47 protein-coding genes and 1 rRNA gene (1 of these 48 running past the window's edge) are annotated in these 56449 nt (G+C 57.6%); 26 read left to right on the top strand and 22 right to left on the bottom strand.

Annotated elements, in window-relative coordinates:
• The first annotated feature begins 35 nt into the window (after positions 1–35).
• A 5S ribosomal RNA gene (gene rrf, locus G437_RS0103305) occupies positions 36–150 on the top strand.
• A 240-nt stretch (positions 151–390) separates the two neighbouring features.
• Here the strand turns inward: rrf and G437_RS0103300 are convergent.
• The 6 genes from G437_RS0103300 to G437_RS0103270 form a co-directional block, all read right to left on the bottom strand.
• Positions 391–1377 (bottom strand): LacI family DNA-binding transcriptional regulator, encoded by a 987-nt coding sequence (locus G437_RS0103300; protein WP_024331172.1) that lies wholly within the window; start codon positions 1375–1377, stop codon positions 391–393.
• A gap of 27 nt (positions 1378–1404) precedes the next feature.
• The gene (locus tag G437_RS0103295; RefSeq protein WP_024331171.1) at positions 1405–2847 is read right to left on the bottom strand and encodes a glycoside hydrolase family 1 protein; all 1443 of its coding nucleotides are present in this window, start codon (positions 2845–2847) and stop codon (positions 1405–1407) included.
• Positions 2844–3767, bottom strand: coding sequence for a carbohydrate ABC transporter permease (locus G437_RS0103290; protein ID WP_024331170.1), 924 nt, complete (start codon positions 3765–3767; stop codon positions 2844–2846). Before G437_RS0103290 ends, G437_RS0103295 begins: the two co-directional genes overlap by 4 nt.
• A gap of 103 nt (positions 3768–3870) precedes the next feature.
• A complete protein-coding gene (locus tag G437_RS10510; protein ID WP_244263215.1) occupies positions 3871–4578 on the bottom strand; it encodes a carbohydrate ABC transporter permease in 708 nt (235 codons plus the stop codon).
• Between the two features lie 181 nt (positions 4579–4759).
• On the bottom strand, positions 4760–6046 hold the full coding sequence (locus G437_RS0103280) for an ABC transporter substrate-binding protein (protein ID WP_024331169.1): 1287 nt from the start codon (positions 6044–6046) through the stop codon (positions 4760–4762).
• Positions 6047–6341: 295 nt separating this feature from the next.
• Positions 6342–7790 carry a dolichyl-phosphate-mannose--protein mannosyltransferase gene (locus G437_RS0103270; protein ID WP_083309719.1) on the bottom strand — a complete coding sequence of 483 codons (1449 nt, stop codon included), beginning with the start codon at positions 7788–7790 and terminating at the stop codon, positions 6342–6344.
• 70 nt (positions 7791–7860) lie between these two features.
• Here G437_RS0103270 and rsmI point away from each other — a divergent pair, with 70 nt between their 5' ends.
• On the top strand, positions 7861–8730 hold the full coding sequence (rsmI, locus tag G437_RS0103265; RefSeq protein ID WP_024331167.1) for a 16S rRNA (cytidine(1402)-2'-O)-methyltransferase: 870 nt from the start codon (positions 7861–7863) through the stop codon (positions 8728–8730).
• Here the strand turns inward: rsmI and G437_RS0103260 are convergent.
• Positions 8714–9280, bottom strand: a complete 567-nt coding sequence (locus tag G437_RS0103260) for an isochorismatase family protein (RefSeq protein ID WP_024331166.1) — start codon at positions 9278–9280, stop codon at positions 8714–8716. The genes rsmI and G437_RS0103260 overlap by 17 nt on opposite strands.
• Before the next feature lie 94 nt (positions 9281–9374).
• Between G437_RS0103260 and metG the strand changes: the two genes are divergently transcribed.
• Positions 9375–11189, top strand: a complete 1815-nt coding sequence (gene metG, locus G437_RS0103255) for a methionine--tRNA ligase (RefSeq protein ID WP_024331165.1) — start codon at positions 9375–9377, stop codon at positions 11187–11189.
• A gap of 140 nt (positions 11190–11329) precedes the next feature.
• On the opposite strand, the gene G437_RS0103250 is transcribed toward metG, so the two are convergent.
• The 6 genes from G437_RS0103250 to G437_RS0103225 all read right to left on the bottom strand — a co-directional run bounded on the left by G437_RS0103250 (position 11330) and on the right by G437_RS0103225 (position 16084).
• Complete coding sequence (locus G437_RS0103250) at positions 11330–11899, bottom strand: hypothetical protein (protein ID WP_024331164.1); 570 nt, start codon at positions 11897–11899, stop codon at positions 11330–11332.
• A gap of 28 nt (positions 11900–11927) precedes the next feature.
• Positions 11928–12620, bottom strand: a complete 693-nt coding sequence (locus G437_RS0103245; protein WP_024331163.1) for a hypothetical protein — start codon at positions 12618–12620, stop codon at positions 11928–11930.
• Between the two features lie 294 nt (positions 12621–12914).
• A complete protein-coding gene (locus tag G437_RS0103240; RefSeq protein WP_024331162.1) occupies positions 12915–13496 on the bottom strand; it encodes a hypothetical protein in 582 nt (193 codons plus the stop codon).
• 14 nt (positions 13497–13510) lie between these two features.
• Positions 13511–14206, bottom strand: a complete 696-nt coding sequence (locus G437_RS0103235; protein WP_024331161.1) for a hypothetical protein — start codon at positions 14204–14206, stop codon at positions 13511–13513.
• A 220-nt stretch (positions 14207–14426) separates the two neighbouring features.
• Positions 14427–14837 (bottom strand): hypothetical protein, encoded by a 411-nt coding sequence (locus G437_RS0103230; RefSeq protein ID WP_024331160.1) that lies wholly within the window; start codon positions 14835–14837, stop codon positions 14427–14429.
• Complete coding sequence (locus G437_RS0103225; protein ID WP_024331159.1) at positions 14834–16084, bottom strand: PspC domain-containing protein; 1251 nt, start codon at positions 16082–16084, stop codon at positions 14834–14836. The genes G437_RS0103230 and G437_RS0103225 overlap by 4 nt, the downstream gene beginning before the upstream one ends.
• A 114-nt stretch (positions 16085–16198) precedes the next feature.
• On the opposite strand from G437_RS0103225, the gene G437_RS0103220 reads away from it, so the two are divergent.
• The 7 genes from G437_RS0103220 to purN all read left to right on the top strand — a co-directional run bounded on the left by G437_RS0103220 (position 16199) and on the right by purN (position 24777).
• Positions 16199–17422 carry an ATP-binding protein gene (locus tag G437_RS0103220; protein ID WP_070454394.1) on the top strand — a complete coding sequence of 408 codons (1224 nt, stop codon included), beginning with the start codon at positions 16199–16201 and terminating at the stop codon, positions 17420–17422.
• On the top strand, positions 17419–18060 hold the full coding sequence (locus G437_RS0103215) for a response regulator (protein ID WP_024331157.1): 642 nt from the start codon (positions 17419–17421) through the stop codon (positions 18058–18060). The genes G437_RS0103220 and G437_RS0103215 overlap by 4 nt, the downstream gene beginning before the upstream one ends.
• Positions 18061–18115: 55 nt before the next feature.
• Positions 18116–20527: a DNA helicase PcrA gene (gene pcrA, locus G437_RS0103210; protein ID WP_024331156.1), complete on the top strand. Its 2412-nt coding sequence runs from the start codon at positions 18116–18118 to the stop codon at positions 20525–20527.
• Positions 20528–20692: 165 nt separating this feature from the next.
• Complete coding sequence (gene sucC / locus G437_RS0103205; protein ID WP_024331155.1) at positions 20693–21859, top strand: ADP-forming succinate--CoA ligase subunit beta; 1167 nt, start codon at positions 20693–20695, stop codon at positions 21857–21859.
• Between the two features lie 2 nt (positions 21860–21861).
• A complete protein-coding gene (gene sucD / locus G437_RS0103200; RefSeq protein ID WP_024331154.1) occupies positions 21862–22767 on the top strand; it encodes a succinate--CoA ligase subunit alpha in 906 nt (301 codons plus the stop codon).
• Between the two features lie 43 nt (positions 22768–22810).
• Positions 22811–24220, top strand: a complete 1410-nt coding sequence (locus G437_RS0103195; protein ID WP_024331153.1) for a cell division protein PerM — start codon at positions 22811–22813, stop codon at positions 24218–24220.
• Complete coding sequence (gene purN, locus G437_RS0103190; protein ID WP_024331152.1) at positions 24217–24777, top strand: phosphoribosylglycinamide formyltransferase; 561 nt, start codon at positions 24217–24219, stop codon at positions 24775–24777. Before G437_RS0103195 ends, purN begins: the two co-directional genes overlap by 4 nt.
• Here the strand turns inward: purN and G437_RS0103185 are convergent.
• Positions 24761–25753, bottom strand: a complete 993-nt coding sequence (locus tag G437_RS0103185; protein WP_024331151.1) for an NAD(P)-dependent oxidoreductase — start codon at positions 25751–25753, stop codon at positions 24761–24763. The two genes, purN and G437_RS0103185, sit on opposite strands and share 17 nt — an antisense overlap.
• 103 nt (positions 25754–25856) lie before the next feature.
• On the opposite strand from G437_RS0103185, the gene purH reads away from it, so the two are divergent.
• Positions 25857–27656: a bifunctional phosphoribosylaminoimidazolecarboxamide formyltransferase/IMP cyclohydrolase gene (purH, locus tag G437_RS0103180; RefSeq protein ID WP_391592317.1), complete on the top strand. Its 1800-nt coding sequence runs from the start codon at positions 25857–25859 to the stop codon at positions 27654–27656.
• A 2-nt stretch (positions 27657–27658) separates the two neighbouring features.
• The gene (locus G437_RS0103175; protein ID WP_141739487.1) at positions 27659–27970 is read left to right on the top strand and encodes a hypothetical protein; all 312 of its coding nucleotides are present in this window, start codon (positions 27659–27661) and stop codon (positions 27968–27970) included.
• On the opposite strand, the gene G437_RS0103170 is transcribed toward G437_RS0103175, so the two are convergent.
• A complete protein-coding gene (locus G437_RS0103170; protein ID WP_024331148.1) occupies positions 27963–30011 on the bottom strand; it encodes an NAD(+) synthase in 2049 nt (682 codons plus the stop codon). The genes G437_RS0103175 and G437_RS0103170 overlap by 8 nt on opposite strands.
• 55 nt (positions 30012–30066) lie before the next feature.
• Positions 30067–30708, bottom strand: a complete 642-nt coding sequence (locus G437_RS0103165; protein WP_024331147.1) for a TetR/AcrR family transcriptional regulator — start codon at positions 30706–30708, stop codon at positions 30067–30069.
• A 123-nt stretch (positions 30709–30831) separates the two neighbouring features.
• Between G437_RS0103165 and G437_RS0103160 the strand changes: the two genes are divergently transcribed.
• From G437_RS0103160 to G437_RS0103145, 4 genes are all read left to right on the top strand, one after another.
• Positions 30832–35229, top strand: coding sequence for an acyl-CoA dehydratase activase-related protein (locus tag G437_RS0103160; RefSeq protein ID WP_024331146.1), 4398 nt, complete (start codon positions 30832–30834; stop codon positions 35227–35229).
• A 77-nt stretch (positions 35230–35306) separates the two neighbouring features.
• Complete coding sequence (locus G437_RS10500) at positions 35307–35570, top strand: GntR family transcriptional regulator (protein WP_051141870.1); 264 nt, start codon at positions 35307–35309, stop codon at positions 35568–35570.
• 320 nt (positions 35571–35890) lie between these two features.
• A complete protein-coding gene (locus G437_RS0103150; RefSeq protein WP_024331145.1) occupies positions 35891–36802 on the top strand; it encodes an ABC transporter ATP-binding protein in 912 nt (303 codons plus the stop codon).
• Positions 36799–38034 carry an ABC transporter permease gene (locus G437_RS0103145; protein ID WP_024331144.1) on the top strand — a complete coding sequence of 412 codons (1236 nt, stop codon included), beginning with the start codon at positions 36799–36801 and terminating at the stop codon, positions 38032–38034. The genes G437_RS0103150 and G437_RS0103145 overlap by 4 nt, the downstream gene beginning before the upstream one ends.
• Positions 38035–38106: 72 nt before the next feature.
• Here G437_RS0103145 and G437_RS0103140 read toward each other — a convergent pair whose 3' ends face one another.
• Both G437_RS0103140 and pta read right to left on the bottom strand, forming a co-directional pair.
• Positions 38107–39294: an acetate/propionate family kinase gene (locus G437_RS0103140; protein ID WP_024331143.1), complete on the bottom strand. Its 1188-nt coding sequence runs from the start codon at positions 39292–39294 to the stop codon at positions 38107–38109.
• A 28-nt stretch (positions 39295–39322) separates the two neighbouring features.
• Complete coding sequence (gene pta / locus G437_RS10495) at positions 39323–40792, bottom strand: phosphate acetyltransferase (RefSeq protein WP_024331142.1); 1470 nt, start codon at positions 40790–40792, stop codon at positions 39323–39325.
• A 179-nt stretch (positions 40793–40971) separates the two neighbouring features.
• On the opposite strand from pta, the gene G437_RS0103130 reads away from it, so the two are divergent.
• The 3 genes from G437_RS0103130 to guaA are packed head-to-tail and all read left to right on the top strand — an operon-like array spanning position 40972 to position 45051.
• The gene (locus tag G437_RS0103130; RefSeq protein ID WP_024331141.1) at positions 40972–42405 is read left to right on the top strand and encodes an MFS transporter; all 1434 of its coding nucleotides are present in this window, start codon (positions 40972–40974) and stop codon (positions 42403–42405) included.
• A 9-nt stretch (positions 42406–42414) separates the two neighbouring features.
• Positions 42415–43425: a LacI family DNA-binding transcriptional regulator gene (locus tag G437_RS0103125; RefSeq protein ID WP_024331140.1), complete on the top strand. Its 1011-nt coding sequence runs from the start codon at positions 42415–42417 to the stop codon at positions 43423–43425.
• A gap of 48 nt (positions 43426–43473) precedes the next feature.
• On the top strand, positions 43474–45051 hold the full coding sequence (gene guaA, locus G437_RS0103120; RefSeq protein ID WP_024331139.1) for a glutamine-hydrolyzing GMP synthase: 1578 nt from the start codon (positions 43474–43476) through the stop codon (positions 45049–45051).
• Between the two features lie 58 nt (positions 45052–45109).
• On the opposite strand, the gene G437_RS0103115 is transcribed toward guaA, so the two are convergent.
• Together G437_RS0103115 and G437_RS0103110 are read right to left on the bottom strand one after the other, a co-directional pair.
• A complete protein-coding gene (locus G437_RS0103115) occupies positions 45110–46285 on the bottom strand; it encodes an MFS transporter (RefSeq protein WP_024331138.1) in 1176 nt (391 codons plus the stop codon).
• Positions 46285–46716 (bottom strand): universal stress protein, encoded by a 432-nt coding sequence (locus tag G437_RS0103110; protein ID WP_024331137.1) that lies wholly within the window; start codon positions 46714–46716, stop codon positions 46285–46287. Before G437_RS0103110 ends, G437_RS0103115 begins: the two co-directional genes overlap by 1 nt.
• A 140-nt stretch (positions 46717–46856) precedes the next feature.
• Between G437_RS0103110 and G437_RS0103105 the strand changes: the two genes are divergently transcribed.
• The 4 genes from G437_RS0103105 (at position 46857) to G437_RS0103090 (ending at position 51245) form a co-directional block, all read left to right on the top strand.
• On the top strand, positions 46857–47735 hold the full coding sequence (locus tag G437_RS0103105) for a LysR family transcriptional regulator (RefSeq protein ID WP_024331136.1): 879 nt from the start codon (positions 46857–46859) through the stop codon (positions 47733–47735).
• A gap of 4 nt (positions 47736–47739) precedes the next feature.
• On the top strand, positions 47740–48732 hold the full coding sequence (locus G437_RS0103100) for a TatD family hydrolase (RefSeq protein WP_024331135.1): 993 nt from the start codon (positions 47740–47742) through the stop codon (positions 48730–48732).
• Positions 48733–48854: 122 nt separating this feature from the next.
• Positions 48855–49994 (top strand): resuscitation-promoting factor, encoded by a 1140-nt coding sequence (locus tag G437_RS11600; RefSeq protein ID WP_024331134.1) that lies wholly within the window; start codon positions 48855–48857, stop codon positions 49992–49994.
• A 9-nt stretch (positions 49995–50003) separates the two neighbouring features.
• Positions 50004–51245 carry an aggregation-promoting factor C-terminal-like domain-containing protein gene (locus tag G437_RS0103090; protein WP_024331133.1) on the top strand — a complete coding sequence of 414 codons (1242 nt, stop codon included), beginning with the start codon at positions 50004–50006 and terminating at the stop codon, positions 51243–51245.
• On the opposite strand, the gene G437_RS0103085 is transcribed toward G437_RS0103090, so the two are convergent.
• Positions 51232–52242: a polysaccharide biosynthesis protein gene (locus tag G437_RS0103085; RefSeq protein ID WP_231782345.1), complete on the bottom strand. Its 1011-nt coding sequence runs from the start codon at positions 52240–52242 to the stop codon at positions 51232–51234. The two genes, G437_RS0103090 and G437_RS0103085, sit on opposite strands and share 14 nt — an antisense overlap.
• A gap of 166 nt (positions 52243–52408) precedes the next feature.
• On the opposite strand from G437_RS0103085, the gene G437_RS0103080 reads away from it, so the two are divergent.
• A complete protein-coding gene (locus tag G437_RS0103080; RefSeq protein ID WP_024331131.1) occupies positions 52409–53419 on the top strand; it encodes a DUF6270 domain-containing protein in 1011 nt (336 codons plus the stop codon).
• Here G437_RS0103080 and G437_RS10880 read toward each other — a convergent pair.
• Positions 53396–54661, bottom strand: a complete 1266-nt coding sequence (locus G437_RS10880) for a glycosyltransferase family 4 protein (protein ID WP_024331130.1) — start codon at positions 54659–54661, stop codon at positions 53396–53398. The genes G437_RS0103080 and G437_RS10880 overlap by 24 nt on opposite strands.
• A 122-nt stretch (positions 54662–54783) precedes the next feature.
• Here G437_RS10880 and G437_RS0103070 point away from each other — a divergent pair, with 122 nt between their 5' ends.
• Both G437_RS0103070 and G437_RS0103065 read left to right on the top strand, forming a co-directional pair.
• Positions 54784–55764 carry an LCP family protein gene (locus tag G437_RS0103070; RefSeq protein WP_024331129.1) on the top strand — a complete coding sequence of 327 codons (981 nt, stop codon included), beginning with the start codon at positions 54784–54786 and terminating at the stop codon, positions 55762–55764.
• Positions 55765–56449: the beginning of a glycosyltransferase family protein gene (locus G437_RS0103065; RefSeq protein WP_024331128.1), read on the top strand. It continues 1184 nt past the right edge of the window; 685 of the gene's 1869 nt are visible here — the first part of the coding sequence; its start codon is at positions 55765–55767; the stop codon falls past the right edge of the window.

Here is a 56449-nt window from a genome sequence, read left to right as displayed (position 1 = left end):
CCCGGCTTGTTGCTGGGGTGGTTGTTATAGGTTTTCGTGGTGGTCATAGCGGTAAGGTCACGCCCGGTCCCGTTCCGATCCCGGTAGCTAAGCTTGCCAGCGCTGATGGTACTGCACTTTTTAGTGTGGGAGAGTAAGTCACTGCCACGGATTATTCTTTGTTATTTGGTTGGGCCCAACCCCTCTATATAGTGGGGGGTTGGGTCCTTCTGTTTGTTAAACCCGCCGTCTTGTTAAACCCTTGGGCTTGCTTGTTGTGTAAGCCCGGTTTGCTTGCCGGGGTCCGGGTAGTCGGGCTGTTATGGCAGGGTGGGTGCTCCCTGGCAGGGTGCGGGTTGCGGGTGGGGCCCCTCCGGGAGGGGCGGGCCACAAACAACACAGGGGGGTGGGTTAGTCGGATTCGCCTTTGATGAGGTTGCAGCCTAGTAGTGTTGGGTGGTTTATAGGTTCTTTCGCGATTAGGGCTGATAGCATGCGTGCTGCGTGGGTGCCTAGGTCCTGTACTGGGTTAGAAACACTCGTCAACCGCGGGCTAAAACGTTGCCCCTCCCCCGTACCGTCGTTAGACACTACTGCCAGGTCATCAGGTACCGCGATGCCACGACTGCGCCAACAATCTATTGCAGCCATCGCCATTAGATCCGAGCAAATGTACACCCCATCAACGTAGGCAGGATCAATCCTTTGAGCAGCACGCTCGCCTGAAGCTGCAGTAAAATCGCCCTCGACCATAACAAAATCCGGGCCCACCACCTGACGGAAGCCCCTCAAGCGGTCGGAGGCAGCCAACATGTCTAAAGGGCCTGTAACAATCGCCGGGTGGTTGATGCCCCTTTCCTTCAGCCTACGCGCTGCAATACGACCGGCCTCCACGTTATCGACGTCCACCCACGAGGTAAATTTGGACTCCGCGGTAGGCTTTCCAATAAAAACCATAGGAATGGGTGCATTCAACAAAAACTGGATTTGCCCGGGCACCTGGTGGTGAGAAGCTACAATAGCGCCGTCAACGTGCCCATCGTACAGAAAAGAGTGCAACTTTGAGGTTGAAGAGTTGCGTTCAGCCATTGCCAAAACTAATTGGGTTGAGGTGCCCGCAAATGAGCGGTTTACGGACGTCAACACGGAGGCGAAGAAAGGATCCGAAAATAGCCGCGTATCCGGTTCAGGAATCACTAATGCCACCATGTCCGTTCTAGAGGTAGCCAGCGAACGGGCAGCCTGGTTGGGCCTATATCCCAAGGCAGCAATAGCAGCTTCGACCGCCTGTACCTTTGCCGTAGAGACTCCGACTCCGCCCCGGACAACCCTAGAGGCCGTGGCTCGCGAGACTCCCGCGGTGCTGGCAACGTCCTCTAAAGTAATGGTTCTGGCCATGTAAGCTCCTCACTCGATGTCACCAGCCTAAGGCTCTGGAGCCTCGAAATTGCGATTTGCTGCGACCTTGGCAAGCCAATGCGCAGAGGCCTTCGGAACCCTCTGCATAGTGCCATAGTCGACGCGGACAATGCCAAAGCGTTTGGTGTAGCCGCGCGCCCACTCGAAATTGTCGAGAAGCGACCAAACCAAATAGCCCTTCAAATTGACCCCTTCGGAGCGTGCCCGCAAGGCAGCGGCAAGGTGATCGCGCAAGTAAACTAGCCTGTCCTTAGAATCGTCTACGTAACCGGTACGGTCGGGCACGTCGTCGAATGCAGCCCCATTTTCGGTAATCACCATTTCAGTGTCGAAGGGGCGGGCGTATTCAGAATTGAGCCAAACTAACAGCTCGTAGAGGTCGGAGGCCTTCACCTCCCAGCCCATAGCAGTATGGGGAGTATGCCGAGCAACGGGAACAACCGAAGCCGATCCAACAATCGGAGAACGCCCTAAAACTCCCCGAGCGTTTCTTTGGGGAGAGGCCGGCTTATACCCCTCAGAGGGTGCTGCTACCTGGGAGCCGTTGTAAAAGTTTATCCCCAGCACGTCGATTGGGGCGCTAATAATCTGCAAATCCCCTTCCCGCACGTACTTCATAATATCGGCTTCCAGAGCCATGTCAGCCACCACATCTGGCGGATAGGCACCCAAAAAAAGTGGATCTGCAAATATGCGATTTTGTGCCCCATTAACCCGCCTAGCAGCATCGCGGTCTGCAGCAGAATCGGGGTTCGCAGGATGCGCCCACGAGAAATTCAAGGTAATTCCTACCTTCGGATGCAACCCCTTTTGGCGGGCAAGGCGGCGAATCTGTGCCGTCGCCAGGCCATGTGCCAAAAGTAGATGGTGGGCTGCCGCCACGCCCTCGTCAGGGCTGGTATGGCCGGGAGCATGCTCCCCGCAAACGTAGGACAAAAAGGAGGCACACCATGGTTCGTTCAAGGTCGTCCAGACGTTAGCTCGCTCGCCCAAAGCCGAATAAACCACCCTCGCGTATTCGGCAAAAAGACTCGCCGTCTGCCTGTTAGCCCAGCCGCCCTCGTCCTGAAGGGCCTGAGGCAGATCCCAGTGGTACAGGGTGACCCACGGCTGAATTCCCGCAGCGTTCAACTTGTCTAGCAAAGCTGCGTAGAACTCCAGACCCTTCTGATTTACAGAACGTCCATCTGGCATGACTCGCGCCCAAGAGATAGAAAAACGGTAGGTAGAGACCCCGAGTGAAGAAATCAGCTGCACATCTTCGTCTACGCGGTGATAGTGGTCGCAGGCCACATCTATATTTGAAGAATCGTCGATGCGCCCCTCTTCGCGGCACATGGTATCCCAAATCGAAGGGCCCTTTCCATCTTCGAAAGCAGCGCCCTCTACCTGGGCGGCAGCAGTGGCCACGCCTAGAAAAAAATCCTTTGGAAGCTGAATAGTTGTCATCCTTTTACTGCTCCTTGCATAACCCCGGAAACCAGACGGCGTCCGGCAAAAATAAACAGAATCAAAAGTGGGACGGTTGCGACTACTACGCCCGTCATGATTAGCGAATAGTCCTTGAAATAGGAAGCCTGCAGCAGTTGGAGAGCGACCGGAAGCGTCGGATTCTTATTCCCCAACACGATGAATGGCCAGAAAAAGTTGGTCCACGAGCCGACAAACGTAAACAGTGCAAGCATTGAGGCTGCGGGCAGAGCTGCGGGAACCGCAACAGTTAGAAATGTGCGGAACATTGAAGCCCCATCTACTCGAGCGGCCTCGATTAGCTCACTAGGCAGGGCATCTCGGATGTATTGCGTCATCCAGAAGACTCCGAAGGCACTGACTAGCCCAGGCACGATTACTGAAATAAGCTCCCCAGACCAGCCAAGCTTATTCATAACCATAAAAAGTGGGACCACGCCGAGTTGGGCAGGCACAGCCATAGTTGCGATGACGAACGTCAGTAATCCGTTTTTACCAGCAAAGCGGAGCTTAGAAAAAGAGTATCCTGCCAGCATCGAAAAGAAGACTACCGAGGCTGAAACTATTACAGCTACAAGCAGTGAGTTCCAAAATGCTGCCCACAAGTCGACACCGGAATCCATTACGCGATGCAGATTCTGCAAAAAGTGCCCCTGCGGAATTAATGACGGGACAGGGGAGCGAGCAATCTTCGGAGCTGTAGAAGAAGCCAACAAGAAGGCAAAATACAAGGGATATGCGGATGCGAGCAAGATGAGCGCAAGTACAACATACCTATACCAGCGAGGGCGCTTGGCAGGACCAAAATTTCCCTTGCGGGCTCTCCGCCTGCGAGCAGCAGCGGCTGCCCTCTTGCCCGAACGTTGCCTGATCATTGCGAGTGAAGGTTCCGACTTCATTTGCGATCCTTCTTTGTTCCGTTGGAATCGGCGGAGGCGATCCGTCTTGTGAGTAAGAAATTCAAGGCTGCGAATGCCACCACTATCAAGAACAGTAGCCAGGCTACGGCGGCGGCTTTGCCAAATGATTTTTGTGCCCCCCCCAGCCCAGCTGGTACATGTACATAGACAAGGTAAGCCACTGCTTGTCGGCGCCGCCCCCGCCCATGGTGTCGAACATTCTTGGCTCGTCGAATATTTGCAATCCGCCAATTGTGGACGTGATGATCACAAATATGAGGGTCGAGCGCAGCTGAGGGATAGTGACCGAGAAGAATTGGCGTGCTGGGCCGGCCCCATCTACTGTTGCTGCCTCGTAGAGTTCGTGGGGGACGGCTTGCATAGCCGCGAGCAAAATCAGGGAGTTATAACCTGTCCAACGGAAGTTGACCATATTCGCGATGGCAATGTGCGAGGCCAAAGTCGACGAGTGCCAACCTATCGGGCTGATCCCCAGATAGCCGATCAAAGTGTTGATCATGCCAGACTGGTCGGCAAAAACTTTTGAAAATATGAGCGAAACCGCCACGGGAGCAACGACGTAGGGGAGCAGCACTCCCATGCGCCAAAAGGTTTTTGCGCGCAGATTCGCGTCGAGTACCCAGGCGATGAAGAGTGCCAATATCACCTGGGGCAGCGAGGACAGTAAAAAAATCGAGAAAGTGTTGCGCAAGGCGGTCCAGAATACTGGGTGCTGTAATACAGCCACGTAGTTGTCTGCCCCAATAAACCCCTGGTTCCCCCCAATTAGCGGCCACTTATGCAGTGACACCCAGGCGGTGTAGGCCAAGGGGAAGAGGCCGGTAATTGCAAAAATTATGAAAAAGGGACTGATGTAGAGGTAAGGAGACAACTTGGTGTCTGCGCGTGAGAGGCGGTTGCGAAAGCTTGAGGGGGCAGACATTTTAGGCTCCTAAGGGTGCCCCTGGGCGCTACGCCCAGGGGCAAACCAGCTATTGCTGTAGATCTAGTTGCTTGTATTCGCTCAGAGCCTTCTTCCAGGATGGCTCTGCCTTGTCGGTCTTGTCGACGTCCACGCGATTTAGGGCATCGGTGACCAGTGAGGTGATGGGGAAGAAATTTGGCCCTTTATAAGGCTGAATTTCGATCTTCTTGGACATCTCGGAGTAGATCTTGCCTACTGGAGCGTCGTTGAAGAATTTATTGGTGTACCCGGTCAAATCTGCAGATTCCAAAGCCTTAACTTGCGAGGGGAAGTTCCCTTTGGTTTTGAAGGCCTTGATCTGCTGCTCTGGAGCAGTTAGCCACTGCGCTAGCTCCTTGGCCTCTTTTACATGCTTTCCTTGCGTGGGCACGGTCAGGTAAGAACCGCCCCAATTGCCGCCCCCGCCAGGGAAAACAGGAGCAATATCCCAACCCTTGACTCCGGAGGCGTTGCCCTCGATCACCCCAAGCATCCAAGGAGGACACAGCATGGTGGCGAAACCGTCTTTCTGGAAGGCGTTAGTCCAGTCCTCAGACCACTGGGCTAGGTGAGCAGACAGCTTATTGTCTACAGACTCGGTGATCAGCTTGTCGTATATACCTTTTATCTGCTTGTTCTTAGACAGTTCGATAACCGTGTTGTCCTTCTTTTCGAAAGGCTCTTCAACCTGGTTGATTATGCCCTGGTAGGTGCCTACCGCGCCGTCGTACCAAGGTATGCCGGTAGAGTCGACAAACTTCTTGCCCACCGCGAAGTATTTATCCCAGCCGCCCTCGAGAAGCTTCGCGACTTCGTCGCGATCTGAAGGCAGGCCAGCCTTTTGGAAGAGGTCAGCGCGGTAGCAGATTGCTTCCGGACCGGCATCCGTGCCCGCCCCGAGTAGTTTTCCGTCCGAAGTGGTAGCGGCTTTGGCCTTCCAATCGAGCCAGCGGCCTTGGGTTGCATCAGATTTCAGGTCTGTCAGCTGATCCGGATACTGCATCAGCTCTGGCCACCAGTCGACCTCTACGGCCTCAATGTCGGCCAGGCCATTGCCGGCGGCAAGCCGGGTCATCATGTTGTCGTGAGCTTCGTTAGAAGTAGCGGCTTTCTTTTCCACTACTTTGATGTTCGGGTGGGACTTCATATATTCGGCAAACAGGTTGTTGTAGCCGAATTCGTTGAAAGTAGCAACGGTAAGAGTTACCTTGCCATCTGCAGATTCTGCCGAGCCATTGTCTGCGGAAGAACAGGCGGTCAGCGAGAGTGCGGCAAGGCCCACCAACGCGCCCAGGTGCAAAATTTTTCTATTCATTACAGCGACTCCTTTGTGCTGATAACCGCGCCTATGCGGAAACCCCTGAGAGCGCTCTCAAAGGAATGTAGCAAGGTTTGAGAGCGCTCTCAACTGGGATGTATGCATCATTGCATAAATGTGATTGGGTTGGTGGGTAAATGAGGTTACGAATTTATAACGATTGGTTTTGCTGGGACGGCGGCATGCATCAGAAAGCTCCTCCGGGTCTTTCGCCCGCCTCTTTTTCGCCCTCATCCTAGAGTGCAACCTTGGTGCACTGCGGCAAAGGCAAAGCATGCCGCAATGAGGGGCTCTAAATCCACGACTGCAGCCACATGCGCATCTGCCAGTGCGAGTGGGGAATGAGCATGCCTGTGGCCAACGGTAAGAAGAACAGGCCGCAAGCCGATATTGCAGCAACTGCCATAGCAGCTAAGGTCTTGGAAACTAGTCCAACGAGCGAACTGCGTGTTCCCGCCCTCCACAAAAACCGGATAAAAGCGGCAACCGCAAGAGAAATAAACGGAACTAGCACCACCGTGTAAAACATGAAGATAGTGCGATGCCAGTATAAAAACCAAGGAACCCAGGTGCTTACATAGCCTAGAAGGACCAGCGCATAAGAAAACCGCCTGTACCTGACGGCAGCGTAGACGAGCCAAACTAGCGCTACAAGCCCAATCCACCACAGGGCGGGATTGCCCATGGCGAGTACCGCCCGCACCAGGTAATCGCCCTCGCCGCCGTAGGGTTTCTGATAGGCAAAAGAAGTCGGACGCAGATCGAAAATCCACTGCAACGCGTTGGCCTGATAAACATGGCTCTTAGTAAGTCCCACATGAAAGTCGTAAACCTGACTTTGGTAGGACAGCCAATTTTGCAGCTTGTTCCCCTTAGCATGGCTGTTCCATCCGCCCGCCCCGAAAAACCAGTTCGCCCAAGAGGCCATGTAGACAACAAAAGCAACGGGCACTAGTTGCACGAAGGCCGGAATGCCGCCCGCAGTGACGGCTCCGGCAACGGAAGTAGCGCTTTGGCGCACTCTCAGACGCAGAGCTACCTCATAGGCAAACACTCCCATCCCCAAACACGCCAAAACCCAAATACCCGACCATTTCACCGCACAAGCCGCCCCACAAGCCAGACCCGCACAAATTAGATACGGGCGGAAGAAAATGCCCTCAAAGGGACTTTCAACCGCCAAAGCTAGGATCCGGTGAGCGTTGTGTTGGAAATCCAACACAACGGCTAAGAAAGCTGCCAGCACGAACACAGCTAAAAACACGTCTAACAGACTGGTCCTGGACAGCGAGACCGCCACCCCGTCAAAAGCTACGAAGCTACCCGCCAGTGCGGTGGTAGGAACCGAAGCAAAAAGTCTGCCAGCAATTACGCAGGTGAGCAGCACCAACAGTGTGCCAAACAGGGCAGCCATAAAACGCCACCCAAACGGGCTATCCCAGCCGAACAAATTCCCGCCAATACCAATCAGATACTTCCCCAGAGGCGGGTGTACTACAAATGCAGGCGAGGGCGAGAGAGCAGAAAAATCCCCCGAATTGAACAAGAAATCCTTGTTCTGGCCCCACTTGCCCTCGTAGCCTAAGTGCATGAGCGAATAGGCATCTTTTACGTAGTATGTTTCGTCGAAAACAAGTTTATTAATCACTCCCAGGCGGGAAAAACGAATAACTGCGGCCACAAAAGTACACAGTAAAGTGCAAATAATCTGCCATTTCTGGTTCGAAACCGGTCGTTCCACCCCACCAGTGTACGTAAGCGTCGGGCAAGTATAAGACGAACTTTTGAAGAATTCGTGAGACTCTTGGAACGTGAGTGAAGAAACCATCCAGATTCCAGGATCGATCCTATTAGCGGGTACGCCCATTGGGGATGCGGCTGACGCCCCACCTAGGTTGGCTTCAGCCCTAGCTCAAGCTGACATTGTCGCGGCCGAAGACACCAGGCGGGCGTTGAACCTAGCCTCCCGGCTGAACACCCGCATAAACGGAAACATCATTTCCTTTCACGAACACAACGAAAAAGATAGGGTGAATCGGCTACTTGAGGCGGCTCAAGACGGCGAACGCGTAGTTGTGGTTTCAGATGCGGGCATGCCCACCGTCTCGGACCCAGGCTTCCGCCTAGTAGCCGCAGCAGCCAAAGTAGGGGTGCCGATCTCGGTGCTGCCGGGCCCATCCGCGGTACTCACCGCCCTCGCTATTTCCGGATTGCCCTCGGATAGGTTCTGCTTCGAAGGGTTCTTGCCCCGCAAGGCGGGCGCGCAAGCTAATAGGTTGGGGGATCTAGCAGACGAGCCCCGCACTATGATCTTCTTCGAATCCCCTCGTCGAGTCCACGAAACTTTGGCCGCAATGGCCGGAACTTTCGGCGAGGATCGCGAGGGCGTCATCTGCCGCGAACTAACCAAAACCCACGAGGAGGTGATCCGCGGCACCCTCGAAGAACTAACCGCCTACACCGAAAAGGAAATGCTAGGTGAAATCACCCTGGTAGTTGCGGGTGCTCCCAAGCGCAAAACAGACACCGCTTCGCTGGCCCGCGAAGTGATGGAACTAGTAGAAGAGGGCGTCAAACTGAAAGCGGCAGCAAAACACGTAGCCAAAAAACACGACGTGTCGAAAAACGACCTCTATGAGGCCGCCCTAGTACTGAAGAATAAGGCTAAAAAGAAGAAGTAAGCAGAACGCCGGCGCGGCGCATCTGCTCGCGCGCCGCCTGGCCCAATTCTTCGGACACTGGCTTAGTCAGGTCCAAAAATACCCTAACTTTTAGCCCCTCTTTCACCCCGTCGATAGCGGTATCTTTTACGCAGTGCGACTCCGCTAAGCCCACGACATCAATCTGGGTAATTCCGCGCTCGCGCAAAATCGCGCCCAACAGATGCCCGTCGGCGTCTTCGCCCTCGAAGCCCGAATAAGCTGCCGCGTAGGCGCCTTTTTTTACGGCGACGTCCGCATTCAAATCGGCCAGAGCGGGGTGCAGTTCGGCATTGGCGCTACCAGCTAACCCGTGCGGGGGCCAAGAATCTACGAAATCGGGCTGATCAGAAAAGTGCCCACCCGGAGAAATATGCCAATCCTGGGTGGTGCAAATAAGATCGTAATTGTTTCGATGCTTCGCTACGAAATCGGCAATATCGTGGGCCACTTGGTTACCGCCTTCTATAGGCAGCTCCCCGCCCTCGCAAAACGTCGGTTGCACATCGACTACTAACAGCGCTTTAGCCATTATTGCTCCCTGAGACAAGCCTGATAGTTGCAGATAGCATACACCAAAATGGCCCGGCTAAAAGTATGTGGAAAAAAATACTAAGATGGTACCCATGAGTCGAGTACTATCTTCTGTTGCCTGGCCCTACGCAAACGGGCCCCGTCATATTGGACACGTTGCAGGTTTTGGCGTCCCGTCGGACGTCTTCAGCCGTTACATGCGAATGGCCGGCCACGATGTACTCATGGTTTCAGGCACAGACGAACACGGTACTCCCATCTTGGTGGCAGCTGACGCCGAGGGGATAAGTGCTCGCGAGTTGGCTGACCGAAACAATCGCTTGATCGTCGAAGATCTGACCGCTCTGGGGCTCTCGTACGACCTTTTTACACGTACCACCACCGGCAACCACTACAAAGTTGTCCAGTCAATGTTCGAAACTGTCCGCGACAATGGGTACATGGTCGAGCAGTCCATGGGAGCGGCAATTAGCCCATCTACCGGGCGCACCCTACCAGACCGCTATATCGAGGGCACCTGCCCGCTGTGTGGGTACGAGGGCGCTCGCGGCGACCAGTGCGACAATTGCGGCAAGCAGCTTGATCCCACAGATCTGATAAAACCCAGATCAAAGATCAATGGCGAAACTCCGGAATTCGTCGAGACTACGCACTACTTTTTGGATCTGCCTGCCCTCGCCGACGCACTTGGCAAGTGGCTCGACGAACGCGAAGAGTCTGACACCTGGCGCCCTAACGTCATCCGTTTCAGCCAGAATCTGCTAGGTGAGATCAAGCCGCGCGCCATGACCCGCGACATTGACTGGGGAATCCCAGTTCCCGGCTGGGAGGATCAGCCGAATAAGCGCTTGTACGTATGGTTTGACGCTGTGGTGGGGTACCTGTCTGCTTCGATTGAATGGGCTCGCCGCAATGGTGATCCAGAGGCGTGGCGCAAGTGGTGGAACGATCCCGAGGCCCTGTCCTACTACTTCATGGGTAAGGACAACATTGTGTTCCATTCGCAGATTTGGCCTGCCGAATTGCTTGGTTACAACGGCGAGGGCGACAAGGGGGGCACTCCGGGCAAGCTCGGCAAGCTCAACCTGCCCACCGAGGTGGTTTCTTCTGAGTTCCTTACTATGGAGGGCAAAAAGTTTGCCTCTTCGCGCGGCATCGTGATTTACGTGCGCGATATGTTGGAGCGCTACCAGGCTGATGCGCTGCGCTATTTTATTTCTGCCGCCGGCCCGGAAACTCATGATGCCGACTTCACCTGGCAGGAATTCGTGCGACGTACCAATGGCGAACTTGTGGCTGGGTGGGGCAATCTAGTGAACCGCACCGCCTCTATGATTCACAAGCGTTTCGGCCAGATTCCTACTCCCGCGGAGCTCGAGGAAGTAGACCGGAAACTGCTCGACGCGGTCGAAGCGGGCTTTGACGCTGTTGGCGAGCTGATTCGTACCCATAGGCAGAAAGCTGCTCTTTCCGAGGCTATGCGGTTGGTAGGCGAGGCAAATAGGTACGTTGCCGAGACTCAACCGTTCAAGCTGAAGGCAGACGAGGAGCGGGCCCGTCTGGGCACAATTTTGTGGACCTTAGCCCAGGTGGTCTCCGATCTGAACTTGATTCTTTCGCCATTCTTACCCTTCTCGGCTAATGCCGTTGACAAGGTATTGGGAGGTTCAGGGCAGGTGGCTCCTATGCCCCACATTGAAGAGGTCGAAGATCTGGACGTGAAGGCCGAGGATGGCAGTCCTCGCAAGTATCCGATTATCACCGGTGATTACACGGGTGCTCCAAAGTGGGGTCGCCATGAGGTGCAGGTGGGGCTTCCGATTGAAAAGCCCAAGCCAGTCTTCCAAAAGCTCGACGAGGACGTAGTTGAGCAGGAACTGCAGCGTTATTCAAATCTGGGTGAATAAGCGTTCAGGTATATAAAAATGCCAGCGGCCGAATGCCGCTGGCATTTTTATGCCCTCTAAACCTTCTGCGTGGTTGCCCGTGGGCAAGAAGGAAGAGCTAGTTCCCCGGCTTGAGCCGGGGAACAAACCTTATGGGAGGATTAGAAGACACCCATCGACTTTCCACCTGTGTCGAGGGTGGTGAAGTGGCGGGAATCTACGTTCTGGTCGTTACCCTTGGAGTTGTCGCCGGCGATGCGGGATACCTGGGTAATGGTGATGTAGTTCTTCAAACGGCCTTCCTGGGTATCGCCATCGCCGAAGGACAGCCAGCCAACCAGCTGGTCTTCCCCTGCAGCGACAGGGTTGGATAGGGTCAGTTCGAAGGTGCGAGTCGAGGTCTTGGTGTTGAAACCGAGATCGCGAATGTAGGCTCCCTTCAGGTGCCCGGTAGTGATCAGGCGATCGACTCCGCGCGGACCCTGAGCAGTGTGTACCTGAACTAGGAAACGAACGGCCGGGAAATCAGCGTAGTAACGCTGGGACCCGACGTTCTTGATGTGAATGCCAACAGAGCCAGCAAAGCCGGGGGACTTCATGCCGGAAACGGTCATGGAGGCGGTTAGATCTTTTTCAGCAGTGGTGCCTGCGTTAGCAGCAGAAACGCCGAAGCCGGCTATACCGGTGGCAAGAGCAAAAGTTGCTGCAGCAGCACGAGTAAAACGCTTCATTTTATTGCTTTCCTTCTACTTTTCAGGCTCAGTGGGAGTCGGCGGGGTTGTTGTATAGCTTCATCTGCACTTCGTTCTTTACCGGAACGAAGGCGCGCCATGCGGTGGGGTTGGACCAGGTGCCGTTGAGCTTGCAGAACTGCTGGGTGCCGGTCATCGAGATGGTGCGGAAGCCGTAGGTGGCTTCGCCGGTGTAGCCCGCAGGAACGTCGTAGGGGCCCACGTCTTGGCCAACCTGCCAGGACAAGGAGTACGAGGCCGAGCCCCCGATTTCCTTGGCGAGGGTGTAGGCAATGCCAGCGTTGCTGTTGCCGTCCTTGCCGACCTTAGTGGAGCCGCCGAGGTTGATGCTTAGGGTCTCGGACTGAGAGCCGTTCACCGAGATGGAGACGGACTGCGACTTAGACAGAGACTGCTTCAGCGGAATAGTGTTCTTGGACTTATTAGTTGCCGAAATGGTGCCTACGGGGAAGAACTTGTCGGTCACCTTGTAAACCACGGTGCGGTGGTCTTCCCAGGGGTTGCACACGGGGTGCGGATTTACGATGTTGGCCTTGATGTGGTCGCTGCCGTGAGAAGTGTGAACGATGGGCAGCTTAGCATTGGTTTGAGGGGTTTCAGGGTAGTCGTTTTCGATGGTGTCCGCCATTGCAGGGGCAGCGACTACAGAAAGTAGTAGTGCACTGCCACCGACGGCGCCAGCTACGCGGGTTAACTTCATAATCATTCCTTTGAAACTGGTAATTGGCTGAGCGGTTGCTCTGTTTCAAAGGGTAAGGCTTAAACGCGCAGGTAGCTAGGCGTTTCAGATTAGAAATGCTTAAGGTGCGAAGGTGCTAATCCTCGCTTTAATCTTTGTGTGAATAAAAGTGCAGGTTATCGGCTAACCGGGCGGTAAGCATTAAAAATAAGGTTAAAGAAAAATAATGAACGTGGGCGACTGCACAACGCGTTAATGAAAGTTGCGGAGGCGCAAAGCGCCTCCGCAACCCCATCTACGCCAGGTCAGAGAGAATTAGAAGATGCCGTTGGAGGAACCGCCGGTATCCAAAGTGGTGTGGTGGCGGGAATCTACATTCTGGTCGTTTCCCTTGGAGGTGTCGTCCTTGAGGCGCGATACCTGGGTGACGGTGATGTAGTTCTTCAGCCGTCCTTCCTGGGTAAGGCCGTCGCCAAAGGAGAAGTAGCCGATTAGCTGGTCTTCGCCGACGTTCACCGGGTTGGATAGGGTCACCTCGAAGGTGCGAGTTGAGGTCTTCGGGTCGAAGCCGAGATCGCGAGTGTAGGCGCCCTTTAGGTTGCCAGTGGTGATAAGACGATCGACGCCGCGGGGGCCCTGAGCGGTGTGTACCTGAACGTGGAAACGAATGGCCGGGAACTCGCCGTAGTAACGGGAGGAGCCGACATTTTTGACGTGGACAGCTACTGAACCGGCGTATCCGGGGGCTTTCATTCCGGAGACGGTGTAGCTGGGGGCTAGGTCGAGCTCGCTCTTGGAGGGGGCATCAGCTGCTAGTGCGGAGCCGCCCAGAGCGGCTAGGCCGGTAGAAAATGCGAATGCAGCAGCGGCTGCACGAGTCAGGTGCTTCTTTAGCATTGGTTATCTCCGTATCAGTAGGAATCGGCCGGGTTCTTGTATAGCTTCATCTGCACTTCGTTCTTCACCGGAACGAAGGCGCGCCATGCGGTGGGGTTAGACCAGGTACCGTTAGCCTTGCAGAACTGCTGGGTGCCGGTCATCGAGATGGTGCGGAAGCCGTAGGTGGCTTCGCCAGTGTTGCCCGCGGGAACGTCGTAGGGGCCGATCTGCTGACCGGTCTCCCAGGTGAGGGAGTAGGAGGCTTCTCCGCCAATCTTCTTGGCCAGGGTGTAGGCAATGCCAGCTTCGCTGTTGCCGTCCTTGCCGACCTTAGTGGAGCCGCCGAGGTTGATGTTTAGGGTCTCGGACTGGGAGCCGTTCACTGAGACGGAAACGGTCTGAGACTTGGAGAGAGATTGCGATAGCGGGATGGTGTTCTTCGACTTGTTGGTGGTCGAGATAGTCCCAACTGGGGAGAAGTTGTCGGTTACCTTGTAGACGACGGTGCGGCGGTCTTCAAGGGAGTTGCACACGGGGTGCGGGTTCAAAATGTTGGCCTTGAGGTGGTCGCTACCGTGCGAGGTGTGGACGATAGGCAGAGAGGCGTTGGTTGCCGGAGTCTCTGGGTAGGTGTCGGTCTTGGTGTCCGCGAGCGCCGGGGCTGCTGCCATCGTGGCGAGCAGGGCGCCGCTACCAAGAGTAGCTGCAATCTTGCTAGTCAACTTCATGAGCGGTCCTCATTTCTTTGGTTTACTCAGAGCCGGTTAGCTCCTAAAACCGACCATAGGGAAGGAATTGGCTCTTGGCTAGTTAAAAACGGTTCGTATAAAGTCACCAAACCCCTTTCTACCACGCGTTTTAATGTTCGCAAAAGCGCCCTTACCGGCAGGAAGAGGGTGCCGGTAGGGCGCTTCATTAATGAAATCCTAGAAAATTCAAATGTGGACTTTAATGTTGGTAGTTGTTAGACTCGGCGTTTACAGTCTTTCTTTTTTCGCCTCCTAGGGTTGCCAGTGCGGCTATGATCAGCCCCGCGCCGGTGAAAGCCAGGATCCCTCCCAATATTCCGCTTATCGATAGGTGTAGTCCCGCTCCGATTGCAATTGACAAGATGGCAACGGCCAGGGCAAGCAGGTACCAGGCGATGGCGATCCACGACACTTTGGGGACGGTGACGGTCTGGCGAATGGGTGCCGGGGCAGGGGTGCCGATTTCTTGCGTTGGAGTGGAAGCTGTGGGCCCGCCTAGTTTGCGCCAGTCCTGGCTAGCCGAGGGCAACACTTGGGTATCTTCGGCAGGGGGTGCTGCGGTAGGTTCTGTAGCGGGCAGAGGGCGGGTAGGTTCATTTGCGGTGCTCATTTGATCTTCCCTTCAATAAGTGTCAGGCGGCCGCCCTTTACGTGGAGCCGGTACCTGTGTTTGGCTTTTTCTTCGTCGCTGCCGCGGGTGAGGATGCAGGTGTTGGTCTGATCGACGTTGCGAGATTCTAGCCGGTAGGGGCCGTCGCCTAGCTGCAGGTCAGCTGCCTCGAGTGTGCCAGTTGGCAGCGGCAGGTTGTTGTTGAAAGTGAACGAGGTCGCGTTCTTTGGCAGGTTCGTCTGCCACGTTTGAGCCATTACTGTGGTGAGCGTGCGACCTTGGTCCATGGTGATTTCGATCGTGCCCTTCCAGTTTGGCGGAATTAGCACTGTTGCGTCCGAGGCGTAGGAGTGGGAGACAATTCCGCCTTCGACCGGAGAATTCAGATCGCTGAGCGACTCTGCCCGCAATTGGAAGGCGCGTTGGCCTAAGATTTCGCCGGCTTTTGAAACTGGAGTGGTGGCGATCTCGTTAGGTACTGCCCACACGATTAGAAGTAGGGGGGAGCCGAAAATTAGGGCTAGCGTAGCTAAAATGCCGGGCAGGCCAGATTTGTGGCCGCGCGCATTCGCAACTAGAGCAGTAAGAGCAAAGATCGCGAGTGCGATACCGAAAGCTGTCAGCAAGGTGGCGGCGGTGGCCGGCGAACTCACCAGAATGTAGAGGGCGGCGCCAAGCAGTCCGAGACCGGCCCCAGCCAGTTGCAATTTCCCACTGAGCGCGGGCTTTACCTGACGCGGAGGCAGCGGCTTAGGTGGGGCGGTGGGTTCCGGCCTTGCGCCTGCGTCGGAGGAGGGCGAAAAGTCAGCTGGGCGGGAGGCGGGAGCAGAGTTTTTGCGACCGGATTTCTTGCCGGACGTTTTGGCCAACAAAAGGCAGATTACCCCCAACACGACGATGGACAGTAGTGCCCAGGAGCCGGCTGCGCTGTTATCCCAGCTGGTAATGCTTAGGACGCCGAAAAGGATAAAGAATCCCGCCCCAAACAATCCTGCTCCAGGCGAGGTGAGGTTATCCATGTGGGAGGCGCCACTGGCATCCGGCAGTAGGAGCCAGGCCAAACCGTAGCTCAGCATGGCGCCGGGAAAAAAGAATAGAGCAAGAACTACCGCTAGGATACGAATTAGGTTCAGATCGTAGCCGGTGGCGTTCCTTATGGCCCCGCAGACTCCGCCGAGGACGCCATGGGAACGTATCCACGCGCCCTCGGCCAATTTCGTGGACAAAGACTTGCTTGTATTTTTCATACTTCTATCTCAGCAGCGAAGCCGGCTCGTAACTATTAGGGACTACCCTGATTTATCCCTGAATATGCTTCCACTAGCTATGATGGGCACTGCCAGCATGCAATCATCGAAGCTATGAGATTGCCTCTTCGCCGAATTAGTAGCCCGATCGCGCTGGCCACGCGCTCGCCTCGGCCGTGGTTAGCCGGAGTTTGCGCAGGCCTTTCTTTGCACACGAAGGTGCCCGTTGGGTGGGTGCGCCTAGTCTTTGCGCTGGCTTCCCTGACGGGGATTTCGTTTCCTATCTACCTGTGGTTGTGGATCTCGATCCCCGTGGGCGATCCGTGGGCGAGCAGCCAGTCCGAACGGCGCATTCAAGCCGGGGCCCTCTCTAAGACATTGGCTGAAAAACAAAGTGCGGCCCCCGACGAGTACGCTCCCAAGCGGATAATGCTGGCGGTAGGCATATTTGCAGTGTGTGCCGGCAGCGCGATCAGTATCGGCTATCCCTCCCTAACGGAGCTATCCCCGGTGGCGTGGACGGGAATCTTGGTGGCTTCCGGCGTGATTCTAATTTGGGGCCAGCGCGATTTGGGCCAGCGAAGCTCAGGAAAAACTATTGCTGCCCTGGGCGGGGGTATCCTGCTGGTTGCCGTTGGGGTAGTAAACCTGGTGGGCAGAGCTGTAGGGGTAGTAGGGCCCTTCAACTCTGCGGTGGTCGCATTGGCAATGCTGGCTGGAATTGGTGCCGCAATAGCGCCCGTGTGGGTGCGTCTTACCGACGAACTAGGCAAGAGCCGGGCCGAACAAGTACGGGAGGCCACCCGCGCTGACATCGCAGCCCACCTGCACGATTCCGTATTGCAGACTCTAGCTTTGATCCGGGCGAGGGCGGAGGATCCCGTTGCCGTGCGCACGCTTGCGCGCAGGCAGGAGAGGGAGTTGCGCACCTGGCTTTACCAGGGGGAAGAATCCCAATACGATTCCGTGGTTGCGTTGGTGGGGGCCAAAATTGCCGAGGTCGAAGATCGCTACGGGGTGGCGATCGAATACGTGCACGTGTCCGATCTGAAACCGGGGCCTTTCACACACGCGGCTGGGCCCATAATTCAGGAGGCCTGCCAAAATGCTGCCGCCCACGGCAAACCTCCAATCTCGGTCTACCTGGAATGCTCGGGCAAATCCTTGCAAGCGTGGGTGAAAGATCGCGGGACGGGATTCGACCTGGACAATGTTCCCCCTGACAGGCATGGAGTACGCGACTCTATACTGGGCAGAGCGGAGCGCCTTGGGGGCATAGCCACCATCAATTCGAGCGAGGCCGGAACGGAAATCTACCTGTCGTTGGAGGACAAATGATCACCGTGGTGATAGTTGACGACCACGCCCTAGTGAGGGCCGGGGTGCGCAGCGAGCTGGCTGGTTTTAGCGACAAAATTCAGGTGGTGGGCGAAGCTGCCAACGTTGAAGAAGCATTGGCCGTGGTGGACGAAACCAAGCCAGATGTGACCTTGCTCGATGTGCACCTGCCGGGTGGGCGCGGGGGCGGAGGTGCCGAGGTCGCTGCCCAGATCAGCGCCACTACAAAATGCTTGGCACTGTCGGTGTCGGATTCGGCAACCGACGTTGTCTCAGTGATTCGCTCCGGCGCTCGCGGCTACGTAACCAAATCTATTGAGGCTGCAGACCTGGTTGCCGCAATTGAACGGGTGGCCAGCGGTGACGCTGCTTTCTCTCCGCGGCTGGCGGGATTTGTACTCGATGCGTTTGGCACCCAACAGGTTGCCGGCACCGACGAGGAACTCGATCGGCTGAGCGCGCGCGAACTCGAGGTCATGCGCCTTATTGCTCGCGGCTACACCTACAAGGAGGTTGCGGCGAAACTGTTCATTTCCATCAAAACGGTCGAGACTCACGTTTCGAAGGTGCTTCGCAAGTTACAGTTGTCGAATCGGAACGAGCTCACCAGGTGGGCGAGTGCCCGCTCTCTCATATAGTGAAGTGTCTCCACTAGAGTGCTCATCTGACGGAGGTGGCAGCTAGGGTAGTGGGGTGGATTCTTTATTTGACGCCCTCTTGCCAGCAAGTTCGCTAAAGCCTTCTGCTGCAGCCACGCTGCCGCAGGTCATGGTCGAACCAGACCAGGAATATCTGGACTCTCTGTCCCAGCTGCAGGCGCCGGAAGAGGAGCGGGCAGCCGAGACCCACCCGCCCCTTGCAGGTGAGGAAATAACGCAGGGGCTCAACGGGCCGCAAAAACAGGCTGTCACCTACGAGGGCGGGCCACTGCTAGTTATGGCAGGGGCAGGCAGCGGCAAGACTCGGGTACTCACTAGGCGCATAGCCTACTTGCTTGCCACGGGGAGGGCCCTGCCCGGGCAGATTCTGGCCATTACCTTCACTAACAAGGCTGCTGCCGAGATGCGCGAGCGCGCTTGCGATCTGGTGGGGGCGCAGGCAAAACGCATGTGGGTGTCTACTTTCCACTCTGCGTGCGTGCGCATTTTGCGACGTGAACACGATCTGGTAGGTCTCAAATCGACTTTCTCGATTTACGATTCGGCGGATCAGCAACGGCTGTTAACCTTGCTGGCCAAAGAAAAGGCGGTGGATCTAAAGAAGTTCTCGGCCCGGACCCTCTCGGGACGTATATCGGATCTCAAGAACGAGCTGATCAACCCTTCCGATTACGCGCAAAAGGCGGGTAAAGACCCCCTCTCCAGGGTGGTTAGTCAAATCTATCCGCTCTATCAAAAACGCTTGCACGAGGCCAACGCGGTAGATTTTGACGATCTAATTATGCTCACGGTCCGCCTGCTGCAGGAAAACCCTGGCGTTGCCGACCACTACAGGCGCCGCTTCCGCCACATTCTGGTAGACGAATACCAGGACACCAACCACGCCCAGTACGTGCTGGTGCGGCTATTGGTAGGTCCAGAGGGCGCTACCCCGCCCCCGGCTGAGCTCACGGTGGTAGGTGATTCTGACCAGTCCATCTATGCCTTCCGCGGGGCCACAATTCGCAACATCGAAGAATTCGAGAAGGACTACCCCAACGCCCACACCATCATGTTGGAACAAAACTATCGTTCCACTCAAAACATTTTGAGCGCGGCCAACGCCGTGATTTCCCAAAATTCGGGGCGCAGGCCCAAAAAATTGTGGACGGACCTGGGGGCTGGGGACAAGATCGTCCTCGACGCTGCAGAATCAGATCGCGGGGAAGCCCTGTTCGTGGTCGAGCAGATCAACGAGCTGGCAGATAAGGGCTACGACTGGGGGGATATTGCTATTTTCTACCGCACTAACGCCCAGTCGCGAATCCTTGAAGATGTGCTAATGCGCGACGGCATCCCCTACCGGGTGGTGGGCGGCACCAAGTTCTACGAACGAGCCGAAATCAAAGATGCTATCGCTTACCTGAGGGCAGTTTCTAACCCCGACGACACCGTGTCCTTGCGTAGGATATTGAACGTGCCCAGGCGCGGTATTGGGGCCAAAGCCGAGGGGGCAATCGCCTCTCACGCGGCAGTGCGGGCAATTAGCTTTGGGCAGGCGCTCGAAGAACTCGACAGGGTCGAGGGCATTTCGAAGAGGGCGGCCAATTCCGCGGAAAAGTTTGCTGAACTGCTGCGCCGAGCCCGTTCCAGAGTCGAGGACGGCGACGGGATCGCCCAGGTGCTGGACTTTTTGCTCGACGAATCGGGCTACGTGGGGGTACTTAGCCAAAGTACGGATCCACGCGACGAAGGACGCATCGAAAACCTGGCTGAGTTACACACGGTAGCTTCAGAATTTGACCTGTCTGAGCCCGACGGCACGCTGGCTGATTTTCTGGAGCGAGTATCGCTTGTCGCCGATTCGGATCAGGTTCCTTCAGAGCGCGGGCAGGTCACCTTGATGACCGTTCACACTGCCAAGGGACTCGAGTTTCCGGTGGTGTTTGTAACCGGCATGGAAGATGGCACGTTCCCACACCAGCGTTCTATGGGGGACCCGGCCGAATTGGCCGAAGAACGCCGCCTTGCCTACGTGGCAATAACTAGGGCACGCAAACTTCTGTATTTGACCAGGGCCGGCTCGCGAAACCAATGGGGCGCGCCAGTAGAGTTGCCGCCCTCGCGCTTCTTAGACGACATTCCGGCGGACATTGTCGACGTGCGCCGCGAGTTCACCCCTACTCAAACCATCGCCAGGGCGGGGGACGCTTTCGGAGCCGGGGGCTGGAATCCCACCAAGTACGCTGGCACAGTGCGCACTAACAGGATGATGCCGAAGGCAGCTAAGCCAGCGGGTAAAGAAATCGTGTTAGCCGTTGGCGACCGCGTCAATCACGACGCCTACGGGCTAGGCCGCGTCCTCGGCGTCGAGGGGACCTGGCCGAACACCACCGCAAAAGTAGATTTTGGCGACGGCACGGTCAAACGTCTCGTATTGCGGTTCGCGCCCTTGGAAAAACTGTAGCCACCCGGCAAATAGAAAGGGGAAGGTGAGGGGGAACTTCGCCCTCGCCGCCCCCTAATCTATTGCGGCTTGGCAGGGCGTTTTTGCTGTGCACGCCCGAATTAGCCGCGATAGGCTTGGTACAATCTCTCGAGGTCGAGACTTGACTACCGGAAGGACAAAGGCGTGGACCTTTATGAGTACCAAGCCCGCGAATTGTTCGCGGCACACGAAGTCCCCGTACTACCTGGAATTGTCGTCGAAACTGCCGCGCAGGCGAGGCAGGCAGCAGAACAGCTTGCAGCCCCGCTGGTGGTTGTGAAGGCGCAGGTAAAAACCGGCGGGCGCGGTAAGGCTGGCGGAGTCAAGCTGGCCCGTAGTCCCCAGGAAGCAGAAGAGGCGGCCGCAGCCATCTTGGGGCTGAACATCAAAGGCCACCAGGTGCGCAAAGTCATGGTTGCGGCCGGAGCTGACATCGACGCGGAGTTTTATTTTTCGATTCTGCTAGATAGGTCCAACAGGCAACATTTGGCCATGTGTTCGCGCGAGGGCGGCATGGAAATTGAGCTCTTGGCAAAGGAACGTCCCGAAGCGCTCGCCAAAGTAGCGGTAAATGCGGACGGGATTGACGAACAGGTGGCGGCACACATTTTAGCCGAGGCAGGTTTTAGCCAGGATGAGGTCGCTCCAATCGTGCCCGTGCTAGTAAAATTGTGGCAGGTCTACAGCGAAGAGGACGCCAAATTAGTTGAGGTGAACCCGCTAGTGCGCGACCAGGAAGGCTCGATTATTGCCTTGGACGGCAAAGTCAGCTTGGATGACAACGCGCGTTTCCGCCACAGTGAACACCAAAGCTATGTGGACACACAAAGTCAAGATCCTCTGGAGGCTAAGGCAAAAGAAAAGGGCCTGAACTACGTTCACCTCGAGGGCGAAGTGGGCGTAATCGGCAACGGGGCTGGCCTGGTCATGTCCACCCTGGACGTGGTGGCATATGCGGGCGAAAAGTACGGAGTAAAACCGGCGAACTTTTTGGACATTGGCGGGGGTGCGTCCTCGCAGGTTATGGCCAATGGGTTGGAAATAATCTTAGGTGATCCGCAGGTGCGCAGCGTATTTGTGAACGTCTTTGGCGGCATTACCGCCTGCGACCAGGTAGCCGAGGGCATTGTCGAAGCGCTGAACATTCTTGGCGAAAACGCCACTAAACCGCTGGTGGTTCGCCTGGACGGGAACAACGTAGAAGAGGGGCGCCAGATTCTAGCGGAGGCAAGCCACCCCCTAGTTACTATGGTCGAAACTATGGACGGCGGGGCCGCCAAGGCCGCAGAACTTGCCGCCGAGAGGAAATAACAATGTCGGTATTTTTAGACGAAAACTCCCGCGTTATTGTTCAGGGCATCACCGGCTCCGAGGGGCGCAAACACACCGGACTAATGCTCAAGGCAGGCACTCGGATAGTTGGCGGCACTAACCCCAAGAAGGCCGGTACTAAGCTGCAGTTCGAAAAAGCGGATGGAAGCAGTACCGAAGTGCCGGTATTTGGCACGGTAGCCCAGGCAAGGGAACAGACTCAGGCCAACGTGTCGGTAATCTTTGTGCCCCCGGCATTTGCCAAGAGCGCTGTAGTTGAGGCCGTAGACGCCGGAATTGAGCTAATCGTAGTCATAACCGAGGGCATTCCGGTACAAGATTCCACCGCTTTCGTAAACTACGCCCTCGAAAAAGGCAGCCGCATAATTGGGCCGAACTGCCCGGGCATCATTAGCCCCGGCAAAGCGAACGCCGGGATCACCCCCGCAAACATTACGGGACCGGGCAGACTGGGATTAGTGTCCAAGTCTGGCACTTTGACCTACCAGATGATGTACGAACTACGCGATCTGGGCTTCACCACCTGCATCGGCATTGGTGGGGATCCGGTGGTGGGCACCACTCACATCGATGCGCTAGCAGCCTTTGAGGACGATCCCGATACCGAACTAATCGTTATGATCGGCGAGATCGGTGGCGACGCGGAAGAACGGGCCGCCGAATACATCAAGGAACACGTGAGTAAACCTGTAGTCGGATATGTGGCGGGCTTTACCGCCCCCGAGGGCAAGACCATGGGCCACGCCGGCGCGATCGTCTCGGGATCTTCAGGCACGGCCGAAGCCAAAAAGAATGCGCTGGAGGCCGGGGGCGTAAAAGTTGGGAAAACCCCTTCCGAAACAGCCCGTTTGGCACGCCAAATACTTTCCGGCCTGAACAAAGCCTAACAGTTCCCTTGTGCCCCCACTTCAGGGGGCACAAGGTGCGCAAATGCGCCTTCGTTTGCGCCCTCCCGGCGCGGGAGAAAACCATTTTGCTTCCGGGGCGGCAACATTGAAGGCGATGAAACCTAAGGCTCGCTCAGAAATCGTAATCCGTCTTCCCGAGGGGTGGTCCAAAGCCGCCTTTGTCGGAGGCGAATACGCTTTCTTGGGTTGGCTCCTACCCGTGGCTGTGGGCCTTCTGGCCTACGTTGCCGAGGCCTCCAATCCCTATCTCGAGGGCGCCAAATGGTCTCAGGCCGTAAGCGTAGCCTCCGACTATTGGCGTCTAGCCTACGCAGGCAGTGCGCCGTTCGCAGGCGGGAGGCTAACCCTCATTCCCCTTGCTCTTCCCATGGCAATGCTCGCCCTGCTTTCGCACGCCATAAAAACCCAGGTGAGCGGATGGGCAAAGATTTTTGTCGCCCTCGGACACGTGCCCGTAGTATTTTTACTCAATGCCCTTACCGGAGGCGGCCTCTCTGGAGCCATGGCCACCACGGCGCTCGCGGTATGCGCGTTGGCAGCGGCGCTGGCGAGCCCGTGGAAAAAGGGGCTGCCAGCTCACGTTCAGGCCGGAGTACGCTTTGCTGAGCGAATGCTGGCGATTCTGGCCGGGGCCTCACTGGGGCTTTTCGCCCTCGCGCTAGTCTTGCACTGGCACGAAGTAGCGGGAATCTACTCGCTTTTGGGGGGCGGCGTCATTGGCGCCTTCGTTGTGACGGCGATCTGGGTGGGGTATTTGCCAAACCTGTGCGTGTGGGCGCTCAGCTGGGTAATTGGGGCTGGCTTTGAGGCCGCCGATGGAGTGGCCTCTTCGCCATTTTCAGTTGCCCGCCTGCCACTGCCCGCGATTCCGCCCTACGCGGCAATCCCGGGGAGAGCCCCCGGAGCAGTCGTTTTGGTAGCTACCGCCTTATTTTTCGTTCTGGCAGGATTTTTGCTGGCGCGAGGGACCCCAACCCGCTCCCGCAAAGAGCGCATTGAATTCTTAATTGCCGGGGTAGGCTCGCTGGCAGTGGCGGTGCTGGTGTTGGGTGCACTTTCGCGTGGTTCTTTGGGAGCCGGGCGCATGGCCGAAGTAGGCCCCCCCCTGGGGGCACTGGCGGCATGGCTTTGTCTGTGTGCTCTGGTGCCAGCGGCCCTGGGCGCGTATTTTGCTGCCCCTGCAGCTCGCGCCGAGCTATCCCGGCTGCTAGGCGCCACTGCCACAGAATCGAAAAAACAAAACGAACAGTATCCCCCGTCTAACGGCGAGAAGGCAGGATCGCATACTGTGCCTGGAACCGGTGCGGTTCCTGAGGGCAAAGCAGAAACTTCCCGCGCGGGTTCTAGCTCGCACAAGCGGTTACGCCTAGTAGTAGATAAAAACGGGGACCCGGAGGCGCCTACCACCGCAATCGCCAGGAAGCAAAAATGAAGCGGATAGTGGTTTTAATATCTGGAACCGGCTCAAATCTAGCGGCTCTGTTGCGCGCCAGTTCCGACCCCAGCTACGGAGCGAAAGTGGTAGCCGTGGTAGCAGACCGCCCTGCCCCCGGCCTCAAATGGGCTACCACCTGTCCCACCCACGTGCTTGCGCTTGCAAACTATCCTTCGCGAGCCGACTGGGACCGCGCCCTCGCCCGAACCGTGGCCCAATATAAGCCCGACCTAGTGGTGTGTGCGGGATTTATGAAATTGCTTGGCGCAGATTTTTTAGCCGCCTTCCCAGGAAAAGTAATAAACACCCATCCTGCACTGCTGCCTGCCTTCCCCGGCACCCACGGGATTGGCGACGCCCTCGCATACGGGGTAAAAATTACCGGCGCCACGCTCTTTTACGTAGACGCCGGTGTAGATACGGGCAAAATTATCGCGCAGGTTGCGGTTCCCGTGTGCGAGGGCGACACAGAACAAACCCTCACGGCAAGGCTGAAAAAAGCTGAAACCGAACAGTTAGTGCGCGAAGTGGGCAGGCTCAGTAGCCGCGCTTAGCGTCCACCGCCAAATCCGGAAGTACGCCCTCGGCAAGCGAACGCGCACACTCGGTAAAGGCCTCAAAGATGTCGCTGCGCGTTAGCGGCCCTGAGACGTGGGGAGTAACCACCACCTGCGGGTGGCCCCAGCGCCAGTCCGAGGGCGGAAGAGGCTCCACCTCGTGTACATCCAGCACGGCTTTGGCGAGGTGGCCGGAATCTAACGCCCAGTGCACCGCGTCAGAATCTACGGTGGGCCCACGTCCCACATTCATAAATACGGCCCCGTTGAGGTTGGAAAGCAAATCCCGCGAAATGATCTTGTCCGTAGCTGGCGTGAGCGGCAGTGCCGAAACTACTAAAGTTGCCTTGCGCAGGTGCGGGGCGCCCTCGTGAAGGGGATAGCAGGCGGAGAACTCTTCCACCTGCCGGCCCGAGGTATTGAGCCCGACTGCTTCTATACCGTATGCAGAGAGCACGCGCGCCACGCCGCAGCCAACCTCCCCGGTGCCGATTACCACCACAGTTGCTGCACGCGGATCAACGTAATTATTGAAGAAATCGGTGTCCCAGGCTCCCGTTTGCTCGTTGGCGCGGAACAGATCGCCACCGCGGGTCAACCACAGGTGGTACGCCAACACGTACTCGCCAATGCGCCGAGGCATGTCCCCGACAGAGTGAGTGAGCACGTAGTTTGCCCCACTGGCGGCCAGGATAGGAGCAGATTTGTCGACCCCGTCAGATTGGGAATGAAACCACTTTACAGACACTTCCCCGGCAAAAGTCCAACTCGGCAGGTCAAAACCTACCCAGGTGTCGGCCCACCGGAAATCCTCCCTGGAAAGTTCATCATTCGGGACGTGGCGGACCTGTGCTCTAACAAATTCCTTCTGCAACGGTTCGGCTAGCGGGGCAGCAAGCGGAGTAGTTAGCAAGATACGCTGCGGAAAAAAGCGCCCAATCGGACAGGGGGCGCCAGAATTAGAAAAACTCATCTTAACTCCTAGGCAAACGCGCTGAGTGCTTCGATTATGGCCCATGGGTTTCGAAATAGCTAAACTGTAGGTGCTCTAGATAATCGCTCCGCTCCCGAAAGGAATCAGCGTGCCCATCCAACCTACTCAAGGTGAAGCAAAAGTTCCCATTAAACGAGCTCTAATTAGTGTCTACGACAAGACCGGATTGGAAGATTTGGTCAGCGCACTTAGCGCAGCGGGGGTACAGATTGTTTCTACCGGTTCCACCGCGAAGCGCATCGAGCAGGCAGGGGCCAACGTTACCGAGGTTAGCCAGGTAACCGGATTCCCCGAGTGTCTAGATGGGCGCGTAAAAACCCTGCACCCCAAAATTCACGCCGGCATTTTGGCCGACCGCCGCAAAACTGCCCACTGCCAAGAGCTCGAAGAGCTCGGAGTAGCACCATTTGACCTGGTTGTTTGCAACCTGTACCCGTTCACCGAGACTGTACGCTCGGGAGCAGATTTTGACGCTTGCGTAGAACAGATCGACATTGGCGGGCCCTCCATGGTGCGGGCGGCAGCCAAAAATCACGCCTCGGTGGCAGTGATTACCGACCCCTCCCGCTACGACGATGTAGTGCAGGCAGTAAAAGACGGCGGGTTCACCGGCCGCCAGCGCCGCGAGCTCGCCGCCGACGCGTTTGCCCACACCGCCGAATACGACGTGGCAGTGTCTGAATGGTTCGACAAGCAGCTGCTCGAAGAAGACTTTGAGGGCACCTCCGAAACGGATTACGAAGACTCCGGTGTGGCTTCCGGGGCTAAACTCCCCGAACTGTTCCAACCCTTATTCGTGAAAGCGGCCGATCTGCGCTACGGCGAAAACCCGCACCAGGAAGCCGCACTCTACGTGGAACTAGAAGAGGAAGACCTACAGGAGCTAGACGAAGAGGACGAGGGCGAAGAAGAACTGGATATCAACTCGGTTGAAGCCAGCCCCGCCCAGGGCATTGCAGGCGCGCTCACCCTTGGGGGCAAGCCGATGAGCTACAACAACTATTCGGATGCCGACGCGGCCCTGCGGGCAGCCTACGACCACCCAGACCAGCCGTGTGTGGCTATCATCAAGCACGCTAATCCCTGCGGAATTGCGGTGGCCGAAGACGTTGCAGCCGCCCACCGCAAAGCTCACGCCTGCGATCCGGTATCGGCCTACGGTGGGGTGATCGCGGTGAACCGCCCGGTAACCTTGCAGCTGGCTCGCCAAATCAAACCGATTTTCACCGAGGTGGTGGTTGCGCCCTCGTTCGAGGCCGATGCCCTCGAATTGCTACGCACAAAGAAGAACCTGCGCATCTTGCAGGTGACTCCCCCAGAGCGGGGAGCCAGCGAAATCAAGCCGATTAGCGGGGGGCTGCTCGTGCAGGCTCGCGACGACGTGGATGCCCCCGGCGACAGCGCTGCTAACTGGAAGTTGGCCGCTGGCAAGGCCGCAGACGAGGCTACCTTGGCGGACTTGGAATTTGCCTGGCGCACTATTCGCGCAGTGCGCTCGAACGCGGTGCTGCTAGCCAAAGACGGAGCTACCGTAGGGGTAGGCATGGGGCAGGTGAATAGAGTCGACTCTGCCAAACTCGCCATTGAGCGGGCAAACACTTTGGGAGCCCGCTCTACCGGCGACGCCGCTAAAGTCGACTCCGCGGGCGGAGCACGAGCAGATGAAGTTCTTTCGGAAAAGCCCGAGGAACGAGCCCGCGGGGCAGTAGCTGCCTCCGACGCCTTCTTCCCGTTTGCCGACGGCCTGCAGGTACTCATTGATGCCGGCGTGAAGGCGGTAGTCCAGCCCGGCGGATCGATCCGCGACGGCGAAGTTATAGAAGCTGCCGAAAAGGCTGGGATCACCATGTACTTCACCGGTACCCGCCACTTCGCCCACTAAGCATGAGGCACGCAGCTGGAAGGAGCGCAGACCCGAGCCCGTTAGAGCCGGCACACCGGACTTCGTCGTTCGTGGTTTTAGGGGTAGTCAGCGCCGCCATCGTTGCGGTGGCGGTGCTGGCCGGCCTCGGCCACGTCCTAACTGCGGTGCGCCTTCTGGCTGCAATTTGCCTGACAGGGGCGCTTTACCGGGCAGTTTTTCCCGGTAGATCGCGTTGGTTCGCCGCGAAACGCGCCTGGATCGACGTAGCAATCCTAGGAGCGTTCGCGGCAGGGCTATGGCTCTTGGCCCCCTACGTCGAACTGGTCATATAGATTCTTTTACCCACTCCAGGTCCGCAAGCCAGGCGTGCGCCGAAGCGTCGGAGGGCATCCGCCAGTCGCCGCGCGGGCTGAGTGAGCCGCCCCCCATTACCTTGGGTCCATTGGGTACGCAAGAGCGCTTGAACTGATTGGCAAAGAAACGTTTGATAAACAGTTCTTCCCACTTCACGATGGTTTCCAGCGCATATTCGCGACGCTCTTCGGCAGGATAGCCAGGCGGGAAATCGCCGCTGGCGTGATTCTTCCACGCATTCCAGCTCATGAACGCAACTTTGGCGGGCAGGTAGCCGCGCCGGGTCAGATAGTATAAATTGAAATCTTGCAGTTCGTAGGGGCCTATCTTTGCCTGGGTAGACTGAATTTGCTCGCCCTCCCTGGCAGGCACTAATTCGGGGCTGATCTCGGTGTTCAAAATAGAATCCAGCACTTTCCCGGCCTCCTGGCCAAACAGATCTTGGGTAATCACCCAGCGAATAACGTGCTGAATCATGGTCTTGGGCAAGCCGGAATTGATTACGTAGTGCGACATGTGGTCGCCCACTCCGTAGGTGCACCAGCCTAGAGCCAACTCGGACATGTCGCCCGTTCCCAGCACGATACCGCCGCGTTGGTTGGCGATGCGGAACAGAAAATCGGTGCGCAAGCCCGCCTGCACATTTTCAAAGGTAACGTCGTAAACCTCTTCGCCCTCGCCGGCGGGGTGACCCATTGCTTTCAGCATTCCCAAAGCGGTGGGGCGAATATCTAGTTCCTCGAAAGTGACCCCAAGTGCCTTCCCGAGGGCGTAGGCGTTGGACTTGGTATGCTCCGACGTGGCAAAACCAGGCATGGTAAAGGCCAAAATGTCGGTACGGGGGCGCTCTAACACGTCCATTGCGCGCGCCGCCACGATGAGGGCGTGCGTAGAATCCAACCCGCCGGAAACGCCGATCACGATCTTGGGGGAGCCAATAGATTCAATGCGCCGCACCAGCGCCGAAACTTGAATGTTGTAGGCTTCAAAGCAATCCTGATCCAGCTGGTTCGGATCGTCGGGGACGAACGGAAAGCGGTCTAGATTGCGCTGTAGAGGGACGGTCTTAGTGGGATCAACCCCAAAATTCCATTCGATCAGCACCGGTTCGAATGCAGCCATCATGGGGGTGGCCGCCCGGCAGTCGTCGAAGCTAGACTGGCGCAGCCGCGAGGCAGCCAAACGATCCAGGTCCACGTCGGCAAAAGTCAACACGTCGGAGCGGGAAAAACGCTGCCCTGCCGCCAGCTGGTCGCCTGCCTCATAGATCATGGTCTGCCCGTCCCAGGCAAGATCTGTAGAAGATTCGCCCAGGCCCGCAGCTGCGTAGACGTAGGCGGTGCCCGTGCGAGCCGATTGGGAAGCCACCATGAGCTCGCGGTCCTTAGCCCGCCCCACGGTAATCGGACTGCCGGAAAGATTGGCAATCACAGAAGCTCCGCTGAGTGCGTCGTAGGTTGACGGCGGCAACGGCACCCACACGTCCTCGCAAATTTCGGGCGAAACGGTAAAGCCGATAATGTCTAGGCAGTCGTAGTGCACGCGGGCGAAGGGCACCAGGTCGTCAGCAATCTGGACTATCCCGTCACCTCCAGCGCGGGCGCCTTCGGCAAAATAACGCTTTTCGTAGAATTCGCCGTACGAAGCCAAATACATCTTGGGGGTGGCTGCCAAAATGCGCCCGCCCTGGATTCCCACACAGCAGTTGTACACCCGTCCGTCGTAGGCCAGGGGAGCCCCTACCAGCAGCAGCGCCCCTAGGTGGGCGGTTTCTTGGGCAATAGTTTCGAGGGCGGCTTCGACCTCGTCCAGAAGTGTCACCTGGTGGAACAAATCGTCCAGGGCATAACCAGAAACGCAAAGCTCGGGAAACACAACCAAAGCTGCTCCGCCCTCGGCTGCCTTCTTGGCCAGGTCCACTATTTGTGTGGCATTGCGTGCCGGGTCGGCAGGCCAGATGCGCGAAGTTGCGGCACACACGCGTGCAAAACCGTGATTGTACAGATTGTTGAACTGCATAGAAATGTTGCTCACAGCTCTATTTTGCCCGCCAGGTGTCCGTTTGCGCATGTTTTCAGCCCCTGCGCCGCAAAGTAGTGCCGGCGGTGGAGGCAACTAAGGCGTGCAAAATAGGCTCCAAAATATTTACTAGTTCGCTGCGCTTCATAGAGGCGAGCGGCTGCATGCGTACCACGTAGCGGAGCAGAATCAGGCCTGCCCCGTAAGCGCCAACTAGTTGGGCGATGAGGGCGGCATCCGGGCCAGTGAAGTCAGCTACGGCTGGAACAATGTCAGAGGCAAAATAGTTGCGAAAGATTCGTTGGGTTTCCTCGTCTGTGACCAGGGCAGAAAATAGGGCCGACAAGGTGCCTGCGGTAGCTGCTTGTTCCCAGGATCCCAAGGCGAGTTTAGACAGTTCACGGCCTAAATCTTGCGTGTGGGATGTTAGGAGATGGTGAATAATTTCCGCAGGATCTTCGGGCAGTGACATGGCCTCCCGAAATAGGCGCTGCTTGGAACCGAAATAATAGTTGATGAGGGCGGGATCGACTCCTGCGTGCCTGGCGATCTTCCTCAGGGTGGCGTCTTGGTAGTGGGAGCGTACAAAAATGTCGTGCGCCGCCTCAAGGATTTTCTGTCGCACCTGCCCGCGTTCGGCCCTAGGGCCCCGTTTTGGGCAGGGAGTAGTAGCAAAAATAAATTTCTTTTCCGACATTGTGAACTGGCTCCTAAAAACAGCAACAGTGCAGGTGTGGGCTCTTTTGAAAGAAGTAATTTCAACATGGTGGAAATTACTTGACTTTCAGTTTAGTCTGCATCGTGCACGGGAAGGGAAAAAATGAGCAAGCTAGTTCGCGTTGGTGTAGATGTCGGATCGACTACCGTGAAGGCGGTGGTGTTGGATCAGGAAGGGACCCAGCTCTTCGCTGACTATAGGCGACATAACGCCGACGTGCGCAGGGAACTCCTCCGATTGCTTGAAGACGTTAGCACGGATTTGCCCGGCGTTGATGCGCAACTGGCGGTCACCGGCTCAGGTGGGTTGAGCGTCGCTGAGGCAATGAATGTTCCTTTCGTGCAAGAGGTAATTGCCGAGACAGAAGCCACTCGGCGTTTTCATCCCGACACCGACGTGATTATTGAATTGGGGGGCGAGGACGCGAAGCTCACGTATTTGCACCCCACTCCGGAACAGCGGATGAACGGAACCTGCGCCGGGGGAACGGGAGCATTTATCGACCAGATGGCGACACTGCTCGGTACGGATGCTGCCGGTTTAAATACTTTGGCTGGGCAGGCGAGCACCGAATACCCTATTGCTTCGCGGTGTGGCGTGTTCGCCAAGACCGACCTGCAGCCTCTGCTCAACCAGGGGGCGGCCCACTCAGATTTGGCCGCTTCGGTTTTTACTGCAGTTGCTACCCAAACTATTGCGGGTTTGGCTTGTGGGCGGCCTATTCGCGGCAATGTGATGATGCTGGGCGGGCCACTGCACTTTATGCCTAACCTGCGCGAGGCATACCGCAAGCTTTTGCCAGACGTAGAAAAATTCACCACTCCCACTGACGCGCAACTGTATGTAGCCCTGGGGGCGGCCCTGCTGGCTCCCGGTGGACCTGCCAATGCCAACGCGGCCCTTCCCGAGCCTTTGACCGATCTGATAGCCCGCCTCAAGGATGCCCCGGTTGGAGGGGAATCCGCCCTGATGCGCCCGCTCTTCAAGGATGCGGCCGAGCGGTCAGAATTTGACCGTAGGCACGGCCAGGAAGTGATCGAATCGATTCCCACCGCTCAGGCTGCCGGGCGGTGTTGGCTGGGTATAGACGCGGGTTCTACCACCATCAAAGCGGTGGTAATTGATTCTAAGGACCGCATTGTTTTTACCCACTATGCTTCGAACGAGGGCGATCCTGTAAAGGCGGCGGTGCAGATTGTGCGCAACGTGCGCGCTGCGCTGCCCGCCGGGACAGTAATTGGGCGCGCCTGCTCGACCGGATACGGGGAGGGCCTGGTGAAGGCCGCCCTGACCCTTGAAGAGGGCGAAGTCGAGACTATGGCCCATTTCAAGGCCGCGAATTACATAAATCCCGGTGTTACCTCGGTGGTGGATATTGGCGGCCAGGATATGAAGTTCGTGAAGATCCGCGACGGGGTAGTGGATTCAATCAGCGTCAATGAGGCCTGCTCTTCCGGGTGTGGTTCCTTCCTACAGACTTTCGCTGCCACTATGGGCAAAGATGTGCGCGAGTTTGCCCGTGCTGCTGTGGAATCGAAGGCGCCGGTCGACCTGGGCACCCGCTGCACGGTGTTTATGAATTCTTCGGTGAAGCAGGCCCAAAAAGAGGGCGCAGATGTGGGGGCAATTGCCGCGGGGCTCTCCTACTCAGTGGTGCGCAACGCCCTCTACAAGGTAATCAAACTGAAAGACGCCGACGACTTGGGCGAAAAGGTAGTAGTGCAGGGCGGTACTTTCTTGAACGACGCGGTTTTGCGCGCCTTCGAGCTACTAACTGGCCGCCACGTCATTAGACCCAACATTGCTGGGCTCATGGGGGCCTACGGGGCCGCCCTCATAGCTAAAGAACACGACAGTGGCCAGGGCGAATCGACCTTGGCGCAGGTGGAAGACCTAGAGGGATTCAAGGTCGAGACTTCGCGCAAGACTTGCCGGCTGTGCCAGAACCATTGCAACATGACGATATCCACCTTTTCCAACGGGGAACGCCACGTGTCGGGGAACCGTTGCGAGCGGGGAGCGTCACTGCAAAAGCGGCCCAAGAAGTCTGATTTGCCGAACCTATACGAATGGAAGTACAAACGGATTTTTGGCTATCGCCGCCTTACCGAAAAGAAGGCCCATCGCGGTGACATCGGGGTACCCAGGGTGCTGGGTATGTACGAGGACTATCCGCTGTGGTTTACGATTTTGACCTCGCTTGGATTCCGAGTAATGATTTCGGGGCGCTCCTCCCACGATCTATTCGAACGCGGTATGGACTCGATTCCCTCGGAAAACGTTTGTTATCCGGCCAAGCTCACTCACGGGCACATTGAGCAACTGCTTAGCAAGGGCGTAAAGACCATCTTTTACCCCTGCGTGAACTACACCTCTGTGAAGGCGGGGCGGGCTGACAATTGCTTCAACTGCCCAATTGTGGCCACCTATCCCGAGGTTCTGGCTGGGAATATGGAATCGCTTGAGGCGGACGGCGTGCGGTTTCTTTTCCCGTTTGTGAACCTGCGCGATCCCGCGAAGGTCGAGCAGATGCTGGTGGAAACCTTCGCAGATTGGAACGTGACGTTGCCTGAAGCTAAAGCTGCAGTTGCTGCTGGTTTTGAAGAGCTCGAGGCAGTGCGCGCCGAGATCCGCGAGAAGGGAACAGAAACACTCGAGTGGATGCGTTCGCACGGGGTGCGTGGGATTGTGCTAGCAGGCCGTCCCTACCACCTGGATCCAGAGATCAACCACGGCATTCCCGAAGTTATTAACGGCCTAGGGATGGCTGTACTCACCGAGGATTCCATAGCTGATGCTCGGCTGGAGCGTCCCCTGCGCGTGGTCGACCAATGGTCGTACCACTCGCGCCTCTATGAGGCTGGCGCCCGTGTCGGAGACGAGCCTGACCTGCAGCTTGTGCAGCTTACCAGCTTCGGGTGCGGGTTGGATGCGATCACCTCTGAACAGGTCCAGGAAATTCTGGAGGGACGCGGTGATGTATACACCCAGCTGAAGATTGATGAGGTGTCCAACCTGGGGGCGGCTAAGATTCGTCTGCGCTCTCTGGATGCTGCTTCGAAAGAACGGGCTGTGCGATCCGCCAGCGTGGACACCTTCCGACACAAGTCGGGCGGGCACGTCTACCAGAATGCCGTCTTCACTAAAGAGATGCGCGAGGCCGGCTATCAGATCCTGGTGCCGCAGATGGCGCCTATTCAGTTCCGGCTGGCAGAGCCGGTGTTCCGCCGGGCTGGTTTGAATGTGAAACTGTTGGAGCACACTGACACTGACACGGTCGAGACAGGCCTGAAGTATGTGAACAACGATTCCTGCTATCCCGCGATCGTGGTTATTGGCCAGCTCATAGACCAGTTTGTCTCTGGAAAGGCCGATCCGGAGCGGACTGTGGTTGCCATCTCGCAGACCGGGGGCATGTGCAGAGCGACTAACTATGCGGCCTTGCTGCGGAAGGGGCTTCGCGACGCCGGTTTTCCGCAGGTGCCGGTTTTGGCCGCTTCGTTGCAAGAGGTCGAAACCCACCCGGGATTTGAGTTGGACAAGAAAACCCTGCATAGGGTGGTGCAGGCGATAACCCTGGGGGATGCGATTCAGCGCATGCTATTGCGCGTTCGCCCCTATGAGCTGCGGCCGGGATCGGCTATGTCGCTGTACCGCAAGTGGGATGCGCTCGCCCGCGAGTGGTTTGCCACTTCGAAGGCATCTGGGCTGGGTAAGTGCTCGTTCCGCCATCTGGTGAGTGAATGCGTGCGGGCATTTGACGAGCTTGCTCTGGCGGATATTCCGCGCAAGCCGCGGGTGGGGATAGTTGGCGAGATCTTGGTGAAGTTCCACCCTGACGCTAACAACCATGCGGTGCGGGTTATCGAGGACGAAGGCTGCGAGGCGGTGCTTCCGGGGCTGCTGCAGTTTTTCGAATATTCAGCTGCCGACTATGACTGGAAGCGGCAGGTTATGGGAGACTCGTTGAAATCGACCTGGGGCAAGAAGCTCGCACTGAAGGTGCTCGAGATGTATCAGGCGCCGGTGCGCAAGGCTTTTGCCAAGACGCGTGGTAAATTTACTTCCCCCACTCCGATCATGCAGATGGCCGCCAAATCTACGGATATTGCCTCGATGGGCAACCAGGCCGGGGAGGGATGGTATCTGGTTTCTGAAATGGTCGATATGATCGAACACGGGTGCCCGAACATCATCTGTGTGCAGCCCTTCGCCTGCTTGCCCAACCACGTGGTTGGCAAGGGAATGTTTAGGCCGTTGCGCAAACGCTATCCGCAGGCCAACCTGGTGGGTATTGATTACGACCCCGGTGCGTCTGCGGTAAACCAGCTAAATCGCATCAAGTTGATGATCGCAGCTGCGCACATGGCCGATGGCTCTTTGGATTTTTCCGGTGTGCCGCAAGATGAGGTGCCGGCAGCTCCCGCCTGTGGCGGCTGCGCGGGGGGCGCTCCGAAACGGGGGCCGGTTTCGCTTGGCATGCCTACGGTTCGCAAATAATAGTGCTCGTACCTGTTGGCGCCTTCCCACCTATGTGGGGCATTAGTTAAGTAATGCACCAGTAGGCGGGAGGGGCAATGGCGAACCCATTTAGCGGCCCTGGGCCCATCTACCGGCAGATCGCAGAATCGACTAAGAGTCAGATTGTTGCACGCGCCTTAGTTGTGGGGGACAAGCTGATGTCCACCACCGAGTACGCCTCTACCTACCGCATCGACCCGGCAACTGCGCAGAAGGCATTTGCCGAATTGGCCCGGCAAGGGTTGGTCGAAAAACGTCGCGGTATCGGCATGTTCGTGGCGGCCGGTGCCTTCGACAAGTTAGTAAGCGGGATTCGCTAGACTTACGAGGACGAGGTCTTACTTCCTGCTCTAAAGCGCGGGGGCCATGGCGGCAGCGATCTTCGTGGCGCTCACGGCCATCGCTTTTGCCCTGAAACAGTTTCTGCGCCCTCGCCTGTGAAGAAGGCGGCCGGTGTTGCCGGCAGGAATCCGCCATGAAAACATTAATTAGTGCATAAAAGCAGGTAGATATCGGCCGGTTGATAACCTCGAGATGATAAATAATAATTGTGAGCTAAAGCATCTTTTAAACATGTGAATACTCCCCAGCGGTTTTGGGCTGCCGCCGAGCCGCTACAGGACCCCAACATAGGAAAGAAATGAACGATCTAGAGTTCTCCCACTTGTCGAAAACCTTCGGCCACATAAAAGCTCTCGACGACGTAAGTTTTACGGTTGGCGAGGGCGAATTATTCGGTTTCGTCGGAGCAAACGGCGCCGGAAAAACCACCACTATGCGTATTGCCATGGGGCTCATTGACCCGGAACGAGGGCAGGTGGCGTTGGGCGGGGAGCCGCTCAACCAGAGACGACGCACCCAGATAGGTTACATGCCGGAAGAGCGCGGCCTTTACCCCAAAATGAAAGTGGGTGCCCAGCTGGAATACCTGGCGCGCCTACACGGAATGTCCGCCGCTGAGGCCCACGAGGCTCAGGAACGCTGGACAGAAAGGCTCGGGGTTGCATCCCGTCGCGGGGACGAGGTTGAAAAGCTCTCGCTCGGCAACCAACAGCGGGTGCAACTCGCCTCCGCTTTGTTGTTCAACCCCAGGGCAATGATTTTGGACGAGCCCTTTTCGGGGCTAGATCCGGTGGCAGTGGACGCGATGAGCGAAGCCATGCGCGAGTATGCCGCTCGAGGGGTACCGGTGCTGTTCTCTAGCCACCAGCTCGACCTAGTGGAACGGGTGTGCGACCGCATTGGAATTATTTCCTCCGGAAAGCTCGTGGCTACGGGCACTGTGGAAGAGTTGCGAGCAACTGAAGATCCGCTAACTAGGGTGAGGGCCTCTGAAAGCGCCTGGGCTGCAGCTAAGCAGGCGGCAGACGGCCTGGAAGTGGCGGACTCTGACGGGGGAGGCACCATTCGCTTCACCTCCCCAGAGCAAAAACGGCAGGTGCTGCGTGCAGCCATAGAAGCAGGGGACGTTTACGACTTTGCCGACATAGAGCTGCCCCTAGCCGAAATCTTCCGCGAAACCGTATCCAAAACCCAGGAGGCAGGCAAATGAACCAGGTGCTGCAGATTGCCAAGCGTGAAATCATCCAGCGAGGGCTAAACAAAGCTACAGTAATAACCACCATTTTGATCGCCCTCGTCTTTGGCGTTGGAGGTACGGTTGCCGCCAAATTCTTGGGGCAAGAAGCTGAGCCCGAGAAGATTGCGGTCACCGCCGACACCCAAGAAATAGGCAGTGCGCTCAAAGCCGTTTCTAAACAAATGGCCTCCTCCGGGGCGGGGGTGCTAGCAAACGACTCGGTGGCAAAGCGGGTTCCCTCAGCCGAGGTCGCCAAGAAGCAAGTTAAAGACGGCACCGCCGACTACGCCCTCGTCAAAGTGGGCGACCAAGTTCAGCTGCTGTCCAACGGGCCTGCCTCACTGTCGCTTTCTACCACAGTACGGCAGGTTGTCGCCTCGGCCGAACTGGGCAAATACGTGCAGGACATCGGCGGGAACGTGAACGAATTAAACGAGCGGGTAAACAATGTCCAGTTCAAAACCGTTGACCTATCTGAAGATAGCGATGACGATTCCGGTGCCACAGATCATCTCACCGGTTACTTCGTTTCGCTGGTTGCCCTACTGTTGCTATTTATGATCATTTTGACCGCCGGCCAGGTGGTTGCGCTCGGAGTGGTAGAAGAAAAGTCCTCAAGAATAGTTGAGGTGCTCTTGGGGGCGGTGAGCCCCTCGAGGCTGCTGCTCGGCAAAGTCTTAGGTGTGGCCGTGATGGCGTTGGCGCAGCTGGTAATAATGGGCAGCGGGGCTATTGTCGGGGGGATGGCGCTAATCAAGGCAGTGGACATCCAGCTGGATGTGGCCGGCATATCCGGTTGGGTCGTGGCATGGATGGTTTTGGGCTTTGCCACCTATATTTTCCTCTACGCTGGTGTGGGCGCCATGGTTACCCGCAGCGAAGATATGGGCACTGCGCTCATGCCGCTGCTGCTGTGGCAAATGGTGGTCCTGTACGTCACGTTGTTCGTGGCAATGAACAATCCCACCTCTACTCTGGTGCGGGTGCTCTCGTTCATTCCGGGGGCCAGCTGCTATGCCATGCCCGTGCGCATCGCCTGGGGTGTGGCTCCCACCTGGGAAATCCTAGTTGCCATTGTGCTCAACCTGGTGGCCCTACCCCTGCTGATCTGGGTCGGAGGGCGAGCCTACAGGCGCGGCGTTATGAACACCGGGGGCAAGCTCTCGTTCCGGCAGGCATTTGGTAGACAAGCCGTGAAAGCCTAGGGCAAGGCGGCATTAATAGATCCGGCCTCCCGCCGCGGAAAAGGTGGGAGGCCGGATCTTATATACGCTCAGTTACTTTTGCGCGATCTCCATAACCTGTTGGGCAATGGATAGTTCTTCGTTGGTGGGAACAACCATTACGGTGATCTTGGATTCCGGAGTCGAGATGGTGCGCGGGTCGTCGCCGCGGACCTTGTTGGCTTCCTGATCCAGTTCGATGCCCATGAATGCTAGCCGCTCGCACAGCTCGCGGCGGATGTCGACATCATTCTCGCCAACGCCGGCGGTGAACGTAATAACGTCCAGTCCGCCCATTACAGCGTAATAGCGGCCGATGTAGGAGACCAGCCGGTGCAGGTACACGTCGAGGGCGGCTCGGGCCTTCTGATTGCCTTCGTCCGCTAGGTCGCGCACGGTGCGCATGTCGTTGTCGCCACACAGGCCGAGCAGGCCGGACTTCTTGTTGAACAGCGTATCCAGCTCGTCGGTGGACATGCCCGCCTGGCGGGAAAGGTGGAACACAACTGCCGGGTCGATGTCGCCGGTGCGGGTACCCATAACTAGCCCCTCGAGCGGGGTCAGCCCCATGGAGGTATCTACGGCCTTGCCGTTTACAACTGCCGAGGCCGAAGCACCGTTGCCCAGGTGCAACACAATCTGCTTCAGATCGTTCCGGCCCAGAATCTCGCTGACTCGGCCCGAGACGAAACGGTGCGAGGTGCCGTGGGCGCCATAGCGGCGGATCTCGTACTTTTCGGCAACGTCTTGGTCAATAGCGTAGGTGGAGGCCTCCGCCGGCAGCGTCTGGAAGAAGGCGGTGTCGAAAACTACTACGTGGGGCACGTCGGGCAGCAGCTTCTTAGCTACGTCGATACCGGCCAAGTTGGCGGGGTTGTGCAGCGGTGCCAGCGGGCACAACTCTTCGATCTTCTGGCGAACCTCGTCAGTAACCAAAGCCGGTCCGTCGAAGTACTTGCCACCTTGAACTACGCGGTGACCAACACCCACGACGTTGGCATCGGCAATGGAGGGGCCGACCTCGTCGAAGAGGCGCAGAATCTCGGAAAGGCCGAAACCGTGGTCCGCGATAGGCTCGTTCACATCGGTAGTCTGCCCGTTGTACTTGTGGGCAATGTGGGCTTCCTTCTCGCCGATCCTTTCGCACAGGCCCTTGGCATGTACTTCCCCGGTGTCGGGATCGAGTAGCTGGTACTTGATCGAGGACGAACCGGAGTTAATTACTAGAACGGTGCGTGCCATAGAGCACTTCTCCTTTTATCTGTAGGGATTACTTTTCCTGCGCCTGGATGGCGGTGAGGATAACGGTGTTCACAATGTCGTCTACGGTTGCTCCGCGGGACAGGTCGTTTACAGGCTTCTTCATACCCTGCAAGATCGGTCCAATTGCGGTGGCCCCAGCCGTGCGCTGGACCGCCTTGTACGTGCAGTTGCCCTGGTCCAGGTTGACGAACACAAACACGTTCGCCTGCCCCGCTACGGGGGAGCCGGGGCGCTTCTTAGCCGCAACTGTCGGATCGAAGGCAGCGTCGAACTGCAACGGTCCGTCGACAACTAATTCGGGGTGGGAATCCTTGATTTTAGCCATGGCCTCTTTGACCTTGTCCACGGTTGGGCCCTTGCCCGAATCGCCGGTGGAGTAGGAAATGAGGGCGACCTTCGGGTCCATCCCGAAGTTCTTTGCGGTATCGGCGGAAGCGGCAGCGATGTCGACAAGCTGATCCGAAGTGGGGTCGATAGTTACCGCGCAGTCGGCGTATAGCTGCACGCGATCTTCGAGAAGAACAAAGAAAGACCCGGACACTGTAGAAGTGCCGGGCTTAGTCTTGATGATCTGCAGAGCGGGGCGAATGGTTTCGGCCGTTGTATGGACGGCGCCGGAAACCATGCCGTCGGCCTCGCCGGCAGCAATCATCAAAGTGCCAAAGTAAGAAACGTCTGCCAACATCGACTTGGCTTTTTCGAGGTCGACGCCCTTGTGCTTGCGAGCTTCGTACAGAATCTGGGCGTAGCGGTCAATGCGCTCCGGATCTTTGGGGGAAACGATCTGGGCGGCTGAAATGTCGAGGCCTTCTTTGTCCGCGGCAGCCTTGATGTCTGCTTCCTCGCCCAGTAGAACCAGGTTGGCAGTGCCCATTTCGAGGACGGTAGCGGCGGCTTGGAGTACCCGCAGATCGTCGGGCTCGGGCAGGACGATGGTGCGCAGCTGCGACTTGGCCTGCTTGATGAAGCCAGCCTTAAAAGCGCCGGGGGTGACTACCCCAGAGCCGGCAGTTTGGGTAAGAGCGGCAAGCTTTTCGGCCAATTCGTCGGATATGTCGGTGCTCTGGGCGGCAAACACGTTTTCCGAGGCGGGAGCCTGGCCGCCGACGTAGAGGGTTCCGGCTACGGAAGCGTGCGAGTCTTCGACGACTTTGCGGGCCGCTGCGATTGCCCCTTCGGGATTCTTAGTCTTAGAACCATCTACCACGAGCAGGACGGTCGCAGAATCGTCAGCGGCGACGCCCGCCTGGGTGGCCAGCAGTGACAGGCCCGAGTAGGAGGTGGCAACAGTGCCGTCAACTACCTTTGCGTCAGCTAGAGCAGGAATTGCCTTTGCGCGCAAGGACTTGGCTTGCAGGAACCATTCCCCCTCGGCGTAGGGGCGGGCTGGGGTAGAGTTTAGTTTCTGGGCGATCTTGTCAGCGATGGGGCTGACAGTAAACGACGTGTCAACGGGTAGCACGTGGATCCGAGTCATTACTTCTCCTCGTAGAGATTAGCTTCCAGTGCTAACTGTAACTGTTTCGGGAAGGCGCAGGAAAAAAATAGGACGCGCCTTTGGTCACTCATTTTGCGCTAATTTTTGCTTCGAAATAATCACTTTTGCGGACTGATTAGGTAATCTAATTGTATTGACAAACGGTGTGAGGAGTGGGAGTGGCTGAAAGAGCCAGTTTGGTACACCACATTGAGGAGCTAAAAGCGGACGCTGTTCGCGTAGGCCGACCCCGGGTGATGGCACAGTTTGTGCTGGTAATGATTACTGTCGGATGGATTATTTCGACCCTGGGGGCCTGCATGCCCCTGCTCAAATATTTCAACTACGCGGGTATTTCAGTATTTGAACAAGCGGCTTTAGTTACGAGCGCATTTTTGGCTGCCGCACCCGGGATTTACCTATCCCAGAATCTGGACGAGAAGGGGATCTCTTCGCGCAAGCTGGTGTCGCTAGCGATGGTTGTGGCAGCGTTAGCGCTCTTGCTAGCTGCGGTGCAGCCTACTTTTTGGGCCCTCGAGGGCGCAGTCGTGGTAGGTGGAGCAGCTTGCGGGGCGGCAGTTAGTGCGGCGGGCAAATATATTCGCCAAATTATGCCCTCCACCTTGCGCGGACGGTTTTACGTGATCGGCGATCTGGGGTTGCTGTCCGGAATTTTGCTGGGCCTGTCAATTACTGCCACCTGGGCGTGGCTGAACGAAATAGAAACAGTCGACATGCCTTCTTTTTTGTCCGGTCCTAGCCCGCTTTTCTTCTTTCCGGTACTGCCTGCCCTAGTGGGGGCGGGAGCTAGTTTTGTGGGCCCCGAATCGCCCGTGCTGCTCATCCGCCAACACAAAGGCGAGCAGGCGCTAGCCGCCCTCGTAAAGATCCGTTCTGGTTCTGCAGCGAGGATTGCCCGCGAATTTGGGCGCATGGAAATCCTGGCTTCGGTAACCGACGAGACTGTAGGCAGGCGCAAAGCGCAGTATTCCTCGCCGCGGCAAAAAATTATGACTCGGTCGGCGATCGTTGCCGCCTTTGGGCTGCATTCGACTGGGGCGGGCATTATTTTCTTGTTCGGAATCGCTATTTGTTCGTGGACGGGAACCTCTATGACCATCTCGGTGATCGTGGGCATGGGGGCTGTAGCCTGCGCCCTGTTCGGGCTGATCTTTAGGGTCTACGGATTCTTGCCCGAGTCTTTGGCGCTGGGTACCTCGCGGCGGCAGAGTCTGCTGGTGGGAGGGGTGACTTCGATAGTGGCTTTACTTGCGCTCGGGCTCACCTTCGCGGTGGTTGTTCCGCACTTTTGGGGGGCGTGGACGCTGGTAGCTGCGATCTTCTTTGCGCACACTCTGATTGTGATCATGGTGATGTTCCCCGCCTCAAATTCCCTGACCAGAGCGCATACTCCCGGGCCTGTGAGGGCGCGGGCCAATGCCACTTCGCTGGTAGTGTTAGGGCTGTCCTTGGGATTGTTTTTGCTGGTGGCGGACCATTTTGGGGCGGGGGTGGCGTTCTTTGCCATGGCGGCAGTAGATGCGCTGGCCACGGTTGGGGTGGCGCGCGTGGTGCCCCCACCTCCGCAGGTTTTAGGGCGGCGCGGCAGGTAGACTAAAACTATGCAGCCAACCCAACAAGACGTTGCTGACCTAGCAGGAGTTTCTAGGCAACTCGTATCCCTGGTAGTGCGTGGGGATAAACATGTCTCAGCTGCAAAACGCCGAGCCGTCCAAGAGGCCATGGCCACTTTGGGGTATCGACCCAACGCTGCTGCCCGGGCCCTAGTGGAGCGACGCACCCGCACAATCGGGCTCGTTACGCCCGGCTTTTCGAACCCCTTCTTCGGGGACCTTGCCGACGCCATCCGCGTTGCCGCATCTGAACGCAATCTGACCCCGCTCATCGGGTCGTCGGCTTCGGTCTTGGAAGTGGAACGCTCTGTAATTGACCGCTTTATCGAGATGGGTGCCGACGGGCTAATTTTGACCGGTTCGCTTCTGTCCCCCGAGGCTATTTTGAAAATTGGTGAGTTGGTGCCCGTCTGCCTACTCAACCGCCCTCCGGCTAAGGGAATGGTAGACGCGGTATTGTGCGACGACGCCAGGGGGGAGGCTCTTGCCACCGAGCATGCGGTTGAGGCCGGTTATAAGCACATCGTGTTTTTAGAGGACGAGGACGCCGACATCCCCCAAACTTCAGCTAATAGGCGCCAAAGCGGATTCTTGGCGGCTATGAAGAAAATGGGCAGGGCCGACGAGGCGGTAACCATTACCGTTACCGGGCGCGTCTCCGAGGCCGTGTTGCAGGCTTTCGACATTTTCAACTCCACCGATGTGGCATTTATTTGTCACAACGACCAGATAGCTTTCGAGGCTGCCGTCGAGATCATGTCCAGAGGCATGTCCTTAGGGGTAGACGTGGGGGTGACTGGCTACGACAACACGGCGTTGGCCTCGTTCTATTCGCTGGAGCTGACCTCGATAGATCAGGGGCTGGCGCGCATGGCGCGGGGGGCCGTGCAAATGATCGAATCGCGCCAGCGGGATCGCAAGGCACCAGGGCGTTCCGAAATGATCGAACCCACCCTGGTGGCCCGGCGCTCGACACGGCGTAGGCTATGGAAAAAGTAACTGGTGGGGGATGGTGCACGCGTGCCCGCGCCGGGCTAACATGTACCTGTGACTTCAAGTATTACTGAACGCCCCGTCCTGGTGGTTGATTTTGGAGCCCAGTATGCGCAGTTGATTGCGCGCAGGGTGCGCGAAGCTCGCGTCTATTCCGAGATCGTGCCGCACACTATGGATGCGGCGCACATGTTGGCTAAGAATCCGGCCGCGATTATTCTGTCTGGCGGGCCTTCTTCGGTGTACGCCGAGGGCGCCCCCAGTATTGATCCGGAAATCTTTTCTGCTGGCGTGCCCGTGCTCGGCATCTGCTATGGTTTCCAGACAATGGCCGCCAAACTTGGGGGCAAGGTCGGCAAGACCGGCACTCGCGAGTATGGCCATACTGAGGTTCGTCTCGAAGGTGACGGCGGCTTGCTGCTGGGGGGTACTCCGCAGGCGCAGGCCGTGTGGATGAGCCATGGCGACGCGGTGCAGCAGGCTCCCAAGGGCTTTACGGTTACCGCCTCTACTGCCGAGACCCCGGTGGCTGCCTTTGAAGATCGCGAACGCGGCCTGTACGGGGTGCAGTGGCACCCCGAGGTGCATCACAGCGAATTCGGGCAAAAGGCGCTTGAGCACTTCCTTTACGAGGGCGCCGGCTTGGCAGGGGATTGGACTTCTGCTTCCATTATTGACACCCAGGTGGAGAAGATCCGTGCCCAGGTTGGCGATGCGCAGGTCATCTGTGGGCTGTCGGGTGGGGTGGATTCCTCGGTTGCTGCGGCGTTGGTGCACAAGGCTATTGGCGACCAATTGACCTGTATTTTTGTAGACCACGGCTTGCTGCGTGCGGGCGAGCACGAACAGGTGGAACACGACTATGCGGCTTCGACTGGCATCAAGATCGTCACGGTTGACGAGTCCGAGCGTTTCCTTACTGCTCTGCAGGGCGTTTCTGATCCCGAAACCAAGCGCAAGATTATCGGTCGCGAGTTCATTCGCTCCTTTGAGGCAGCTCAGCTGGATTTGGTGCGCAAAGCGGGAGCCGAGGGCGCCCCAATCAAGTTTTTGGTACAGGGCACCTTGTACCCGGACGTAGTTGAGTCCGGCGGGGGCGAGGGGGCAGCTAACATCAAGTCGCACCACAATGTGGGGGGCTTGCCCGAGGATCTCAACTTCGAGTTGATCGAACCGTTGCGCACGTTGTTCAAAGACGAGGTACGCCAGATTGGTCTCACCTTAGGGGTACCCCAGAACATTGTGTGGCGTCAGCCGTTCCCGGGTCCTGGGCTGGGGATTCGCATTATTGGCGAGGTCACCAAGGAGCGTCTTCAGATCTTGCGTGCCGCCGACCTAATTGCTCGCGAGGAATTGACTAAGGCTGGCCTGGATCGGCAGATCTGGCAGTGCCCGGTGGTGCTGCTAGCAGATGTCCATTCGGTGGGGGTGCAAGGTGACGGACGCACTTACGGGCATCCGATCGTGCTGCGCCCGGTTTCTTCCGAGGACGCCATGACGGCAGACTGGACGAGGCTTCCCTACGACGTGCTGGCCCGCATAAGCACACGCATTACTAACGCGGTCCCCCAGGTGAACCGAGTGGTTTTGGATTGCACCTCCAAACCGCCCGGAACTATTGAGTGGGAGTAAAGGAGTGGGGCCTCCAGCCAGCTGGCTGGAGGCCCCCTTGTCACTGTGTGGATGCTAGCTAGATTTTGTGGGCTCTCTTGCCTGCCAGGTAGGCGCCCAGGGCTAGGGCGGCAATCGCTGTGACTGCCAGATATAGGCCGCGGTAGCCGAAGGTGGGGACCATCCACCCCAGAACTAGCGGGCAAACCCCGATGGCGGCATCCATGAACACGAAGTAGGTGGAGTTGGCAACGTCGAGTTGGCTATCCGGAGCATTTTTGATTGCCAAGGCCAACCCTGCTGGCTGGGAAGCGCCGATGCCAAAGCCCATGAGCGCAGCCGCTGCCAGCAGCAGGAATGAGTTGGTGGCTGCAGCTAGCACTGCTAGCCCGACCACCATGGCGCTGTAGCCGGGCACCATTACTGGAAGGTCTCCGCGGCGGTCGAACAGGCGCCCGGTGAGCGGGCGGGTGACGAACATGATTAGCGCGTAGATCACGAAGTAAATGCCGGCAGCTTCTACCAGACCTTGCTCTGCAGCAAAGGAATTGAGGTAGGTCAGCACCGCCCCGTAGCCAAAGTAGATTAGGGCGGTGACTGTAGAGATTGGCAGTGCGCTGGGTTCCACAAAGGTAGTAAAGGCTAGCTTTTTGGTGGTATTTTCGGCCTCGGTCGCACTGCGCAGTTTGGCTTGCTCGGGGCCCATGGCTAGCGCACAAAGGAGGGCAAGAACCGAAACTGCGGCACAAATCAAAAAGAGTGTGTTGAACCCTAGTATGTGCATTGCAACCGTCCCGATGAAGGGGCCGATGGCGGATCCGACGGTAATTGAGAGCATGAAGTAGCCGATGCCCTCGCCGTGGTGAGATATGGGGATGCGTGCGGTCACCAGTGATGTAACCGCGGTTTGGGAAATGCCGTAGGCCACCCCGTGCAGAGCCCTAATCAGTAGCAGTGCAAGCAGAGAATTCGTCACCAGGTAGGCTAGGCAGGAAAGCACCACCAGGGCCAGACCTGTCAGCAAGGTTCGCCGGCGCCCGAGCGTCTTCATAACGACCGGGCTCACGAAGCGGGCTAGCAGAGCCCCCAAAATGAAGATGCTGGCAGCAAACCCAGCGGCAGACACAGAGGCCGCGTAGGTTTCTTTAGCGTAGGTCGTTACCGACACGATAAGGACGTAGTACTGGATATAGACGAAAAAGTTGGCGAAGGTGCCGGCTAGAAAGTGTTTGGTGAATATTTTTGTGCCGGGCACTAGTTTTTGCTCCTGTATTTGGTGATCAAGACGTTTGCGCCGGCGGCTTCCACCACCGCGTGGGAGACCGAACCTAGATAGCCTTTGTAGCCGCCGGATCCGTGGCAGCCCATAACAATCAAGTCGCAGTGGTATTTGCCGGCAATGCGGACTATGGAATCGGCGGCTGTGGCGCCTTTGAAAATAACTACTTTGGTTTCTGCTTCTACTTTGGCGGCAACGGAATCGAGGTAGCGCCGGGCTTCTTCAGCTGCCTCCACCACCTCGGTAGTCAGCGAAGCTCCGCCCATGGCCGCAGTGCCCAGGGCAACCACGTGCAGCAAAATGAGGCGGGAGCTCGGGTTTTCTTTAGCTAGTTGGGTGGCCACCGAAACCGAGTGCTTCGAGGACGGGGAACCGTCGTAGGTGGCAAGGATGGAGTTGTACCACACGGGGAATACCTTTCTGGCAAAACAGTAAATATGTTTCTGGAAAACTGTTCATTCAATAGTGTCGTAGAGGCGGATATAATGGAAGCTCCATTCTGAAACACCGGCTATTATGGTTTGTTATAGTTAGCTTGGGGGTAGATGTGAGCTCCGATTCAACCCGCTATTTGGCCTTTGTCGCCGCTGCGGAACAGGGCTCTCTCTCGGGGGCGGCCAGGGAACTGGGGTACACGCCCTCGGGAATAATTCGCCTGGTCAACGCTCTGGAGGCGGAACTGTCCCTAGAGCTGTTGCGGCGTACTTCGAAGGGCATTACTTTGACCAGCGAGGGCGCAAAGCTGCTGCCGGCCGCTCGTCAGGTGGTGCGTGCGCACGCTTTGGCCAGCCAGCTCGCCTCCCGTCTGCGCGGTGTGGAAGTGGGTGAGATAACAGTTGGCACTAAACATTCGGCGGCAGCAATTTGGCTTCCGCGCATTGCCGTGGCTTTTGCTGAAAAGCATCCGGGCATTGACATGCGCGTTGAAGAGGGCGGTACTTCGCAGGTAGTTGCTCTTCTCGAACAGGGGCGCGTTGATTGTGCCCTGCTCACCTCGCGCGCCGAAGGATTTAGCTGGCTGGCCCTGCAGAATGTGGAGTTGGTGGCATGGTTGCCTCCCGGGCATCCTTACGCGCGGGCGAAGCGGGTGCCGGCGCAGGTTTTTGATGGGCAGCCTTTCGTGCGCACCCATTTGGAAACGGCCATGGACGCGGACCAGTACTTGAAAGATTGCGGGGTAGTCCCGGATGTGAAGCTGACGTCGGCGGATTCTTACACCACCTACCTGCTGGTGGAGGCCGGCTTGGGCGCCTCGCTGAATGTGGCCCCTATGGCGGCGGCTTGGACCGGGAAAGTGGCGGTAGTTCCCGTGGATCCTCCGTATCAGCTGCAGTTTGGGCTGGCTTATCCGAAGGGCCGAGTTTCGCCTGCTGCGGCTGAATTCATTGCCTGTTCGGAGCAGGTAAAGCGGCGTTGGCTAGAATAGGCCCATGGGTAAATCTAGGCGCAAACGAGGGTGGGCGCAGGCTCCTATTGCCTTGCCGTCGCCAGTAATCGACAACCACACACACCTGCCTTTGCACGAGGGCGAGATTCCCAATCCCGAGGGCGTGCGCGTGCCTAGGGAGCGGCAGGTTCAGTTGGCTAAGCAGGTAAATGTTGCTGGCATGATAACTTCCGGATGCGAGCTGCCCGAGCTAGAGCCTACTTTGGACCAGTTGGGGCAAAATCAGTGGGCCGCCCTGGCTATTCATCCGAACGAGGCCGCCCTCCATGCGGGGTTTGTAGAAAAGTCTCCAGATGGGCTCACCCATGAAAGGCAAGCCCACCACCAGGTTTCGCTTGAGGAGGCAATTGCCCGCGTGGGCCAGCTGTGCCGCGACCGGCGGGTAGTGGCGGTAGGCGAGACCGGCTTGGATTACTACCGCACTTCCGAGGCGGGCAAGCAGTATCAGTTGGAATCCTTTAGGGCACACATCGAATTGGCCAAGGAATTGGATTTGCCGTTGCAAATTCACGATCGCGAGGCTCACTCAGACACGATTGAAACCCTTCTTGACATGGGCGCCCCTGCCCGCACCGTGTTTCACTGCTACAGCGGGGACGAAGAAATGGCTCGGGTGCTCGCCGAAAATGGTTGGTATGCCTCGTTTTCGGGTACCCTTACCTACCCTGCCAATGAGCATCTGCGGCGAGCGCTCCTGGCGCTGCCCAGGGAGCTGGTTCTGGTGGAAACGGATGCTCCATATTTGACGGCTCAGGCGCATCGGGGCCAGCCTAACGCCTCCTATCTAATGCCGTTTACAGTGCGGCGGATCGCTGCACTGTGGGCTATTGCAGACGGGGTTGGGCCCACTCAAGACGACGACGCTCTTGGCAAGGCAATGGAGAAGTCTGAGCAGGTGTTGGCTGACGAATTGGCGCAAACTTGCCGGCAGCTGCTTGCCAACACGGTGCAGGTTTATTCGGTTTCTTTGGGGTAAATTTCCAGTTCAGCGGCTTTACGAGGGCGGGTTCACACCGTTATTTATAACTTTGCCATAGACTAAATGTCACGAAATGGTTACGATCGTATACGTTCGATAAACTTACTTGATAGGAACCTATGACTGACAGCAAAGTTTTTAAACGTGCAGCAGCTACCGCGGCAGTGGCTTCTTTGGCCGTTGTAGGTACGGCCGCCACCGCGGTAGCTATGGGCCACAAACAGGTACTTGTCGAGGTCGACGGCGTGTCCCGCCCGGTCTCTACCTGGGGCTCGAATGTGCACGAGGTGTTGGCTGACGCACAGGTTCCCGTTGGTAGGGCCGACTCGGTTAGCCCCGCCCGCGCCAGCGGAATATCCGCCGGGCAGCGAATTCAGATTCGCCGGGCCAAAGATTTCACTGTGGCCAAAGATTCGGGCGAGCAGCAAGTAAAGTCTGCCGCCCGCTCTATCTCGGACGTGTCGGCTACCCAGGGCAATGGGGCTGTAAGCGCTAAAAGGCCTTCCAATACTTCTGACCCGCTGCCGATTTCTGCCAAGAGTACCTCGGTTCTGATTCAGGATGGGGACGCTAAGAAGAAGGTTGCTGCCAAGGCTGGGCAGACCGTAGACCAGGTGCTCGCAGCTGCCAATGTGAAGGTGGCTCCTTTGGACCGTACCCAGGTGAGTGCTGGCCAGGATGGCCCCACCGTCACTGTTACGCGGGTGGGTCGCGGTACCGTGAGCAAGGACGAAGTAACCAAGAAGCATCCCACTAAGAAGGTCGAGGATGCGGATCTGCCCAAGGGCCAAACTAAGGTTACCCAGCAGGGGAAAGACGAGGTAGTGCAGAAGGTCAGCTACCAGGTTACCGAGAACGGCAAGGTAGTTCACGAAACCCCGCTCAGCACTAAGAAGACCCAGGAGCTAGTCGAAGAAGTTGTGCACGTGGGCACTAAGGAAGAAAAAGAGGCCGAGCGGGAAACTAGCTCGCACTCTGAAGAATCCTCAGCTCGCCCGGGCCGGGGCACCGGTTCGGCTCCCGCTGGAGTGTGGGCGCAGCTGGCGCAGTGCGAGTCGGGGGGCAACCCGGCTACCAATACCGGTAACGGTTTCTACGGCCTCTACCAGTTCACTGCCTCCACTTGGCACGCAATGGGTGGATCTGGCCTGCCTTCCGACGCTTCGGCCGCCGAGCAGACTATGAGGGCCCAGAAATTGCAACAGCAGGCCGGCTGGGGGCAGTGGCCCGGTTGTGCGGCATCTTTGGGATTGATGTAGGGGGAGTAAGTGGGTAAGCACTCTGCTAAGGCTTCAAAGGCCGAGGTTTTCTTTGGCAAGTCCTCTCCTTCGGTCCGCAGGCCGGCGATTCTGGCTTCCGCTGCGGCTCTGGCAGTTGTCGCTACTGCAGGCACAGCCGTGGCCTCCAGCTACCGGAACGTGTACGTGAGCGTGGATGGGGTAAAGCGCCCGGTGTCGATGTATTCGCAGTCGGTCTCGGATGCGTTGCGGGTTGCGGGGGTGAAGACTTCTCGCTTCGACAAGGTCACGCCGGCGAAGGAGGCTTCCCTAGAGGAAGGGCAGACGGTGTCGGTTACTTCGGCTAGGCCGGTGTCTTATTCGCGCGGATCTGACTCCACTCCGAAGCAGACCTTGGTGGCTGCACCTTCTACGGGGGATGCGGTAAAGGCGTTGGCTGCTACAGACGAAAAGGTGCAAGTGGCCGTTTCGCGCAGTGGTGGCTCCGGCAATGCGGTCCCGCTAGTTTCTAAGGACCAGCTCGTAACCGTCGAGGTCGACGGGAAAACTAAGAGCGTGCAGGCCCCTTCGGGCGCTGAGGCTGCAACGGTTCTGGCTAAGGCTGGCGTCAAAGTGAGCCCAATAGATCAGGTGCGTGCTACTTATTCGGACGGGAAGATGTCTGTAAAAGTCACTAGAGTTGAGCGCGGCACTCGTGTCCAAAATAAGCAAATCGATTTTAAGACTGAAGCTGAGCCCGACCCAGAAGCGTACGTCGGAACCAAAAAAGTCCTTCACAAGGGTAAAAAGGGAAATATTGCCTCCACCATTTACTTTGAGAAGCACGATGGCGAGGAAGTGCATTCTGTGAAGTTGAGCGAGCAAAAGACCGCTGAACCCGAAACAGAAGTCGTTAAGGTGGGAACTAAGCCTGCTCCTGAGGGCGTAGACGAGGACGTATTGCGTCGTGCCAGCGAGGGGCAGGCCAGCCCCGAGGATGCCCAGCGAATTGCAGCTTCCATGGTTTCTGAGCGCGGTTGGGGAGCCGACCAGACGGCATGTCTGATCAACCTGTGGAACAAAGAGTCGCACTGGAACGTGCATGCTGAAAATTCCAGCTCGGGCGCCTATGGGATTCCCCAGTCCCTGCCCGGGTCAAAGATGGCGTCGGCTGGTGAAGACTGGAGGACTAATCCGGCCACTCAGATCAAGTGGGGGCTTGGCTATATTGCGGGCCGCTATGGTGATCCCTGCGGGGCCTGGTCGCATTCTCAGTCGGTCAACTGGTACTGAGGCCGCTTAGCTGGTCTGGCAGAAGGGGCGGCACCTGGCACGAGAGCAAGTTGGGGCATGGGCCCGCAACCGGCTGTTCCGTGGGGGAAAATAGCTGTTCAGAAAGCTTTTCGCCCTCGCGCAAGCCGGTATATTCTACGGGCGCCTCCCGGCCAAGTATGTCCATGAGCGTGCGCGCCAGCTCCAAAACCCCGACCTGGTTACCCATGCGCATAGCTAGGACCTGCCCATCGCGGCCTAGGCGGGCCGCCTCGAGGAGTAAACTGCAGGCTTCCGAAATGGTCATTAGGTAGCGCTTCGCCTGCGGGTGCGTAATGGTTACGGGCCTCTCGCGAACGATCTGGTGGTATAGCGAATGCACCACAGAGCCTCGCGATGCTAGCAGGTTGCCAAACCTAACCGAGGCGTAGGCTTTGCCCTTTCCATAGGCGGCGGTGAGCCTTTCGGCCAGATACTTTGACTTTCCGAGCGCCGAGGACGGGGCTGCCGCCTTATCCGTGGAAATGTTTACCAGCCGCTCTGCATGCCGGCTTGCCTGCAAAACGTTGGCGGTGCCGAGCGTGTTGGTTTTGTAGGCCTCTGCGGGGAATTTTTCGAGTAGTGGCAGATGCTTGAGCGCGGCGGCGTGAAAAACGATTTGGGGCCTGTGGGCGGCAAAAATATTTTCCAGCGCATCTAAATCTCTAATGGAACAAAGCGCCAATTCGTCACTAGTCATGAGCGCTCGCCCTTCGAGCTGCAGCTGGAGGGCGTGCAGGGCAGATTCGTCGCGGTCGAGCAAGACTAATTCTTCTAGCTGGGCATGCCACAGCTGGCGTGCCAGTTCGGAACCTATAGACCCGCCGGCGCCGGTTACAAGTACTCTTTTGCCGCGCAAATAGGATAGGTCCGGCGCCTGCGAGCGGGCCCTACCAGTTAGTTTGGAAAGCTCTGCGTCTAAACGGCGAGCAATCTCAGGTGGCAGTCCGGCGGCGATCATGGCATCGATGATACCCAAAATGTGGGGCTCGCCCTCTATTATCGTGAAGTAGACAAGAGGAGGTCTTTTGCGCGAAGCAGCGCTACAACAGTTCTTAAGCAGCCACCCGCGGGCGTTGCCGGTCCACAATAGCCTGTACGCGCCAAAAAACGGGTGCGGTCCCTACAGCCACCTGCTAGGGCGGATGGGCCTGCAGGTGCGACTCGACGAGAAGGGCCGAGGCCACCTCAGGGGGCAGCTGCTCATGGGTGCCGGCCAAAAGGTGTTGCTCGGCTTGGCCACCCGCGGGCGCGCCGATCCAGTTGGGGGAATGGCCTATTCCCGCTCGGGTTTTTGGTACACCTACGTGCAGGCCGATCCCAGGGGGAACTTCCACGTGCGTTTTTCCTACGAGGGCGCTCGTGGGAAGCTAGTGCGACCATTTTTGGCCCAGTGGAAGGGCAACGAGCCCGTATTCGTGAACGTTTTTGCCCCGGCCTTACCGCAGCAGGTGGATGTGTTCGGATCTTGCGTCAGCCGCGACGCCTTCGAATATGCGGGGGCCGCGCAGCTGGGACACTACTTTGCCCGCTCCTCCGTGGCTTCAGCTTTCGACAGGGAGCCCTCCTACCTAGCCGGGTTAGATCTGTCGGCAAATCCTTCGCAGTTTCAACGCCGAGTTGTAGCGGACGATTTAGCTCGCAGCGCCCCCCAGGCGTTAGCCCACTCCACCTCCGGAGGAGTGTTAGTAGATTTTGCGGACGAACGCTTCCCACTGCTGTCTGGCAGGGGCGGTTACTTCACTTACTCCACTGAACTGAAACGAGCCGGGCTAAAAGCAAAAGATTACGCAATTACCAAATGGGCCTCAAAGCGGTATTGGCAGGCTTTCGCGCCCGCCTGGCAGCGCTTAGTGGCAGCAGCCCCCCTAGGGAAAGTGCTAGTAAATAGGGCCTTTTGGGCCCTGCGCGACACCAGCGGAGCATTGTTGCCCAACGGGAAAACCATCAGCTGGGCAAATAAGAATTTGGCAGCCACCTACGCCCTCGTGAAAAAACTAACCCCGTCGGTCACGTTCATCACCTACCCTGCGCACCTGCAAGTGGCCGACCCAAACCACAAGTGGGGAGCGGGGCCATACCACTACGTCCCAGGCTTCTACCGCCACCAGAACAAGCAGGTGCGGGCGGCGCTAAACCTTCCCCCGCTGCTTTAGAGGGCGAGTGGCCGCTGCCACGGCCTCCAAAAAGTTGCGCGTCTGCTGTGCAGAGGCAGCGTGCTGGCTAATCCAGGTGCGTCCGGCCCCGCCCACTTGCAGTTGGGCAGGATGCTCGTAGAGATCCTGCCACAGGTCGGCTAGTGCCAGGCCGTCGCCGGCGGGAACGGCACTGCCGGCTCGGGCAGCCGAGATTATTTTTGCCGACTCCCCGTTGGCGCTGACCGTCACATGAATTCCCCGGTACAGATCTTCAAAGAGCTTTGAGGGGACGGTAGAGCGCAAAGGCTCCCAGTCGCGCAACGTGACGAGTGCGGTGTGGGCCCACTCGAAGTGTTCCCCCAGTTCTTCCCGCCGCACCCGGGAAACGAATTCGACTGGTAGCTGCGCCTCTTTTGCGCGCCGGCGCAGCGTAGGCAGGTGGGCTCCGCCGCCAACCAAACGCAGCCTGACCGGAATTTGCCGACGCTGCAAGATGCGCAGGGCGTCAAAGGCAGTACCGAGCCCCTGGGCGCGTCCAATGTTGCCCGCGTAGAGGATTCGCAACTCCCCGGCCACCTGGCGGTTAGCCGCGATCACCGCGGGGGCGGCATCGAGCGTGTTGTACACGAGCCCCACGTGGGAGTGGGTGCGCTCGCGCAAAGAGGCGGCAAAATCAGCGGAAGTAACCGTAAGGGCCCCCGCTCGACGGATACACCGTCGCATAGCCACCTTGGTTACTCCGCCCAGGGCGGCCATGAGTTGGGCCCGTACTTTGGCAGGTACGCTCGTGGGGGTGTTGCCCTCGCCCAAATAATCCAAAAGATCGGGCCACGCATCGCGCAAGTCCACCAAAGTAGGTAGCCGAAAAATGTCGGCAAGTACTCGCTGGGCAAACAGGTTCGGCATCGGCGGCGCAGTGGAAATAAGCAGGCCGTAGCGATTTTTTAGGCAGAGCGAAAAAGCCTTTGCAAACGCTGAACACATGAATATGGCCTGGTCGCCAATACGGGAGGGCAAAGAAAAATCGTGTTCGCGAAACGCCGTACGGTAAATCCGGTAATGTGGCCCTCGGCGTTCAAATCCCCCCGGCTGATGCTGCGGGGCAGGGGAAATCAACTTGCCTCCGGGATAGTGCGGCGGCGAAGCCACGACCGTAATGTCGTGGCCAGCATCCAGCAGGCACTGGGTAAGTTTGCTTGCGCGCCGCTGGGAAATCCCGCTCTCGGGCTCCCACAGCTGCGACAGAATCAGTATTCGCATTTGGTCACAGGTAGGTGGGGAATCAAGAAAAACCTTCTTGAGCGTATTTTCTATGGTACGGATTGCTATAGTCAGTACGCAAGTATGCGCAAGTGAATTTACGGAAGCTAAGAAGGCAGAACATGGCTGGATCTCACTCCACCCCAACGAAGAGTTCCCACCGGGTGCTGAAAACCCTGGCGGTAATCGCCCTCGTAATAGTGCTCCTGTGCGCGGGGGTACTGTGGTGGTTATCGTCGTCAGTTACCGGCAATATTTCGCGGGTAAAAGTCAAAGCCCCCACCATTTCAAAACCGGCCGCAGCTGATGCCACCAACTTCTTAGTCCTAGGCTCAGACGTGCGCCTAGACGCCTCGAACCGCTCCTCCTGGGCCCGGGGAGGGGCACGCACGGACGCCATGATGCTCGTGCAATTTTCGCGCAAACACAATGCGGTTACCGTAATGTCGATTCCGCGTGACGCCTGGGTAGACATCCCCGGCCACGGCAAAGCCAAAATAAACGCCGCCTTTGCATACGGGGGGCCGTCCCTGGCTATCGAGACCGTGCAAGACTTGACCGGAGTGCCAATTGACCACTTCGCAATAGTGAACTTCGAAACCTTCTCGGCCCTAACCGACGCCCTCGGCAGCGTAGAAATCGAAACCACGCGAGGGCCCCAACAGATGAACGGCACGCAAGCGCTAGCCTTCGTCCGCGAGCGCAAATCTTTGCCCGGCGGGGACTTCGATCGGGTGAAGCGACAGCAGGCCTGGATGAGGGCCATAATGGCGGGAATATTTTCCGAGGACGTGCTGTCTTCGCCCTCTAAAACTTTGAACCTCATCCAAACGGCGTCCCAGGACATGACACTCGACGAAGGCCTGGGCACCTCCGAACTGCTTTCCCTAGCTAAGGACGCCCGCCACGTGCGCCCCAAAGACGTCACTTTCATCACCGCCCCCTACACCGGTACCGACACCTCCGCCGACGGCCAATCCATAGTGAACCTGGACTACGAGGTGCTGCAGCCGCTCGCTAAAGCGTGGGCCGAAGACAACCTGCCCCAATACTTGCAAGGAGCAGGAGCTGGGATTCCGCAACTGTCGAAGAGGGTGAACTAGATGGGCCTAGGTGAGCTTCGAAAAGACCTCTGGCACCTGCGCCACGGCGGGGTGAGCGAGCTAAAAGAACATCGTCGGCGGCAAAAAATAGCGGCTACAAAGGCGCCCGCGCCGGCGAAAACGAACAGAAAACTGCCCGGCCCCTGGCCGCTCCCGCTTGCCACCAAACCGCGCCACCAGGTGCGGGCAGCAGTAATTTTGGACGAGTTCTCGGAACTGGCCCTCCGCTACGAATGGGAGCAGGTTCTACTAACGCCGGGTGCATTCGAAAGCCAGCTCGCCCAGAATCAGGTCGACCTGCTCTTTGTCGAATCTGCCTGGCACGGCAACAACGACAAGTGGCGGTTCATGGTAGTCGGAAACAAAACCCCCACCAGCAAGCTGCGCCAGCTTGTGGCGCATTGTAAAGAGGCCGGCATTCCCACCGTATTTTGGAACAAAGAAGACCCGGCCCACTACCTGGACGCCATCGAAACTGCCAAACTGTTCGACTACGTCTTCACCACCGACGAAACCCTGCTGGAACGCTACCGGCACGAATTAGGCCATGACCGGGTGGGAGTACTACCCTTTGCGGCCCAGCCTTCGATACACAATCCCATCAGATTGCCGGAGGGCGGAAAACTGCCCGAGCTTTCAGATGTCGCTTTTGCGGGCATGTACTTTGCGCACAAGTACCCCGAAC

This window comes from Winkia neuii subsp. neuii DSM 8576, from assembly GCF_000420405.1.
Taxonomy (GTDB): Bacteria; Actinomycetota; Actinomycetes; order Actinomycetales; family Actinomycetaceae; genus Winkia; species Winkia neuii.
Note: the sequence above shows the minus strand (reverse complement) of the source record. Positions and strands in the feature narration are given on the sequence as shown.

Bases quoted from the DNA above. Each gene is read 5' to 3' on its own strand.
- G437_RS0103300 (WP_024331172.1), bottom strand. From the start codon at position 1,377: ATGGCCAGAACCATTACTTTAGAGGACGTTGCCAGCACCGCGGGAGTC.
- G437_RS0103295 (WP_024331171.1), bottom strand. From the start codon at position 2,847: ATGACAACTATTCAGCTTCCAAAGGATTTTTTTCTAGGCGTGGCCACT.
- G437_RS0103290 (WP_024331170.1), bottom strand. From the start codon at position 3,767: ATGAAGTCGGAACCTTCACTCGCAATGATCAGGCAACGTTCGGGCAAG.
- G437_RS0103280 (WP_024331169.1), bottom strand. From the start codon at position 6,046: ATGAATAGAAAAATTTTGCACCTGGGCGCGTTGGTGGGCCTTGCCGCA.
- G437_RS0103260 (WP_024331166.1), bottom strand. From the start codon at position 9,280: ATGGCTAAAGCGCTGTTAGTAGTCGATGTGCAACCGACGTTTTGCGAG.
- metG (WP_024331165.1), top strand. From the start codon at position 9,375: ATGAGTCGAGTACTATCTTCTGTTGCCTGGCCCTACGCAAACGGGCCC.
- G437_RS0103250 (WP_024331164.1), bottom strand. From the start codon at position 11,899: ATGAAGCGTTTTACTCGTGCTGCTGCAGCAACTTTTGCTCTTGCCACC.
- G437_RS0103245 (WP_024331163.1), bottom strand. From the start codon at position 12,620: ATGAAGTTAACCCGCGTAGCTGGCGCCGTCGGTGGCAGTGCACTACTA.
- G437_RS0103240 (WP_024331162.1), bottom strand. From the start codon at position 13,496: ATGCTAAAGAAGCACCTGACTCGTGCAGCCGCTGCTGCATTCGCATTT.
- G437_RS0103235 (WP_024331161.1), bottom strand. From the start codon at position 14,206: ATGAAGTTGACTAGCAAGATTGCAGCTACTCTTGGTAGCGGCGCCCTG.
- G437_RS0103230 (WP_024331160.1), bottom strand. From the start codon at position 14,837: ATGAGCACCGCAAATGAACCTACCCGCCCTCTGCCCGCTACAGAACCT.
- G437_RS0103225 (WP_024331159.1), bottom strand. From the start codon at position 16,084: ATGAAAAATACAAGCAAGTCTTTGTCCACGAAATTGGCCGAGGGCGCG.
- G437_RS0103220 (WP_070454394.1), top strand. From the start codon at position 16,199: ATGAGATTGCCTCTTCGCCGAATTAGTAGCCCGATCGCGCTGGCCACG.
- G437_RS0103215 (WP_024331157.1), top strand. From the start codon at position 17,419: ATGATCACCGTGGTGATAGTTGACGACCACGCCCTAGTGAGGGCCGGG.
- sucD (WP_024331154.1), top strand. From the start codon at position 21,862: ATGTCGGTATTTTTAGACGAAAACTCCCGCGTTATTGTTCAGGGCATC.
- G437_RS0103195 (WP_024331153.1), top strand. From the start codon at position 22,811: ATGCGCCTTCGTTTGCGCCCTCCCGGCGCGGGAGAAAACCATTTTGCT.
- purN (WP_024331152.1), top strand. From the start codon at position 24,217: ATGAAGCGGATAGTGGTTTTAATATCTGGAACCGGCTCAAATCTAGCG.
- G437_RS0103185 (WP_024331151.1), bottom strand. From the start codon at position 25,753: ATGAGTTTTTCTAATTCTGGCGCCCCCTGTCCGATTGGGCGCTTTTTT.
- G437_RS0103175 (WP_141739487.1), top strand. From the start codon at position 27,659: ATGAGGCACGCAGCTGGAAGGAGCGCAGACCCGAGCCCGTTAGAGCCG.
- G437_RS0103170 (WP_024331148.1), bottom strand. From the start codon at position 30,011: ATGCAGTTCAACAATCTGTACAATCACGGTTTTGCACGCGTGTGTGCC.
- G437_RS0103165 (WP_024331147.1), bottom strand. From the start codon at position 30,708: ATGTCGGAAAAGAAATTTATTTTTGCTACTACTCCCTGCCCAAAACGG.
- G437_RS0103160 (WP_024331146.1), top strand. From the start codon at position 30,832: ATGAGCAAGCTAGTTCGCGTTGGTGTAGATGTCGGATCGACTACCGTG.
- G437_RS10500 (WP_051141870.1), top strand. From the start codon at position 35,307: ATGGCGAACCCATTTAGCGGCCCTGGGCCCATCTACCGGCAGATCGCA.
- G437_RS0103150 (WP_024331145.1), top strand. From the start codon at position 35,891: ATGAACGATCTAGAGTTCTCCCACTTGTCGAAAACCTTCGGCCACATA.
- G437_RS0103145 (WP_024331144.1), top strand. From the start codon at position 36,799: ATGAACCAGGTGCTGCAGATTGCCAAGCGTGAAATCATCCAGCGAGGG.
- G437_RS0103140 (WP_024331143.1), bottom strand. From the start codon at position 39,294: ATGGCACGCACCGTTCTAGTAATTAACTCCGGTTCGTCCTCGATCAAG.
- pta (WP_024331142.1), bottom strand. From the start codon at position 40,792: ATGACTCGGATCCACGTGCTACCCGTTGACACGTCGTTTACTGTCAGC.
- G437_RS0103125 (WP_024331140.1), top strand. From the start codon at position 42,415: ATGCAGCCAACCCAACAAGACGTTGCTGACCTAGCAGGAGTTTCTAGG.
- G437_RS0103100 (WP_024331135.1), top strand. From the start codon at position 47,740: ATGGGTAAATCTAGGCGCAAACGAGGGTGGGCGCAGGCTCCTATTGCC.
- G437_RS11600 (WP_024331134.1), top strand. From the start codon at position 48,855: ATGACTGACAGCAAAGTTTTTAAACGTGCAGCAGCTACCGCGGCAGTG.
- G437_RS0103080 (WP_024331131.1), top strand. From the start codon at position 52,409: ATGGGCCTGCAGGTGCGACTCGACGAGAAGGGCCGAGGCCACCTCAGG.
- G437_RS10880 (WP_024331130.1), bottom strand. From the start codon at position 54,661: ATGCGAATACTGATTCTGTCGCAGCTGTGGGAGCCCGAGAGCGGGATT.
- G437_RS0103070 (WP_024331129.1), top strand. From the start codon at position 54,784: ATGGCTGGATCTCACTCCACCCCAACGAAGAGTTCCCACCGGGTGCTG.